Origin of the sequence: Streptomyces sp. NPDC091280 (assembly GCF_044768565.1) — a bacterium.
Classification (GTDB): Bacteria; Actinomycetota; Actinomycetes; order Streptomycetales; family Streptomycetaceae; genus Streptomyces.
Window position 1 is genome coordinate 429,103 of record NZ_JBIVUZ010000008.1, and the last position, 56,776, is coordinate 485,878.

The window sequence follows — 56,776 nt, forward strand, 5'->3', positions numbered from 1 at the left end:
GGGCCCCACCTGGGCGGGTTGCTGATGTGCCCGCTGGGCCTGTCGGACGCGCAGGCCCGGACCGTCGCCCACACCGTCCCGACGGTCTTCATGGCGGAACGGGCCTACGACGCCCCGGTCGACCGCGTCGCCATGGCCAACCGGGAGGGTCTGCGGGCCCTGGTCGCCCACATGGTCTCGCTGGGATACACCCGGATCGCGGTACTCGGCGCCGACCACTCCGGCCGGCCGGACCAGGCCGCCGCCCATCTGCGCCTGGACGGCTACCGGGACGGGTTGCGTGACGCCGACCTGCCGTACCTGCCCGAACTGGTCCACGAGGTGGCCACCTCCGACTGGAACCGTGAGGCGGGCGCGGCCGGGGTGCGGCTGCTGATCGAGCGGGGCATCCGCTTCGACGCCGTGGTGGCCTTCTCCGACTCCCTGGCGCTGGGCGCCCTGCACGCCGTACAGGAGGCGGGGCTGAGAATCCCCGCCCAGGTGGCCGTCGCGGGCTTCGACAACATCGACGACGCCCGCTACTCGTATCCGGCACTCACCTCGATCGGTCCGGGCACGGCGCAGATCGCCCGTGAGGCGCTGACCCTGCTGATCGACCGGATGAACAACACGGCCACCGCGGACACGGGCCGGCTGATCGTCGCCGACTTCGAACTGACGGTCCGTGAATCGACGTTGGGAGGGATGTCGGCATGGGGCGGGGCGTGACGATGAGCACCGTGGCCGAACGCGCCGGGGTGTCGACCAAGACGGTCTCCAACGTCGTCAACGGCACCGGCTCCTTCAGCCAGGAGACCGAGCGGCGGGTGCGCGCGGCCGTCGAGGAACTCGGCTACCGCATCAACCCCTTCGCCCGCGGTCTGCGCTCCCGGCGCACGGGCACCATCGCCCTGGTGATCCCGAACGTCTACCAGCCGTTCAACGCCGAACTGGCCGAACAGATCATCAGCGCCCCGGAGGCCCAGGGACTGAAGGTGGTGCTCGCGCCCACCCGTGGGGACGCCCGACGCGAGCGGACCCTGCTGACCACCTCCCACGGCGAACTCGTGGACGGCGTCATCTACGTCCCCCACGCGCTCAGCCCCGAGGAGTACCTGACGCTGCCCGTCGCCCAGCCCACCGTCGTCCTCGGCGAGCGCCCGGCCCAGGCCGCCGGGCTCAACCTGGACTACGTCGAGATCGCCGACGAGCAGGGCGCGCACGCGGCCGTCGCCCACCTGCTCGCCCAGGGCCGGCGCCGTATCGCCGCCATCTGCGAACAGACGGGTCCGCGAGCCGGCGGACGGCGTCTGCACGGCTACCGCCGGGCCCTCGAAGAGGCCGACGTCGCCTACGACGACTCGATCGTCCTCGGCGTGGACAACGCCGACCTGTGGTCGGCGGGGGTAGGAGCCGCGACCCGGCTGCTGCGCACCCGCGTCCGCTTCGACGCCCTCTTCTGCTACAACGACGTCGTCGCCATCGGTGCCCTGTCCGTACTGGAACGCAGCGGTGTCGCCGTCCCGGACGACGTGGCCCTGACCGGCTTCGACGACATCGAAGCCGCCCGCTTCACCTCACCGCCCCTGACCACCGTCGACCCCCAGCGCGAGTCGATCGCCCGCAAGGCCGTCGCGCTGTTGAGTTCCCGTATGGCCTTGAGCGACTTCCGGGAACTGCCCGGCCGGACCGACGCCGCGGGCTTCGAACTGCGCGTACGCGCGTCGTCGTCCGTGCGGACAGCGGCCACGGGCGCCGACCACACGCCCTGACGTCCGGCGCCGGCGAAGGCAGTCGCCGGAAACCCCCGACGCATCCCGCCCGTGGCTGGTCCGCACCCGTGCGCGGACCCGACCGCTCGGCAGCACACCCACCCACGCGACACTCCAGGAGGCCGTCCATGTCCAACGCCACCGCGGTCATCAACCTCGACATCGAGGGACCGACGATCAGCCGCCATCTCTACGGCCACTTCGCCGAACACCTCGGCCGCTGCATCTACGACGGCTTCTGGGTCGGCGAGGACTCACCGGTACCCAACGAAGGGGGCATCCGGCTCGACATCGTGCAGGCCCTGCGCGCCCTGGACATCCCCAACCTCCGCTGGCCCGGCGGCTGTTTCGCCGACGAGTACCACTGGAAGGACGGCATCGGGCCGCGCGACGAACGCCCCCGGATGGTCAACACCCACTGGGGCAACGTCGAGGAGAACAACCACTTCGGCACCCACGAGTTCATGGCCCTGTGCGAACTCCTGGGCGCGGAGCCGTACATCAGCGGCAACGTCGGCTCCGGCACCGTGCAGGAGATGAGCGAGTGGGTCGAATACCTCACCCGTGACGGCGACAGCCCCATGGTCCGTCTGCGCAAGGCCAACGGCCGCGAGGAGCCCTGGCGGGTGACGTACTGGGGCATCGGCAACGAGACCTGGGGCTGCGGCGGCAACATGCGCGCCGAGTACGCCGCCGACCTCTCCCGCCAGTACGCCACCTACTGCCGCGACCACGGCGACAACAAGCTCTACCGCATCGCCTCCGGCGCCTCCGAGGACGACTACAAGTGGACCGAGACACTGATGCAGCAGATCAGTTGCTTCGGCTGCGAGGCCACCCCGAAGAACTTCTTCCAGGCCCTGTCCGTCCACTACTACACAATGATCGGCCCCTGGGAGGCCAAGGGCAGCGCCACCGTCTTCGACGCCGACGACTACTACCGGACACTGTCCGCCGCCCGGAAGCTCGACCGCATCCTCACCGGCCACTCCACCGTCATGGACGTCTACGACCCCGGTCGTACGGTCGGTCTGGTGCTGGACGAGTGGGGCACCTGGTGGGACGTCGAGCCGGGCACCAACCCCGGGTTCCTGTTCCAGCAGAACACCCTGCGCGACGCGCTCGTCGCCTCCACCCACTTCGACATCTTCCACAAGCACGCGGCCCGCCTGCACATGGCGAACATCGCCCAGACCGTCAACGTCCTCCAGGCGATGATCCTCACCGACGGCGACTCCCTTGTGCTGACGCCCAGTTACCACGTGTTCGAGATGAACAAGGGCCACCAGGACGCCACTTCACTCACCGTCCACCTGCGCACGGACGACGCCCGCCGCCAAGTGGCGGACGCCGAACTGGACATGCTCTCCGCCTCGGCCAGCGTCAAGGACAGCACGGTCCTCATCTCGCTGACCAACCTGGACGCCGAGGAGCCGGCCGAGGTGACCCTCGACCTGCGCGGCGGCACCCTCGGCGAACCGACCGCGCGCCTCCTGACCGCCGACAAGCTCCAGGACCACAACAGCGCGGACACACCGGGAGCGGTCTCCCCGCGCCCCTTCGACGCCCTGACGGTCACCGACCGGGGCCTGACCCTGACCCTGCCGCCGCACTCCTTCCTCACCATCGAGGCCGAGCGCCGGTAGGTGCTGGTTGCTGGGGGGGCGGGTCAGTGGTCGGACTCCGGGATCACCAGGCTCCGTGGTCCAGCACTCCCAGCGTCAGGGCGGCCGCCGCCGTGGCGAGGAACACGATCCCGCCGACGATGTTGCGGGAGCCCACCCGCAGGTGGGCGAAGATCGCGCCGATGAAGTACAGCACGAGCCCGGAGGCGGCCAGGGTGCCCAGGAACGGCACCGCGAGCCCGGCCAGCAGGCCCGCGGTGCCCGCCGCCAGCAGCATGCCCAGCACCGGCACCCACTTGCGGGGTATGCCCTTCATGTCCGCCTGGGATTTGGGGTATTCGTGGCCGATCAGGTAAGTGACGGCGGCGGCGCCGTTGAACACCGCGCCGAGGATGGTGACCGTGATGTAGGCGGCGAACACGTTTTCTCCGGTTCTGTCGGGACAGGGGTGACAAAGGCCTGGACACCCTGTCGCGGGATGTCGATCTCCTGGACGACGAACCGGCCCCCCGTTTTTGTGACATCGGCCGCCGCCGAAGGATCTCGGATCCTGTGACGACACCGGGCGGGGCGGCGCGGCGCGGTGCAGTGGGCTGCCGCTCCGCCCGAGCGTGCCCGGTCGCGCCGTACACCGCTGTGCCGCCCGGGGCACCCGCACTTCCGACGGTCGGATTACCCGTGCCCGTCCGCAGTGGTGCCCCGGGCCGGGCTCACACCGAGAACTCGCGTATCACCGTGTCGCGGAACACCGCGCTGCCGCCGATCGTGAACAGCGCGAGCCGGGTGTCCAGCAGATACGGGAACACCTGGCTGGTGTGCACATGGCGGCCGTCGTCGACGAACATCTCCACCGATGTACGGTCCACCAGGATGCGCAGTTTCACCGAGCCGCCGGACGGGTCGAACGGGGTGTGGCTCTCCTGCCAGTTGCCGGAGGTGTCGGCGTTCACCGTGTTGCGGCGGTTGAGGAAGGCGTAGTCGGCGTAGATCCCGGCGTCGATGTGCCGGCCGCCGTCCGGTGAGCGCCTCAACTGGAGTCCGGCGCCGGTGAGTTCGGACCAGGTGATCTCGGTCGTCACCTCGTAGGAGATACCCGTGTAGTCGAGCACCAAGGTGCCGTCCACGCTCACGTCGCCCAGGTCCACGGTGCGCGAGACGTACGAGTCGAGGCCCGCGACCGGCTGGGAGGCGAGGTAGTACGTGCCGTCGGACGCCTTCTTCAGGGTGACCTCGCGGACGACGGAGTCGGTGCCGTTGAAGCCGTCGCAGTCGATGGTGGGGGTGGTGTTGGCGTAGTCCCAATTGTTCACCCAGGCCATCGCGTACCGGGCGGCCGGATCCACCGTGCCGCTCGCGTCCCGCTTCTCGAAGGTGACGCCCGCGTACCAGTCCCAGCCGTGGTCGAGCCACTGCGGGTCACTCGTGTCAGCGGTGAACGTGGTGCCGTCGAAGGAACCCGTCCAGTAGGCATACGTGTTGGGCAGCCCCGAGCTCTTCCCGTTGGCGCTCGCGCCGAGCACCCACTTCACGGCGCCGTCACCGGCGGTGATCCGGAAGAGGTCGGGGCACTCCAGCACGCCGATGCCGTCGTGGATGAAACCACCCACGTGCGACCAGGACTTGAGGTCGTCGGAGTGGTAGAAACCGATCTTGTCGTTCTCGGCGAGGGTCATCACCCAGCGGCCCCGGTCCTCGTCCCGGATCACCTTGGGGTCGCGGAAGTCGGCGACGCCCGGGTTGGGCAGGACCGGGTCGGTCCCGTGGTTGGTGAAGGTCAGCCCGCCGTCGGTCGAGTAGTACAGGAACTGCTCCTGGTGGTCGGTGCCGCCGCCGGGGGACATGGTGACGATGACGACGACCGCGCCCGCGCCGAACCCGGCCGTGTTGCCGGTGTCGACCACCGCCGAGCCCGACCAGAGATCGCCGTTGGACGTGGTGTCCTTGGGCACGGCGACCCCGCGGTCGGTGAAGGAGACCAGGTCCTTGCTGGTGGCCAGCCGCCACGCGGTGCCGACGACGCCCGTGAAGTAGTCGGCGTTGTAGAGGTAGTAGTAGCGGTACTCGCCGTCGATCCAGACGGGCCGCTGCGGGTCGTTCTTCCACTGGTCGGGGACCGTGAAGTGGTAGTCGGCGCGGTAACTCGCGCAGCTCGCCGCGGACTTGGCGGCGACTTCCGCCTTGTCCGGGTTCCTGTCCTTGGTCCTGGCCGTGGCCTGGGGCTTCGGTACGGCGGCCGTCGCCGCCCCCGCCGGCAGCAGAGCGGCGGCTCCCCCTACCGCCGACCCCGCCAACAACGCTCTCCGCGAGATCCCTGATGTCCCCGAGAATCCAGGCATGGCAAATCGTTTCCTCTCACAACAGCGGCTCAGTTGAACACGCAACAGCGGTTCACGTGAACGAGGACTGTAGACCTAACTCGTTAAAGGTCAAGCGTTTCCGACTCTTGACAGGCCCATGGCCCGGTTCTCATCATCTTGGGCATCAACCCTGAACTAACACGAGTTAGGCCCACTCGATGACCGACTCGAACCTCTCCCGCCGCACGCTGTTGCGGTACGGCGCGTACGGGGCGGGCGCAGCCGCCCTGGCCGGTACCGCCGCCAGCTGGGACCGGCTGACGGGAACCGACATCCCCGGCCGCGACGACGGCTCCCTCGTCGTCGCCACCCTCGGTTCCGCCTTCGACCCGGCCACCGTCGACGCCCTGACCAAGGGCTTCCACCGCATCCACCCCGACATCCCGCTGCGGGTGAACCCGGTGCAGGCCGTCGACTGGTCGGACTTCTTCGCCAAGATCCTCACCCAGATCGCCGCGGGCACCGCACCCGACCTGGTCTATGTGGCCACCGAGGGCGTGCAGTTGTTCGCCCGCAAGCTCGGCGTGCCCCTGGACCGATGGGTGCGCCGGGACGCGGCCGAGCTGCGCGAGTACTTCGCTGACGTCCACCCGTCCCTCGTCGAGTCGATGATGTACGAGGGGAGCCTCTACCAGCTCCCCATGGAGTTCAACGCCGCCGACATGTACCTCAACAGACAGGTGCTGAAGCGGTCCGGCGCGGACTTCCCGGCCGCCGACTGGAGCCGCGACGACTTCACCGCGCTGCTGCGGGAGATGAAGCGGGCGGGCGGCGCGCACTTCACGCCGTACTTCTGGACCAACCGGCTGTGGGGCGGTGTGGTGCCCTGGCTCTTCGCCAACGGCACCAACCTGCTCAAGGAGTCCAAGGCGCCCGGCGGTTCCTGGCTGTGGGACGACTTCTACCCGGCCGCCGACCGGCGGGGCCGCGGCGGCGGCTTCCGCTGGACGACCCCGCAGGCCACCTCCGCCCGGGTCGAGGAGTCGTACGACTATCTCGCCTCCCTCGTGCGGGAGGACCTGTGCTCGCGTCCCGAGGGCGGCAGCGGCACCAACCTCGTCGGGGTGTTCTCCACCGGCCGCGTCGGTGTCACCCCGGCGGGCGGCTTCTGGGCGGGCGGCCTGCATCTGGCCGGCATGCGGGCCGCCGACTACGACGTGCAGTACTTCCCGCGCTGGCGCACCCAGCGCCACCAGTTCGGCGCGGCGGGCTACGCGCTGCTGCGCACCTCCAAGAAGCAGGAAGCCGCCTGGGAGTTCATCAAGTACACCGCCCGCAAGGACACGATGACCCGGCTGTTCCAGGGCAACCAGACGACCCCCGCCCGCCGTTCGATGATGACCGCCGCCCGCTACGCCGGGACCGGCCCGGCGCACTGGCAGGTCTTCTACGACACTCTCGACCGGTTCCCCGACACCGGCCCGATCCCCGCGCCACCGCAGGTCGCCGAGGTGACCGACGTCCTGCTCAAGTACACCGGCACCGCACTGGCGTCACCGCGCGCGGTGGGACCCGCGCTGCGCCGGATGCAGGGCGACCTGGAGCAGGCCATGGAGCGTGAGGTATGACGAACACCCAAGTGCAGGAAGTGAGTTCACGGCCGGCCCCGACACCCGCCGTCGCCGCCCGGCCCTCCGTCCGCGACCGCGGCACCCGGCTGCTGGCCGCGCTGTTCCTGGCGCCCACGGTCGTCGGCATCGTCGTCTTCACGGTCGTGCCGATCATCGGGTCCGTCGTGCTGAGCCTGTTCCACTGGAACGTGATCGACCCGCCCCGCTTCGCCGGCGGCGCCAACTACCGCACCACCTTCACCGATTCGACCGTCCTGGTCTCCTTCCGCAACACGCTCGTCTTCATGGTGTTCGCGGTCGCGCTGCAACTCCTGATCGCGCTGACACTGGCGATCGTCGTCGACGGCCGGATGCCGGTGTGGCTGCGCTCGGTCTTCCGCTCGGCATTCTTCTTCCCGCTGGTGCTGTCCGCCGCCTCCATCTCGGTGGTGATGAAGTACCTGTTCAACCAGGACTTCGGGGTGGTGAACTGGCTGATCGGCCTGGTCGGCATCGCGCCCGTGCCCTGGCTGACCTCGGAGCACGCGGCGATGGCCACGGTCGTCCTGGTCTACGTCTGGCAGCAGTTCGGCTTCTCCTTCCTGCTGTTCGTCGGCGGTCTGAACAACATCCCCAAGGAGATCCACGAGGCCGCCGCCCTCGACGGCGCGACCGGCCTGCGCAAACACCTGGGCATCACCCTGCCGTTGCTCTCACCGACTCTGCTCGTCGCGTCGGTGGTCGGCATCATCAACGCCCTCCAGGTCTTCGAGCAGCCCTACGTCCTCACCGACGGCGGACCCGGCGACGCCACCCGCACCGTGGTGATGGTCATCTACGAACGGGCCTTCGAGCAGCTCGACTTCGGCGAGGCGTCCGCGGTGGGCGTGCTGCTCTTCGCGGTGATCATGGCGGTCACCGCCGTCCAGTTCCGGCTCAGCCGGCGTTTCGTCCACTACCAGTGAGCCGGTGAGCCGCATGAGCCAAGCAACCCCGACCCCGACCCTCACCCTGAGCCGCGTCCGCCACTCCCTCTCCCCCTGGGCCCGGATCGCCGCGCTGACCGTGTGCGCCCTGCTGACACTGGGCCCGGTCATCTGGACCGTCTCCACCTCCCTGCGCACTCCGGCCCAGTCCTTCGACCTGCCCCCGCAGATCATCCCGACCCACCCGACCACCGCGGCCTACCGCGGGGTCTTCCAGCAGATCGACGTATGGCTGCTCGCCCTGAACTCCACCCTCGTGACGGCACTGATCGCCGCGGGCCAGATGATCACGGCGGGCCTGGCCGGATATGCCTTCGCCCGCATGGAGTTCCGCTTCAAGAAGCCGCTGTTCGGCCTGGTCCTGGCGACCATGATGGTGCCGTTGCAGGTCACCATCGTGCCGGTGTTCCTGGTGCTGAAGTCGATGGGCCTCACGGACACCCTGCTCGGCCTGATCGTCCCGGCCTTCCCGACCGCCTTCGGCACGTTCCTGATGCGCCAGTACTTCCTCGGTATGCCCAAGGACCTGGGCGAGGCGGCCATGCTGGACGGCGCGGGTCCCTGGCGGGTCTTCCGCTCGGTGTACGCCCCCCTGGCCGCGCCCGGCCTGGCGATCGTCGGCGTCCTGGCCTTCAACTACCACTGGAACGAGTTCTTCCGCCCGCTGATCCTGGAGACCTCCAGCCAGAACTACACGCTGCCGCTGGGGCTGGTCTCCCTTCAGGGCAACCTCGGCACCGGCTCGATCTCCGTGGTCCTCGCGGGCGTCGTGCTGTCGATGCTCCCCGCTCTCGCCGTGTTCGTCGTCGGCCAGCGCCCTCTGCGTGAGGGCATCACCTCGGCAGGAGTCAACCGTTGAGCCATGACCCCAACGCACCGCGTTTCAGGGTCCGTCCGCCCGCCGGCTGGATCAACGACCCCAACGGGCCGTTCCGTTGGCGGGACCGCTACCACCTCTTCTACCAGCACAACCCGGACGCTCCGGTGCACGCGAACGTCCACTGGGGCCATGCCTCCAGCACCGACCTCGCGCACTGGCGGCACCACCCGATCGCGCTCGCCCCGACCCCCGGCGGCCCCGACGAGGCGGGCTGCTGGTCGGGCTGCGTGACCGACGACGCGGGCACACCGACCGCCGTGTACACGGGAGTCGACCGTGCCCACGCGGGCCTGGGCACCATCTGCCTGGCACGGGCGGCCGACCCGGACGACGAACTGCTGACCGCGTGGAAGCCACTGCCGACACCCGTGGTGGCCGGGCCACCGCCGGGACTCGACGTGGTGATGTTCCGCGACCCGTTCGTCTTCCACCACGCGGACCGGCGCTGGGCCCTCGTCGGCGCCGGCCACGCCGACGGCACACCGTCGGTCCTGCTCTACGACTGCGACGACGACCTGACCGACTGGCGCTTCGCCGGTGTGCTGCTGGACGGCGACGACCCGGTGGCCGCGGCCGTGTTCGGCGACAAGTCGGTGGGGTGGGAGTGCCCGCACATCTACCGGACGGCGGGCGGCGACCACGTGCTCGTGGTGTCCCTGTGGGACGGAGACCCCTGCTGCACGGGCTACTTGACGGGTCGTCTGGAGTTCGACAACCAGGGCGAGTTGAGATTCGTGCCGCGTACCGGCGGCCGACTCGACCAGGGACGGGACTTCTACGCCCCCGCCGTCCTCCAGGAACCGGACCGCGCACTGCTGTGGGGCTGGTCGTGGGAGGCCCGCCCGCAGGAGGACACGGACCGGGCTGGCTGGGCGGGCGTACTCACGGCACCCCGCGTGGTCGACGTCCACCCCGACGGCTCCCTGCGGGTGAGCCCGGCCCTGGAACTCGAACTGCTGCACCCGGCCGAGCCGTTCGTCACGGCGCCGCAGGGGCGGCATCCGCTGCCCCACGCGTACGACCTGACGGTCACCGCGCACGGACCGACGAGGGTGAGCCTGCTCCGGGACGCGACGGGCCGGGAGCTGACGGTCCACGCGGACCCCGCCTCGGGAACCGTCGTCCTCGACCGCACCGCCTGGCCACGAACCGGCAGGGAAGGCTCCGCCCCCATCACCGTGCAGGTGCCGAAGGGCCCGGACCTCACGCTCCGGCTCCTCGTCGATGGCTCGCTCCTCGAACTGTTCGTCGCGGACCGAGCCATGGTCACGGAGCGCGTCTACCGGCACCCGGACGACATCGCCGAGCTGCTGGTCGACGGGCCGGGGGCCCGGGTCACGGGGTGGGCACCGGACGGAGGGCGGCGCGGCTGACGAGACCGAATGAGGGTCAGCGGGTCGGGGCCGGGCCCACGGAGTCGCGGGTCACCACGGGGCACGCCACGCGGCTGACCGTCACGGGTGGTGTCCGGCCCGCTTCGATGGCGTCCAGGAGGAGTCGGGTCGCCGCCTCGCCCATCGCCCGGTGCGGGAGCGCGACCGAGGTGAGAGGCGGGGTGAGGAAGGCGGCCATGTGCTCCTGGTCGTCGTAGCCGATCACCGACAGCTCGGCGGGTACATCGATGCCGAGGCGGGTCGCGGCGTGCAGGACGCCCGCCGCGACCCGGTCGTTGTAGCAGAGGATGCCTGTGGGGCGCCGCGTGTCCTCGATGCCGTCGAGGACACGCAGCGCCCCGGCGTAGCCCGCGGAGATCTCTCCGCCGCCGCGCACGATCCACTCCTTGGGCACGGTGACGCCCTCGGCGCGGAGCGCGTCCCGGATGCCTCGGGTGCGTTCCGCCGAGGCGATGTCGGCCAGGCCGCCGATCACGGCGAGCCGCCGGTGGCCCGCGTCGAGGAGCAGGCGGGCCGCCGTACGGCCGCCCGCCCGCTCGGCGGGGACCACGGCGGGCAGGGAGTCGTCCTCGGGCAGACAGTTGGCCAGCACGGAGTGGGTCCGGTGCAGGCCTTCGGGGACGCGGACCCGCCGTAGTGACATGGCGGCGTAGATGATGCCGTCCACGCGCCGGTCGAGCAGTTCCGCGACGGCCGCGTCCTCCTTGACCGGGTCACCGCCGGAGTCGACGGTGAGGACGAGATGGTCGCTGTCCCAGGCGGTCTCCATGGCACCGCGCAGCAGCCGCCCGGCGAACGGCGACGACGCGATCTCATCGGTGACCAGCCCGATCACGGCCGTACGGCGGCGGCGCAGCCCGCGGGCCACCGGGTCGGGCCGGTAGCCCAGCCGGGCCGCGGCCTCCCGGATGCGTTCCTGGGTGGCGGACGAGAGATTGCCCTCGGCCCGGCCGTTGAACACGAAGGAGACCGCGGTGTGCGACACACCGGCGAGGCGGGCGACGTCCCGTGACGTCGGGCGCCCGGTGCCCGTGTTCCTGCTCTCCTCGGCACCGCCCACGCCGCCCGCCACCCTCACCCAGCCCGTCACCGTCGATCACCGTCCACCCTATCCGCGGACGGCGCCGCGGCACACGCCACGACCGGCGCCGTCGGCTCAGCGCGCGGTGAGTTTCCAGAGGTGGTCGGCGGTGCCGTTGTCCGACCACTGCAGGACCTGGGCGCCGGAGGTGGTGCTCATCTGGTCGACGCCGAGGAGCCGTCCGCTGTTGTAGTTGGCGATCTTGGCGTAGCCGTCGCGGGCCGGGATCACCTGCCACAGATGGTCGGCGGTGCCGTTGTCGCCCCAGATCAGGGCCGTGCCCCCGTCACCGGTGCCCGCGTTGGTGATGCCGAGCAGCAGGCCGCTCTTCTGGTTGACGATCTTGTACAGGCCCTGGCCGGCCGCCACCAGGGTCCAGTTCTGGTCGGTGCCGGTGGTGGACGTCGCCTGGACGACCGAAGTGCCTTGCGCCGTGGCCGCGTTGAGGGTGTCCAGGGCGAGGCCGCTGTTCTTGTTGGTGATCTGGTAGCGCCCGGCCAGCGAGGTCGAGGTGCCGCTCGGGGTGATCGTCAGGTGGTAGCCGTCGGCCGCGTTCATGGTGACCGGCACGGTGATCGAACCGTTCGAGACCGAGTAGTCGGTGTCGGAGATGGTGATCGGGCCGGAGGAGGCCGTGGTGCGGCCCGTGTCGGGGCTGTACTCCAGCTTCACGTGGACGGTGCTGCCGAAGGCCGACAGGGACGAGAGCCCGTTGACCGTGACGGCGCACGAGCCGGTGCAGCCGCCCGCGATCACGCTGATCTGGTTGCCCGCGCCATTGAGCGAGGCGAGTCCGTCGATGCCGGTCTGCGCGGGGGGTGTGGTGGTGAGCATGGTCCCGGACATGTCGCCGTACCACTTGTACGTCCAGTACGACCCGTTGGGCGAGCCGCCGGTGTCGGTCAGGGTGTCGCCGAGGGTGCCGTAGTGGTTCCAGAAGGCCAGTTCGGCGTCGCGGACGCCCGCGCGCTCGAACTTGGCCGCGTAGCCGATGAGGGCGCCGGAGTCGCCCATCTCGCTGGGTGTGCCGTACTCCTCGATGGCGATCGGACGCGGGCTGATGCCGAGGCTGGTCTCCAGCGCGCGGTAGGCCGCGACATGGGCGGCGATGCCGGAGCTGCCCTGGAGTTCGTGCCAGGAGATGACGTCGGGGACCGTACCGCTGGCCTTGGCGTCGGTGAGGAACGTGGTCATCCAGGACTGGTTCCACACCGAGTAACTCGGGCCCTGTATCGGTGTGTTGGCGTCCTTGGCGCGGACCTCCTGGAACGTGCGGGCCCACCCCGCGTCGAACGCGCCCGCGTCGGTGGTGTCCCAGGTCCAGTCCGGCTCGTTCCACAGCTCGTACGCGCTGATGTTGGTGGCCCCGGAGGACTTCACCGAGGCGACCTGCTGATCGACGGCCGACAGCCAGTTGCTCCAACTAACCCACTGATAGGGGAAGTTCGGGTACCAGTCCGGCATGCGTACGACGACCTTGGCGCCCGCCGCCGCGGCCTTCGGGGCGACGACCAGGGCGTCACCCGCCGGCGCGGGCTCCCCGTTGGGGAGTTGGCTGCCGCCGGGCGCCATCTGGACGAACGTGTTGGGCTTCAGGGCCTGTACGACGCTGTCGGCGGGGGTGCTCGCGGTGGCGAGGCCGTAGAGGCTGCCGGTGGCGACGTGGGTGACGGGCCGCAGGGTCTGCGCGGCGTTGACGACCAGGGTGGTGGAGGAGGTGGGGGTGGCCTGGGCGGGTGCGCCGGTCAGCGCGACGGCGGTGGCGGCCAGGGCGGTGGCCGTCACGACGGCGCCGACGCGGGCGAGGGGCACTCTGGGACGGTGACGGTGACTCAGGTACGACATGCGGCTCTCCTGAGGAGGGGAAGGGGACGTGCGGAGGGGTGGTTCGGTGCGGTGCCGTGCCGTACGGGTGCGGCGGCGGTCCGCACGGCGGGCCGTGGATCAGTCCTTGACCGCGCCCGCGGTCACGCCTGCGGCGACGTAGCGCTGGGCGAGGACGAGGAGTACGGCCGCGGGGACGGACGCGACGACGGCGGTGGCCATGATCGCGTTCCACTCCTGGTTGTTGTTGCCGATGTACTTGTAGATGCCGAGGGTGATCGGCCGCAGATCGCCGCCGCCGTCAAGGGTGTTGGCGAAGACGAAGTCGGACCAGGCCCACAGGAAGCTGAACAGGGAGACCGTGACGATCGCGTTGCGGCTGACCGGGAGCACCACGGACACGAAGGTGCGCCAGGTGCCGGCGCCGTCGACACGGGCCGCGGAGATCAGTTCGCCGGGGATGCCCGACATGAACGCCGTGAAGATCATGACCCCGAAGGGCACGGCGATCGTGGAGTCCGCGACGATCAGCCCCCACCAGCGGTTGAGCAGACCGAGGTCGAGGAAGACGCCGTAGAAGCCCATCGCCATGACGATGCCCGGGATCATCTGGGCGATCAGCAGGACGAGTCCGAGGGGGCCGCCGCCGAGCGGGCGGAGCTTGGCCAGGGCGAAGCCGGCCGGGGCGGCGAGGACCAGGGTGAGGGCGACCGTGCCCAGACCGATGAGCAGGCTGGTGCCGAGATAGGGCAACTGGTCGTCCAGGACGGCCCGGTAGCCCTCGAAGGTGGGGTGCAGCGGCAGCAGGTCGGGCGGGGACTTGCGCATGTCCCGCTGCGGGGTGAGGGACACGTTCAGCATCCAGTACACCGGGAACAGCATCACGGCGGTCAGCAGGACGCCGATGACGGTGTAACGGCGCTTTCCCGTACGGGACTTCATGCCTCCTGCCTCCTCTGGACACGGATGTAGAGCAGCCCGAAGACGAGCGCGATCAGGATGAGGACGTTGCCGACCGCGGCCCCGGGGCCGAACTTGGGCAGCAGCGTGCCGAAGCCGAGCTGGTACGACCAGGTCGCGAGGGTGGTCGAGGCGTCGCCGGGACCGCCCTTGGTCATGATCCAGATCAGGTCGAACACCTTGAGCGTGTAGATGAGTCCGAGCAGCAGCGTGATCGCCGACACCGGGCGCAGCAGCGGGAAGGTGATCCGCCGGAACTGCTGCCAGGGGCCCGCCCCGTCCAGCGAGGCCGCCTCGTACAGCTCGCCCGGGATGTTCTGGAGCCCGCTGTAGAGGATGACGAGGTTGAACGGGATGCCGATCCAGATGTTCGCGATGACGACCGAAGTCAGCGCCCAGTCCGGTGAGTTGAGCCAGTCCACCGGGGAGACGCCCACCAGGTGCAGGGCGTAGTCGACGACACCGGACTCGCTGTTGAGCATCCATGACCAGGTCGACGCCGACACGATCAGCGGCAGCAGCCAGGGGATCAGGAACAGGGCCCGCAGGGTCGCGGCGAGCCGGAAGTGCCGGTTGAAGAAGACCGCGAGGGCGAGCCCGGCCACGTACTGGAACACGATCGAGGCGAAGGTGAAGACCACGGTGTGGCGGATCGCCGGCCCGAACGTCGGATCGTCGAGGACGGTCCGGAAGTTGGCGAGACCGGAGAAGGGCGCGTCCCCCTGCACGAACGACCGGACGGTGTAGTCGCGCAGGCTCAGGTCGAGGTTGCGGTAGAGCGGATAGAGGTAGAAGGCGGCGAGATAGACGACCAGCGGCGTGACGAAGGCCAGCGCGGTGAGCCGGCTCCTACGGCGCTGCCGGCGCCGTAGGTCCGACGCGTCCGTCCGTCGTCCGATGTCTCTCGCCCCGGACCCGGCCGGGGACCGCTGCGAGCGCCGGTCGACGCGGGCGATGGTCATGCGTACTCCTGGATGCGGGTGGCGGTGCTGTTTCCGGAGGAGTGGGGAGACCGGGCGTCAGCCCTTGCTCGCGGCCGTCTGCGCGGTGTCGAGGGCCGCCTGCGGGCTCTTGCCGCCCGACAGGGCGTTCTGCACGGCGGTCCACATCGGCTGGGAGATCGTCGGGTACTTGGTGCCGAGACCGTCGCTGGTACGGCCCCGCGCCGCCGCCACCGCGCCGACCCACGGCTTCAACTCGGGGTTCTGCTTGACCTGTTGGGCCTGCACGGCGGCGGTGGGCGCCACGTACGTCAGGGTCGTGTCGGTGGTCAGCAGGTTCGCGGAGTTCGTGAGGCAGGTGACGATCTTCTTGCTGGCGTCGTAGCGGGAGGTGTCCTTCTGCACGGGGACGGTGACGAACTCGCCGCCGGTCGGGACCGGTGCCGAACCGCCGTTCTGCGCGGGGATGTTGACGACGCCGTACGGGAAGCCGGCCTTGTCCGCGTTGCCGAGCTGCCAGGTGCCGTTCTCGCTGAACGCGTAGTCGCCGGTGGCGAACTCCTGCCAGCTGGTGGTCTGGGTGTTCTGGAGCACGTCCTTCGGCGCGTAGCCGTCGTCGACCCACTGCTTCCACAGCGTGAGCGCGGCCACGCCCTTGGCCGAGTTCAGCTTGGTCAGATCGCCGCCCGCGCCCCAGAACCAGGGCAGGAACTGGAAGCTGCCCTCCTCCGTGTTGATCGCGGAGAACGTGATGCCCTTCTTCCCCGCCGACTTGACCTTCTTCAGCGCCGCCGTGAGCGAGGCCCAGTCCTTGACGGACGCGGGGTCGACGTGGGCCGCGGCCAGGATCTTCTTGTTGTAGTAGAGCGCAAGGGTGTTGGCGCCGATCGGCACCCCGTAGGAGGCGTTGTCGATGACGCCCGCGCCGAGGATGTTCTTCTGGATCGACGTCGTGTCGAGGCCGAGGTCACTGGTCTTGTTGAGGATCCCCGCCTCCACGAGCGTGGAGACGACCGGGTTGTCCACCAGCATCACGTCCGGGGCGTTGCCCTGCTGCGCGGCGAGCAGCGCCTTGTTGCCCAGGTCGGTGGTGTCCATGCTGGTGCGCTTGACCTTGACCCCGGCGTCCGTGCCGCACTTCGTGACGAGCTTGCCCCACGCCGAGGAGGCGTCGAACTGCGGGTAGGGGTCCCAGAAGTTGTACGTCCCTCCGGCCTTCCCGGAACCGGAGCCGGAGGCGGAGGAGTCGGAACCGCCGCCGCAGGCGGCGACAGCGGTGAGCGCGCCGGCGGTGGCCACGGCGGCGAGGAGGGTGCGGCGGGTGTTTCTCACGGTGACCTCGTTGTCTTGGGACGACTCGTAGGGACGTAGACGGGGACGGGGGAGGGGCAGGGGTTCAAGAGGTGGGCAGCCAGACGCGCATGGCGCCGTCCTGGCGATTGGCCCACGCGTAGTAGGGGACGGCGGTCAACTCGACCGGGGCGTCGTCCGGTTCGGTCTCCGGCGCCGCGCCGCCGGTCGAGGTGTACGGCCACCAGCCCGCGTCCGGGACGCGGCGCCGCCGGCCGGTGGCCAGCACCGTTGTCACCCCGCCCAGCAGCTCGGGCCGGTGCCGCACCGAGAGCGCGGCGGCGCGGTCCAGGACGATGTCGTCCAGGCCGCCGCCGGGGTTGTCCACCTGTTCCAGGCAGTACACGAGCGGCCCGCGCTCGATCGCCACGCAGCCGCGCACGGCGTCCACGCGGGGGTCGGCCGCGGTCAGGCGCGGCGCGAGGTCGAGTTCGAGCACGACCCGGTCGCCGGGGGCCCAGGTGCGTTCGAGCCGCAGCCAGCCGTCGGCCTCGGGCGCGTCGCTCCGGTCGTACTCCGTGTCCCCGCAGCGCACCCGGTACGCGGCGCACCACTGCGGGACGCGCAGCGACAGCGTCCAGGGGCGGTCGGCCGGGGTGTCGCCGACGGTGAGGCTGATCGCGCCCTGCCACGGGTAGCCGGTCTCGACCTCGACCGAGACCGGGACGCCGTCGAGGTCACCGGTGTACCGCCCGCCCGCGTACTGGTGGATCTGGAGGCCGCCCGCGTCGCTGCTGGCGAGGTAGTGCTCCAGCGAGGCCAGCAGCCGCATGGCGTTCGGCGGGCAGCAGGCGCAACGGAACCAGCGGGTGCGGCGGGCCGACTGGTCACCGCCCGGATCGGTGTGGCCGTCGCGGACCTGGAGCGGGTTGACGTAGAGCCAGCGCTCGCCGTCCAGCGACACTCCGGCCAGGAAGCCGTTGTACAGCGTGCGTTCGATCAGGTCGGAGTAGCGCGCCTCGCCGGTGAGCAGCGCCATCCGCCAGCTCCACTGGACCGAGGCGATGGCGGCACAGGTCTCGCAGTACGCGCGCTCGTTCGGCAGTTCGTAGGGGTCGCCGAAGTCCTCCTGGTCGTGGTGCGCGCCGAGCCCGCCGGTGAGGTGGGTCTTGGTGGTGGTCATCGCCCGCCACAACCGCTCGCCCGCCGACCGGAGTTCGGCGTCACCGGTCTCGGTCGCCAGGTCCGCGGCGGCTGCCAGCAGGTACAACTGCCGTACGGCGTGGCCCTCCACGGTGTCCGCCTCGCGCACCGGCACCCGGTCCTGGCAGTACGCCTCGCCGCCCAGCAGACCATGGCCGAACCGGTCGACGAAGTAGCCGGCCAGTTCGAGATAGCGGCGCTCGCCGGTCTCGCGGTACAGCTCCACGAGGGCGGTCTCGACCTCGGGGTGGCCGTCGACGCCGTCGATCTCCTTGCCGCTGCCGGGCGGGCCGAACACGGAGTCGACGTGGTCGGCGAACTTGCGTGCCACGTCCAGGAGTTGGGGGCGACCGGTGGCCCGGTGGTGGGCCACGGCCGCCTGGATGAGATGGCCGGCGCAGTACAGCTCGTGGCCCCAGCGCAGGTCCTTGTAGCGTTCGCCGCCCTTGACCAGCTGGAACCATGTGTTGAGGTAGCCGTCGGGCTGCTGCGCGTCGGCGACCAGGGCGATGATCCGCTCGACGTCCGCCTCCAGTTCGGCCGAGGAGCCCTGGGCCAACTGCCAGGCCGCCGCCTCCAGCCACTTGTAGACGTCCGTGTCGACGAACGGGTACGCGCCCCGGAACTCGCCCTCGGCCGTGCCCGCCGCCAGCCGCAGGTTGTGCAAGTTGCCCGCGGACTCCAGGAGTTGGGGGCCCTGCGGGAGTGAGACGCGGGCGTTCACCTCGCGGCGGGTGCTCCAGAAGCCGGCCCGCAGCCCGACCGCGGCGGGCGTCAGCGCGGCCTTGGCGCCTGGGCCGAGCCGGACCGGGCCGGTGGACGTGACGGCCGGTTCGGCCGGGGCCGGAGTCGAGGCGGAAGGCGCGGCGGGACGAGGGCGGGGCATGGCTCTCCGGAGAGGTAGGCGGGAAGCACGGGTCGGGGACCCGGCGTGCGATGCGCGTCAGGGTGTCGCTGCGGGCGGACGAGGCGTTGCTCCGTCTGTGGAACCCGCTCCGGACTCGCTCAGGAAAACGTTTTTCTGCCCGGAAAGGTAGGAACGGGTTCGCCTGCTCGTCAAGGGCTCGCGCAAACATTTTCTTCGTCGGGTGAGGGGCTGGCCAGCCGTCGCGAACGGTGTCAGGATGCAGCAGACGATGTCATCCAGGAAAAGGGTTGCGTGTGACCGCCGTGCCAAGTCTTCCGCCCACCGGGCGGGCGAAGCTCACCGATGTGGCCAGACTGGCCGGTGTCAGTGTCGGGACGGCCTCGAAGGCGCTGAACGGCAGCGGCAGCATGCGCCCGGAGACCCGGCAGCGGGTCCTGGACGCCGTCGAAGAGCTCGACTTCCGGCCCAATCAGCAGGCGCAGAGCCTGCACACCGGCCGCAGCTGGACCGTGGGGCTGATGACGACGGACGGCATCGGCCGCTTCAGCACGCCCGTCCTGCTCGGGGCCGAGGACGCGCTCGGCGCGGGCAAGATCTCCGTGCTGCTGTGCGACACACGCGGCGACGCCATCCGCGAGCAGCACCACCTGAGCAATCTCATGGGCCGCCGGGTGGACGGCATCATCGTCACCGGCAGACGGACCGACCCGCGCCCGCCGCTGAAGGGCGTCGAACCCATTCCGACGGTCTACGCCCTCTCGCCCTCAACCGACCCCGACGACATCTCCGTCGTGTCCGACGACCGCAGCGGGGCCCAGCTGGCGATCGAGCACCTGCTGGCCACCGGCCGGACCCGGATCGCGCACATCACCGGCCCCGCCCACCACGCGGCGGCCCGCGACCGCGCCGAGCACACCCTCGAACTGCTCGACCGGTCGGGCTTGGAACTCGCCACCGGCCGGGTCCACTTCGGGGAGTGGAGCGAGGCATGGGGCCGCCGCGCAGCCCAGGCGGTCCTGCGCACGGCACCGGACACCGACGCCTTCTTCTGCGGCAACGACCAGATCGCCAGAGGTGTCGCCGACGCCCTGCGCGAGAACGGCCTGGACGTCCCCGGCCAGGTCGCGATCGTGGGCTACGACAACTGGGACGTCATGGCACTCGCCTCCCGGCCGCCGCTCACCACGATCGACACGGACCTCTCCGAGATCGGCCGACGGGCCGCCCTCCTGCTCCTGGACGCCATCGGCGCCAAGCTGGCGCCCGGTCTGCACAGCGTTCCCTGCCGCCTCGTCGTGCGTGAATCCACCTGAACCGCCGGGCGGGTCGGTGCTGCGCCGTCGTACGGGCGGCGCCCTCCCGGTCGTGACCGTGGCCTGAAGGGTGTGACGGCCTTTCGACCACCGTCGAAAGGGTTTCTCCCCGTTGGCCCGGAGCGGATAGTGACGCGAGTGGCGCGACCGGGCCCGAGCCGGGGTGAAGACCGCTCGGCGGGCAGGGCCCGCGTGCTTGAAGGGACAGGTTGACCGAATCGTTCCCTGCAAGGACATTCCGCGAGAGCGGCTGCCGGCCCTCCGATCCCCGCGCCGACGATCGCCGTCCGTACCGTGTTCCGCACCACGAGACGCCCTCCGTTCCCCCGTTGCGGCCGACGCTAGGCGATCCCGTGTCCCGGGCACCTGGGTACGGCGTCCCTTGCCTGTCCCGTGCGGAGGGTGGAGGTGGAGCGGTTGAGGTGGGGGCGGTAGCGGTGGCGGAGGGCTGGGAGCCGACCGCTCTCAGATCCGCTTCCCTCTCACGCAATGCCTCAAGGCCGCGACGGCAGCGGGGACGGCGCACCCCCGTGCCGCAGCCTGGCGACCACCCGGTTGGCGGCCGTCTTCTGGAGCAACCCGTAGGCGAGCACCGGCAGCAGCAGATGGGGCTTGTCGGGCAGCGAGGTAGTGATCAGTACCGCGCTCGCGCTGCTGTTGTTCATGCCGCAGGCCAGCGTCAGCGACGAGGCCACCGGCGCGTCCAGTCGCAGGACGCGGGCGGCCAGTCGGCCGAGGACGAAGGACAGCACGCACACCAGGGCGGCCACCGCGAGGGCGGCGGTGAACAGCAGCGGGCGCGGTCGGGCCAGGAAGGAGCCGAGGGCGCCGCTGGCGTTGACGTAGGTCAGGAGCAGTGAGCCGATCAGGGCCGCGGGCACCACGGCCCGCAGGAGACGGCCGTGCCACGACGGCGGCAGCACGAGCGCGCACAACAGACCAGCGGCGCACGGCAGGACGACGGCGGAGAGGGTGAATCCGCTGTGCGCGGAGCCGCTCGTGCCGGCGAGCGCCCGTGCGTAGCCGCCGCTGAGCAGCGGCGCCAGAGCCGCCAGCAGGAGGGGCGTGGTGAGCGGACTGAGCAGGGTGGAGCCGAGGACGAGCCCGACCATGGTCGGCTGGTCCCCCTCGCCCTTGGCCGTCCATACGGTGGCACCGGCGGCCACCGGCATCGCCACGATCAGGATCATCGCGGTGAGCAGTCCGCTGCCGCCGTCCGAGTCGGGGGTGCCGCGCAGCAGTAAGGCGACGAACGGCACGACGAGCAGTGGGATCGCCAGATGCAGTGCGAGCCCGGCCAGCATGGCCTTGGGGCGCCGCAGCACACGGCCGAGCGCGCGCACCGGCACCTGGAGCCCGGCCGAGAGAAGCACCAGGGACAGCAGGAACGACGAGGTGCGCAGGGTCAGTTGGGCCGATCCGCCCAGCGGGACGGTGTGCGGGCGGCGCAGCCACAGGCCCACCCCCGGCAGGAGCAGAGCGGCGGCGTACGAGACGAGGACGGCGCGGCCGAGCCGGCGGCGCAGCCAGTTCGTGGCACGGTCGACGGGCGATGGGGAAGGGGTCGGAGCATTCACGGCGGTCTACTTCCGTCACGAGGGCAGGGGCGGGAGCGGAGCGCCGATATGTGCGGGTGGGACGGCTGGATGTGCATGAGGGCATCCTTGTCGGCCGGTACGGGTGGGAGAGGTGATCAGCACGCGTAGTCAGGATGCGTTCAGGTGACCGCTGGCAGGGTCACGCCCCATGACCTACGAACTGTCCGAAACACCTGAAGCCGCGCCGGAAGCCGAGGGCCCCGGCCGGCGCTCCCACCGCATCCGCCTCAACAAGGTTCCCGAGATCACCCTCTACTTCTGGGTGATCAAGGTGCTGTGCACCACGGTCGGCGAGACCGCGGCCGACCTGCTCAACGAGAAGGCGGGGCTCGGCCTGACCGGTGTCTCCGTGCTGATGAGCGCGCTGCTCGCGGTCGTGCTGGTGGTCCAGTTCCGTACGACCGCCTACCGCGCGGGCGTGTACTGGACGGCCGTCGCCCTGATCAGCGTCGTCGGCACCCTGATCAGCGACAACCTGACCGACAACATGGGCGTACCGCTGGAGACGACCACCACGGTGTTCGGCATCGTCCTCGCCGTCGTCTTCGTCGTCTGGTACCGGCGCGAGCGGACCCTCTCCATCCACAGCATCGACACCACCAGCCGCGAGTCCTTCTACTGGCTGGCCGTGCTGTTCACCTTCGCCCTCGGTACGGCCGCCGGTGACCTGGTCTCCGAGCGCATGAACCTCGGCTACTGGCTCTCGGCCGTCCTGTTCGCCCTGGCCATCGCAGCCGTCGGCATCGCCCACTTCGCCCTCGGCCTGGACGCCGTGTGGAGCTTCTGGATCGCCTACGTCCTCACCCGCCCGCTGGGCGCCTCGATCGGCGACTACCTCTCCCAGCCGACCGGCGACGGCGGCCTGGGCCTCGGCACCGTCGTCACGAGCGGTCTCTTCCTGGCGGTCATCCTCGGCCTGGTGGTGTTCCTGACGGTGACCCGCAAGGACGTCATCGACAGCGAGCCCGCCGGGGGACGGGCGGCCTGAGCGGCGCGGGAGGCGTGCGGGACGCGCTCAGGCGAGCTGCTCCACAGGGGGTTGTCCCCTCGGACAGGTCGACGCCGGTCGCCCCGAACACATCCCGCGCGTCAGTCCGGTCGGTCCCGTCAGTCCCGGGAGTTGCCGAACAGCAGCCGGTAGGCGATGAGCAGGATCAGTGAGCCGCCGATCGCCGCACCCCACGTGTACAGGTCGAAGAAGTGGTTCTCCACCGGGCGGTCGAGGAAGCGCGCGGAGGCCCAGCCGCCGACGAAGGCGCCCGCGATGCCGATGAGGGTGGTGCCGATCAGGCCACCCGGGTCGCGGCCGGGCAGCAGGATCTTGGCTATGGCTCCGGCGAGCAGGCCGAGGACGATCCAGCTGATGATGCCCACAGTGAGGTCCTTCCGGGGGAGTGGGAGTTGCTTGTTTGCGCAAGTCTAAGGATGTGCCGACCCGCGGACGAGGGCTCGAGCCGGGATGCGACCTGCTCGTCGAGGTTCTGTCACTTGATTAAGACATTGCGCAAGTCTGGAACCATGGAGGTACGCAACGGCGACCCGGCCATGAGCGGGGACGTGTCGGTGGGCACCGCTTCGCCCCTACACTGGGTGGGCGCGTGAGTATCGGCTGTGATGTGGGCACGACGGGAGAGGGCGGACTGTGGCGGAAAAGGTCGGTGGCTACGGGGATCCGTCCGTCGAGGTGCTGGTGGAGGCGGCCGAGGCGTTCGGCCTGCTCGCCTCGGCGGCCCGGCTGCACATCATGTGGGCCTTGTCCCAGGGGGAATGCGATGTCACGCACCTCGCCGACCGTGTGGGCGGCGCACTGCCGGCGGTCAGCCAGCACCTGTCGAAGCTGAAGCTCGCCGGTCTCGTCCGCTCCCGCCGTGAGGGCCGGCGACAGGTCTACTACGTCGACGATCCCGACATCGTGACGGTCGTGCGGGTGATGGTCGGCCAGCTGACCGCGCGCTCGCATCAGGCCCTCGCACCGGTGCACCGGCTGCACGGGGCCGGTGGCTGAGACCACTGCGGCCTCGGGACGGGACGCCGAGTCCTCTTCTCCCGTGGGGGGTTCCCGACCCGCTTCGGACCTTGCCGCGCCGACGGTCCTGGAGGTGCTCCGCCGACTGGACACCGGTCCGCGGGGGCTGACGGAGGCGCAGGCCGGGGAGCGGCAGGCGCGCTTCGGGCCCAACGTCCTGCCGGCCCACCGGGCGGACTCCTGGCCGAGAGCGCTGTTGCGCAGTCTGCGCGATCCCTTCACCGCCGTACTCCTGTGCCTCGGCCTGGTCTCGGCGGCCGTCGCCTCCTGGGGCACCGCCTCGGTGATCCTGCTTCTGGTCGCGGTGAGCTGTGTGCTCCGCGCGTCCGGGGAGCATCGGGCGGACCGCTCCATGGCCGGGCTGCGCGATCTGGTCGCCAGCACGGCGACCGTCGTGCGCCGCACCGACGACGACCTGCCGCCGGACGTCCGGGAGATCCCGGTCGGCGAGCTGGTGCCCGGTGACGTGATCCGGCTCGGCCCCGGCGACCTGGTTCCGGCCGACGTACGGTTGCTGCGGGCGCAGGCGCTGACCGTGCATCAGGCCGGGCTCACGGGCGAATCGGTGCCCGTGCCCAAGGACGCCGCCGACGCGGCCGAGGGCCACGGCTTCGACCGGCCGCAGCTCTGCTTCCAGGGCAGCAGTGTCGCGTCCGGCAGCGCCACCGCCGTGGTCCTGGCGACCGGCGCGCGGACGCGCTTCGCCGCCGCCCAGGGCCGGGCGGACAGCTCGCGCGCGGACAGCGCCTTCGACCGCTCCGTGCACGGCATCTCCTGGATCCTCATTCGGTTCATGCTGCTGACCCCGCCGCTGGTCCTCATGGCCAACGCGGCCCTGCGCGACCGCGGCCTGGAGACCCTGCCGTTCGCCGTCGCGGTGGCGGTCGGGCTGACCCCGGAGATGCTGCCGGTCATCGTCACCACGTGTCTGGCGCGCGCCGCCGCGCTGCTGGCCCGCACCCACGGGGTGATCGTCAAGCGGCTGCCCGCGCTGCACGACCTTGGTGCGGTGGACGTGCTGTGCCTGGACAAGACCGGCACCCTGACCCAGGACCGCCCCGTCCTCGACCGCGCCCTCGGGCCCGACGGGCGGGACGACCCCGAGGTGCTGCGCTGGGCCGCGGTGAACGCCTGGTGGACCCTCCAACTCGCCGATCTCCCCACACCGGACGCCCTCGACGAAGCGGTCCTGGACGCCGTCGACGAGGACGACCTCATGGCCTACGACGGCCTGGCCGCGCTCCCCTTCGATCCGGTACGGCGACTCGCCACCGCCGTGGTCCGCACACCCGGCCGGCTGGGCACGCACACCCTGGTGACCAAGGGCGCCGCCGAGGCCGTACTGGAGCGGTGTGCCCTGGAGGACGAGCGGCGCGCGGAACTGCTCGCGCGCGCCGCACGGCTCGCGGACGACGGTGTGCGCGTCCTCGCGGTCGCCGTCGCCGAACGCCCCGCCCGCACCCGCGACTACACACCGGCCGACGAACGCGGCCTGTCCTTCAAGGGGTTCGTCACCTTCGGCGACGCCCTCGCGGCCACCGCCGCCGAAGCGCTGAAGGCCCTCACCGACCGGGGTGTCGGCGTGAAGATCCTCACCGGCGACCACCCCGGCACGGCCGCCCGCGCCTGCCGCGACCTCGGCATCCCGCTCGCCGCCGACGAGGTCCGCACCGCCGACCGCGTCGACGACCTCACCGACACCGAACTCCGGGCCCTCGCCCGCCGTACGACGGTCTTCGCCCGCTGCACCCCCGACCACAAGGCGCGGATCACCCAGGCGCTACGGGCCTCGGGGCACACCGTCGGCTACCTGGGCGACGGCGTCAACGACCTGCCCGCCCTGCGCACCGCCGACGTCGGCATCGCTCCGCGCGAGGCCGTGGCCGTCGCCCGGGAGAGCGCGGACGTGGTGCTCGCCGAGAAGGACCTCACCGCGATCGGCCACAGCATCGCGGCGGGACGGTACGCGGGCGGCAACATCGCCGCGTATCTGCGCATCACGCTCTCCTCGAACCTCGGCAACGTCATCGCGATGCTCGGCGCCGGCCTCCTCCTGCCCTTCCTGCCGATGCTCCCGGCCCAGGTCCTCGCGCAGAACCTGTGCTTCGACGTGGCCCAACTCGCCTTCGCCTACGACCGTCCGCACCCGTCCGTCCTGCGCCGGCCGATCCTGTTGCGGCCCCGCGACCTGCTGCGCTTCATCGTCGGCCTGGGCCTGCTCAACGCGGTCGCCGACCTGGCCACCTTCGGCGTCCTCGCGCTCGCGCTGCGCGGGCTGGGGGCGGGGGACGACGAAGCGGCCTTCCACTCCGGATGGTTCACCGAGAACCTGATCACCCAGGCCCTGGTGATGCTGCTCCTCCGCTTCGGGCGACGGCGGGCCGAAGGCCACCGGCCGGGCCCGGTCGCGCGGGCCGCGGTGGTCCTGGCCGTCATCGGAGTGCTGTTGCCGCTCTCGCCGCTGGGACCGCTGCTCGGCCTGACCGCGCTGCCGATCGAGTACTACCTCCTGCTCACCGCCGTCCTCGCGCTCTACACCGCCGGACTCCTCGCGGCCCGAGCACGCTACGAGCGCCGTCGCGAGACCGGCGCCGACGGGCGCTGAGCCCCGCCTGAGTTGCCGCATTGCGCAATACTTGAAGTGATCGGGTGGAGGCCCGGTTTCGGGGGAGGGACGCGATGTCGCGCGGGGACATGCAGCGAGTGCGTGAGGCGAATCTGCGGCTGGGCGCCGCCCTGGCCGAAGTGGAGGGGCTCTATACGGCACTGTTACGGGCGGGCTCGTCGCGGCGACGGGAGCGCCTGAGAAGGGAGTTGGCGCGCGCCGCCGACCGACTCGCCGTCCTGGCGGAGACGCCGGTGCCCGAGGCGCTCTCGGCGAGGGGCGGACCGCGGGGCTCGCGTCGGCAGCGGAGACGGGCGCTGGCCGAGCGCGGTGCCTCGTGGATCATCGCCCGGTACGGACGGAGTGGGTAGCGGGCCCGCGGGTTCCATGAGATCGCTCACCTGTGAAATGCGGCGGGATCTGTGCAGCGCAGAGCAATTACTTGCTAGATTGCGCAATCGAGCAAGTGATGTCGACCGTTTCGCGGGAGTGGAAGATGAGCGACCCCTGGGACGGCCCGGTCGGGCAGGCGACGCGCAGCCGTGACGCCCGGGTGTCCGGACAGCGTCGGGCCGGGCCGGAGGGCGCGCGTCCGCCGGGCGGCCGGGCCGCGAGCCGGGCGGCATCCGGTGAGAGCGGCGGCACGCGGTCGCGGCGCCGTCCGCAGGCGGTGCGGCGCGGCAGGCGCATCCTGAAGATCGCCGCGCTCTGCCTGTCCGTCATGATCCTCGCCACCGCCGGTGCCGGCTGGTGGTTCTACCAGCACCTGAACGGCAACATCAACAGCCTCTCGCTCGACGGCAAGGGCGGCACCGAGAAGGCCGACGCCTTCGGCCGTACGCCGATCAACATCCTGGTCATGGGATCCGACGGCCGGACCAGCGCGGCCGACTGCGAGCTGGGCGGCGGCTGCTCGCACACCGGCGTGCAGTCCGGCAACGGCAACGCGGACGTGGAGATGGTGGTGCACATCTCCGCCGACCGCTCCAACGCCACCGTCATGAGCATTCCCCGGGACACCATGACGGACATCCCGGCCTGCAAGGACCCCGAGAGCGGCCGGTCGACCCCCGGCTACTACGGGCAGATCAACAGCGCGCTCCAGTACGGCCCGACATGCCAGGTGTCCACGGTGCACCAGCTCACCGGCATCACCATCGACCACTTCGTCAAACTCGACTTCGCCGGTGTGGTGAAGATGTCCGACGCGGTCGGCGGGGTCTCGGTCTGCGTCAGCGACAACGTCTACGACACCTACTCGCACCTGAAGCTCTCCAAGGGCACGCACACCCTGAAAGGCGAGGCGGCGCTGGAGTTCGTGCGCTCGCGGCACGGCTTCGGTGACGGCAGCGACCTCGGCCGTACCGTCTCCCAGCATCTGTTCCTGAGCGCGATGATCCGCAAGTTCAAGAGCGCCGGCACCCTCACCAACCCCTCGGCGGTCTACAACCTGGCCGACGCGGCGACCAAGGCGCTGACCGTCGACGACGGCCTGGGCAGTGTCAGCAAGCTGATCGGCCTGGCGACCGACCTGAACAAGGTCCCCGCCAAACGGATCACCTTCGCCACGATGCAGACCAGCCCCGACCCGAGCAACAACAACCGGGTCGTCGTGGGCGCGGGGGCCAAGGCCCTCTTCGCCACGATCGCGGGCGACCAGTCCCTGACCACCGGTTCCGGCAAGAAGTCCACGGCGGCATCCGCGACCGCCACCGCCTCGGCGGTGCCCGCCTCGCGGATCGCCGTGACGGTGGAGAACGGCACCGGCATCACCGGCCGCGCCTCCACGATCGCCGCGGCCCTGACCGACCAGGGCTTCAGCCCGGCCACCACCACGGGCAACGCCCCGAGTTCGGCGACCACGACGACGCTCACCTACGGCGCGGGTCAGGAGGCCGAAGCGCGGACCGTGGCCAAGGCGCTGGGCCTGTCCTCGGCACACCTCAGGGAGGGCACCGGCACCGGCCTGACCCTGGTGATCGGTGGCGACTGGCCCAGCGGCACCACCTACTCCGCGGGCACCGCCGCGCCGGCCCCCGCCGACACGAAGGCCGCCACGTCCAACGCCAACGCCTCCACCGCCGACGAGTCGACAACGTGCGCCAAGGTCAGCCCGTACAAGACGGTCAGCCTCGACGGAGTCGCCATGACCCCGGCGCAGGCGTACGCCGCCGCGAGCGGCAGGCCCGATTCCGACGAGTGAGGCGGTGCCGGGGACTCCTCGGCGCGGCGCCCCTGCGGGTTCAGGGGCGCCGCGTGCCGCCCATCTCCGCGGTGAAGAGCGCGGGATCGCTGTCGGACCCCTGGATCATCGGATGGAACCCCCATGCGCCGGAAGCGTCCCTGCTGAACTCCGCGACCGTCGTGGCACTTGATCCGGCGACCTGCGTGAAGTCGTCCTCCAGCAGCTCCCGGTACCCCTCGACGACCAGCACTCCCGCGTTCGACAGGTCGCCGAAGGTCTTGGGGCCGCTTTCCTGGTGGATGGCCACTCCCACGACCACTCGTGCGAAAGAGGACGCCAGGCGATCGAGCTCCAGGACCATCACCTCCACATAACCGAAACCCAGGCCGGTCTCGCTGTGCCGGGGCATGTTGATGGTGCCGTCCGGTGAGCGGCTGTCGTGGTGGACGACGTAGACCGGCCGCCCGTAGGGGGCGTCCACGGAGTAGGTCGTGGCGATGAGGTCGAGATGGTGGGGCGGTCGGCTCCAGGGACTCGGGTCCCATTTGAGCTTCACCTCGATCTTCCCGAGCTCTTTGCTGGCGCTGTTCACCGGCTGCTGTCCCTCCTGGATCGACCGACAATGCGATGGAAAGAGCGAGGCCAAGGCGACGAAGGGCGAGCACGCCCGAGTCCGTCAGGGGCTCGCCGCGTCGAAGCCGTAGCGCAGAGGCGCGGTCGTCACGGCGTGGTCGCGGCGGTAGAGGTACACGGCCTCGACGCGCGCGCCGTCCTCCACTCCGTCCGAGGGGCAGGGGTACGTCACCTGGATCAGTCGCGGCCGGTCGGCGACGCGCGTCCGTACTCCGTGCGCGGGACCTCCGTCCAGCACCGCGGTCTCCCAGTTCGTCGTGCTGCTGTTTTCCACGCCGTCAGTTTAAAGGTTGCGCAAGTGTGTGATCTTCGTGAAGTGGATCACGTGTCGCGCGGGACGGCTCAGGTGGCGTCGGGGTCGAAGGCGGAGCGGGCGGAGGCCTCGGGGCGGTCGGTCTTCGCGAGTGTCACCGGGGGTGCCGCCGTCCGTGGGTCCGTGTCGTCCGCGACCTCCCGTACCGCGTCGGCCACCTCGGCCAGCTCCTTCCGCGGGTCCAGGGCGCCGCGGATGTCGTCCAGGCCCAGGTCGCGGCCGATGCCGTCGCCGTCCCCGTCCAGGACGTGCTTGCGCACGAACGTCTTCGGGTGCAGGTCCTCGAACTCGAAGTCCTTGAACTCCGGCCCCAGTTCGGAGCGGATCTCCTCTTTGGCGCTGTCGGAGAACGCCCGTACCTTGCGGATGAACTCCGCCGCGTTCTGGATGATCTCCGGCAGCTTGTCCGGGCCGAAGAGGAGCACGGCCAGGATCGCCAGTGTGACCAGCTCCGGCAGTCCTACGTCCGGGAACATGCGCCGCTCCTCGTGGTCCGTCCTGCCCGACTCGCTGTCGCCGGGGCGAGGTCCGTCCTGATGCTGTCACTTTAGCTGTTGCGCAAGTGTGGGAACCGTCGAGGTAGGCTCCGCGTTGGAATCCATGAGTACGGACGGCGCGCGGTCGGGAGGAATGAGCGGTGGGAGTTTCGCTGGGCAAGGGCGGCAACGTGTCGCTGAGCAAGGAAGTGCCGGGGCTGAGCGCGGTGTTGATCGGCCTGGGCTGGGATGTGCGCACCACGACGGGAGCGGACTACGACCTGGACGCCTCCGCGCTGCTGCTGAACGCGTCCGGCAAGGTCGTCTCCGACCAGCACTTCGTGTTCTACAACAACCTGCGCAGCCCGGACGGCTCGGTCGAGCACACCGGTGACAACCTCACCGGTGAGGGCGAGGGCGACGACGAGTCCATCAAGGTCGACCTCGGCGCCGTACCCGCCGAGATCGACAAGATCGTGTTCCCGGTCTCCATCCACGACGCGGACGCGCGCGGGCAGAGCTTCGGGCAGGTCCGCAACGCGTTCATCCGGGTGGTGAACCAGGCGAACAACGGGGAGATCGCCCGCTACGACCTCTCCGAGGACGCCTCGTCCGAGACGGCGATGGTCTTCGGCGAGCTGTACCGGCACGGCGGCGAGTGGAAGTTCCGCGCGGTGGGGCAGGGGTACGCGTCCGGGCTGGCCGGTATCGCGTCCGACTTCGGCGTCAACGTCTGACGCGACGGAGGGTTCCCGTCGCCCGCCCGGCTGCACCGCCTTCTCGCGTCCGACCTCGTACCTCGCCGGCCCCTCGTGAGCTGAGGGAAACGAAAAGGCGCGCGGACCGGCTGACGGACATACGCGCGGAGCAGCGGACGGACATGCGGGCGGAACCCGGACGTGTCCACAATCGTTCCACTGGTCCGACCGCCACCACCATCCCCTTCTGAGGAGCACCGACCTTGTCCGCCAGATCGACGGACCCCTCGGGGCACAGTCCCCGGCCATCCCGCCACGGCAAGCGTGAGTACGGCACACGGCGGGGTGGTGTTCGATGAGTGCCGCGACCGCAGCCCTGGGCTTGCTGGCCGTGTTCGTGCTGACCGCGGGCACCGGCTACTTCGTCGCCCAGGAATTCGCCTACGTCTCCGCCAGCCGCCTCGCCCTCGCGCGGGAGGCCGAGGCCGGGGACAAGAAGGCCGCCCGCGCGCTCAAGGTGCTGGAGCGGCTGTCGTTCATGCTGTCCGGCGCGCAGCTCGGCATCACCGTGACCGGTCTGGTCGTCGGCTTCATCGCCGAGCCGAGCGTGTCGGCGCTCCTCAAACCGGCCATGTCCGGACTCGGCCTGCCCGACGCGGCCGTCAGCGTGATCTCCGTCGTCCTCGCCTTCGTCGGTGCCACGGTGGTGCAGATGGTGCTGGGCGAGCTGGCCCCGAAGAACCTCGCCATCGCCGTCCCGGAACGCCTGGCCAAGGCGCTGGCACCCTCCACCCTCGCCTATCTCAAGGTCGTCGGCCCGGTCGTCCGCGTCTTCGACGGCGCGGCGAACCGCCTGCTGCGCAAGGTCGGCATCGAACCCGTCGAGGAACTGCACCACGGCGCCACCCTGGAGGAACTCGGCCACCTCATCGGCGAGTCCCACGAGCAGGGCGAGCTGCCCAAGGGCACCGCCGAACTCCTCGACCACGCCCTGGAGTTCTCCGAGCGCACGCTCGACGAGGTGATGGTGCCCCGCGCGGACGCCGTCTTCGTGCGCAAGGACGCGAGCGCGGCGGAGGCGGTCGACCTCATCGCCAAGCACGGCCACTCCAACTACCCCGTCCTCGGCGACCACCCCGACGACGTCACCGGAGTCCTGGGCGTGCGCGAGCTGATGAGGCTCCCCGCCGACCGCCTCACGGTCACGACCGCCGGCGCCCTCGCCCGGCGCCCCCTGCTGCTGCCCGACACCCTGCCCCTGCCGGACGCGGTCGAGCAGATGCGCAGGCAGGACGACGAGTACGCCGTCGTCCTCGACGAACACGGCGGGGTCGCGGGCATCGTCACCTACGAGGACATCGCCGAGGAACTGGTCGGCGACATCGCGGACGAGTCCGACACCGTCACCGAACTCGCCGTCGCCGACAAGGACGGCTGGCTGGTGGACGCCGGCCGCCGTCTGGACGAGGTCGCCGAGGCCACCGGTATCGAGCTGCCCGAGGAGGACGACTACGACACCGTGGCCGGACTGATCGTGGACCGCCTCGGCCGCTTCCCGGCCATCGGCGACCGGCTCACCGTCGAGCTGTCCGGCGGTGACCGCGCGGTGATCGAGGTACGCACCCTGGACCGGCACGTACCGGAACGCGTCCGGATCGAGCAGCGGACCGCTGCGCAGGCGGAGGAGCAGGCATGAGTTTCCCGATGGCGCTCTTCGTCACCGTCCTGCTGCTGATCGGCAGCGGCTTCTTCGTGGCGGCCGAGTTCGCCCTCGTCGCCGCCAAGAGGCACCGCATGGAGAAGGCGGCGGCCGAGGGACAGCGTGGCGCGAAGGCGGCCCTGGCGGGCATGCGCGAGCTGTCCCTCATGCTGGCCGGTGCCCAACTCGGCATCACCATCTGCACTTTGGGCCTCGGCTCGGTCTCCAAGCCCGCGATCTCGCACGAACTCGACCCGCTGCTGCACACGTTGGGCCTGCCGAGCGGACTGAGCTACGGCGTCTCCTTCGCCGTGGCGATGGTGGTCGTCGTGTTCCTGCACATGGTGGTCGGCGAGATGGCCCCCAAGTCCTGGGCCATCGCCCACCCCGAGCGCTCCGCGATGCTCCTCTCCCCGCCCTTCCGCGCGGTGGTGAAGGCCGCCCGCCCCCTGCTGACGGTCCTCAACCAGGTGAGCAACGTGCTGGTACGGCTGTGCCGGGTCACCCCGCGCGACGAGCTGGCCGAGGTCCACAACCGCGAGCAACTCACCCACCTCGTCGAGGAGTCCAAGCGCCTCGGCCTGATCAGCGAGACCGACTCTGAGCTGCTCACCAGCTCACTCACCGAACCGCAGAACCCGGTCGGTGCCCTCCAGGTACCCGCCGGTGAGATCAACTCGGTGCCCGCGGACGCCGACGCGGACGAGATCCTCGCCCTGGCGGCCGAGCACGACCGCAGCCGCCTGCTGGTGCGCGACGGCACCCGCATCGTCGGTTCCGTCCATGCCCGCGACGCGCTCATCGCCCGTACCCGAGGGCGCGCGGTCAGGGCCCGGGACCTGGCCCGGCCGATCCCGGAACTGACCGAACAGGACACGATCGGCCACGCCATCGAGCAACTCCGCCAGCGCAGGGCGTCCCTCGCGGTGGTCCGTGACGCCGCCGGTGAACTCACCGGCATGGTCACCCTCGACGACCTGCTCGCCCGCTTCCTGCACCCCCAGACGGCATAGCGACCGCCCGGACACCCACCGCCCGCGGCGGTTCACTACGCTCCCTGTGTGAACAACATACGGTGCACCCAATGCGGTGCGGTGGGACTGGAACCGGGCTTCGTCGAGGACTCCGGACAGGGCGCTCGCGGGTTCGCGCGATGGATCGCGGGCCCGCTCCAGCGAGGCCCGCTCGGCAACGCCAAGAGGATGGGCCGACCGCGCTGGCAGATCGACGCCTACCGCTGCCCCACCTGCGCACACCTGGAACTGTTCGCCGCCCAGCCCGACTAGCGGCACACCGGGCCGGGCAGACGGCCGTCTCGTCGTCCTACTTCCCGGCCTTCAGCACCTTGCGTGCGGTGTTCTCCCGGCGGAGCTGGAGCGCGTCCCACTGGGAGAGCAGGCTCGCATGCCGGTCGAGCCAGTTCTGCTGCGCCGCTTCGAGCCTGCCGTAGGCGGTGGTCAGGTAGCCCGTGTCCTCCTTGCACCGCACATCGGCCCGGGTGAGCGGGTTCCGGGCGGGGTCGGTGCCTCGGGGGAGGCCGTACAGCAGGGTGACGGGGTCCTTCTGGTCGTAGCCCGCTGTGCGCATGCACTGTCGCCACCGCTCGGTCGCGGCGCGGAACCGGGGGTCCTGCGCGAGTTGTTGCCGTGCCGCCTGTTCGCCGTCGCCGAGTTGGACCCTGAGCTGGAGCCAGCGCAGGCGGTCGGCGCCGAGCAGCCGTATCTCGGCTTCGGCCAGGCAGCCGTCCGCCGGGCGGGAGACGCGGATGGTGGTGCCCTTCGCGGAGATCCGCTTGGCGGGATCACCGAAGAGCGCGCGGGTGAAGGCCGGGGACGGGGACTCCTCGGCGGGTGCCGGGGAGGAGGAGGCGGGCTGGGGCGGGGTGAGCGACTCCAGGCCGAAGGGGGCGGGCTGGGCCTCGGCGGTGCCGGTCGCCCCGGCCACCTGCACCGGACGGTAGGTGAAACCCTGCCGGGCCATGCAGTCGATGGCGAGCTGCCGTTGGGCCTCGGCGACCTGGATCTCCGCGGTGCTCTGCTCGTAGAGGAGGCCGAAGAACGGAAGGCGTTCGGCCAGTCCGGCGAGGCTGGGATCGGATCGCCCGGGCGGGGCCGATGCGGTCCGCGAGGTGAGTGCCCAGGCCGTCACTCCCGCCACGAGCAGCAGGACGAGGACCGCCGCGCCGATCGCGCGCTTGGGGAACATGCGCATCAGCGTGATCGCCCCCCGCCGCTTCGCGGGTCCGGCTCCCTGGGCGGTGATCGGAACATGGTCAGGTCCCTCCTCCCGGCCGGGGGTGACGGGCGGTGCCCCGTCACCCCCTTGCCCGCTGTCCCGATCAGTAGCAGGGAGTGGACGTCGTCCCGGTGAGCTGGAGCGAACTCGCCAGGTTCGACTGGCCGCTGGGCAGGTACTGGACGTAACTGCCGGGGTTCACACAGAACAGGAACGTGTTGTAGTTGATGTTCAGGTAGTAGTGGCTCTCGTATCCGCCGGTGGAGGAATTGCTGGCGGACTCGGAGTTGTCGTTCACGTTCTGGCCGTAGCCGGCCCCGCTGCTGACTTCGTTGAAGGTGTCGTTGGTGAAGTTGGCGTCGCTGTTGAAGTACGAGTGCCTCGCCGAGGTGAGGCTGCTCCAGAAGAGGCAGTGGTAGCCGGCGGCGCAGTCCGGGCCCGCCGAGGCGGGTGCGGCGAAGACGGTCATGCCGGTGGCGGCCGCGGCCAACAGGCCGACGACCGTACCGACCTTCCTGCGCGTACGTGTTCTCCTGGTGCTGTTCGCTGATGTCACGGAATGTCCCTCCAGTCCGTGAGCCCTGTGCGAGGGCAGAAAACGGCACAGCACTCATGCGCCATGCGCACATCAGGCTGGTGCAGCCCCTTGACGCCATCGAGCGTCTTTCCGGCCATCCCGGACATGGATCAGCCCGGTGACGGAAAGGGCTCGCTCGCGTCCGACGGGCCGGGCGCAAGCGGAGGCCCGGGTTCGCCGACCACGCGCGGCGGTAGCGGCTGGCGGGAACACACGGCAACGGAATGGCAGTGCGCAACAGGAACAGCGCGAGACGACCGGGCCATCACCGCAACGTGTCGCAAATCCACCGCATCGGAATCCCCGCGCGGCGGACGGCAGTCGGGGCCGTCGGCGCGCAGCTCCAGAGTTCTCCTTGCCTACGGCCGTTCGACCCCGAGAGCCCCATCGCTGCCCGATTCCGGGCAGAAAAGTAGAAGTTGAGGCGTGCACTGCCTAGGGTCGTCGTCCGTGATCACCATAACTGGCTTGTGGACCTTCTCTTTGATGGTCGGACTGCTCACCGTCACGCCCGGACTGGACACCGCGCTCATCCTGCGCACCGCCGGACTCGGCCACCGCCGTCGCGCCTGGGGCGTGGTCCTGGGCATCCAGTGCGGCACGCTGGCCTGGGGCGTGCTCACCTCGCTCGGCGTGACCGCGCTCCTGACCGCCTCCCACCTCGCCTACGAGGTACTCCGCTGGGCCGGCGCCGCCTACCTCATGTGGATGGGCGGCCGGATGCTGTGGGCCTCCTGGCGCCGCCCGGCGCACGAGCAGCCGGAGGCGGACAGCGGCGGGCCGCGCACCGACGACACCGCGCTCGGCGGCTGGCGGCAGGGAATCGTCACCAACCTCCTCAACCCGAAGATGGGCGCCTTCTACGTCGCGGTCCTCCCGCAGTTCATCCCCGCCGGTGCCCCTCATCTCGCAACAGGCGTACTCCTGACCGGAGTTCACATCCTGCTGGCGCTCCTCTGGTCCTGCGCGCTGATCGGTTTCGCACACGTGCTCCGAGGTCGCCTGCAACGACCCTCCGTGCGCCGCTGCCTGGACCGGGTCACGGGCGCGGCCGTCGCCGTCTTCGGTCTCCGCCTCGCGCTCGGGGACTGAGGACCGCGGGGCCCCGGCGTGACCCTCAAGCGAAAGGAACCGTCCATGCGTCCGCTCCCCCTCACCGCGGAGGCGGTGGTCTTCGACTGCGACGGCCTGCTGGTCGACACCGAGGTCTGCTGGAGTCGCGCGGAGGCGGCCGTCTTCGCGGCGCACGGCCACGACTTCGGGCCCGAGCAGAAGGCGCTGGTCATCGGTCGCAGCGTGCGGGACGCGGCAGCGGCCATGGCCGACTGCTTCGGGCGGCCGGGAGCGGGTGCCGAACTCGCCGGCCAACTCCTCGATGGCGTCCGCGCGGAACTGGCCCGGGGCGTCGAAGTCCGCCCCGGGGCAGCCGAGTTGGTACGCGCCTGTCGGGCGGCCGTACCGGTGGCCGTCGCCAGCAACAGTCCCCGCGAACTGCTCGACACGGCACTGCGATCGGCCGGTCTCGCCGACTGCTTCCCTCATTCGTTCGCCGCGGACGAGGTACGTTCCCCGAAGCCCGCGCCCGACCTCTACCTCACCGCGTGCGAGGCGCTCGGCGCCGATCCGGAACGGTCGGTCGCCTTCGAGGACTCGGCCACCGGTATCTCGGCGGCACGCGCCGCGGGGCTGTACGTCGCGGTCGTGCCGTCCCTTCCGGGCGCAGACCTCGACCACGACTGGCTGGGCACCACGCTGGCCGCGCCCGAACTGCGGCACTGGGCAACGCACTTGACCGCGCGGACGTCACTCGATCCGAGGTCGCTCGATCCAACGGGCCGCGGCCTCGTAGGTGGTGTCCGGGGTGCTGTTGAACGCGATGGCCGCAGCGGGTGCGTACCGCCGGATCAGGTTGACCACCAGCTCAAGTAGCTCGACCTGGTCGTCCGAGTGGCGCAGACCGCCGCCTACGGTGACGCACTCCCACGGACGGGCTCGCAGCGCGTTCCCTACGACCGCTTCGATGTCGTCGCTTCCGTCGAGACCGAACAGGCAGCTCTGCACACCCACACCGTGTTCGGCGAACCTGCGCAGCCCCGCCTCGATCGCCTTGGCGACCGGCTCCGGGTCCCAGGGTCCGGGCACCCGATACGGATCGAACCCGATGACGAGGACGCGGGGCGGGGGAGTGGTGTCCATGTCCGGACCATACGCGTCGATCGGCGAACCCGTCTCCTTGCGTGGCACGTACCGACAGAAAATCGCGCACTGGCTGACAAGTATCAGGGTGAATGGCCTGGCACCATTCATGGAGCAGACGCGAGTTGGTCTTTCGAAGAGCTGCGACCGGACCGTCGGAATCAACCGGCCCGTACAACTCGCGTCCGGGATCACTTCCCGTGTGGCATCACGCGCCGGGTCGGTGAAATACCTCATGGAGTCCAAGGGCCCCCGGTCGCCTGCCGCCGCTTGATTTCTCTCCATTCCATTCGCATTCATAGGAAGGGGAACGCGCGTGACCGAAGAGAGTGTTACTCCGTTCACTCCGCACGATGCGGGTCATGTGGCCGATCCCGACGACGCCCTCGAAGCCGCGCGGCGCGAATGCCCGGTCAGCCGGGTCAGCGACGTTCTGTTTGTGGTGGCCTCTGACACGGATGTCCGTGCGATGTTCAGGGACAGTGCGGCTTTCTCGAACAGGGGGAACTTCACGATCGGTCGCGAAGACCGGGATCACGCGTTTCCCGGTATCACGAACCTCGACCCGCCGGTGCACACGGAACTTCGGTCGCGGCTCCTGAGGAGCATGGCTCCCAAAAAGCTGCGAGCACTCGGTCCGCACGTCGCTCGTGTCATAGCGAGGGCGCTGGACGGGCTGCCGCCCTCCGGCGAAGTGGACCTCCACAGGGACTACATCGCGCACATCCCGTCCGCCGTGACCTACTCCATGATCGGCCTGCCCGAGGAGTACTGGGCCGAGGTCGAGGTCCTGGCGGACGCGCTGGTCGAGGCGGTTCCCGCGCCCGAGACGAGCATGCCGGAGTACGACAGGCTGATGGAACTGATGGGCCGGGTGGTACGCGATCGGCGCGAGCACCCCGAGGACCGCCGGGACGACGTCCTGGACAACCTCTGTTTCGCCGCTCTGGGAGAGCGCGAGATGGCGGACCTTGAGGTCGTCATGCACCTCAGGCAGCTCTTCGCCGCCGCGACGGACACGACCCGTGCGTTGATCGCGAACTGCGTCTACCGGCTCCTGGAGCGTGGCGACTGGGCACGCGTCGTCGCCGATCGGTCGCTGCTCAGGAACGCCATAGAGGAGTCTCTGCGGTTCGACTCGCCGGCGCAGTTCATGACGCGGTCCGTGGTGCGGGACACCGTCGTCGGTGAGTGTCCGGTGGCCGCGGGCCACAAGGCCTACCTCAGCATCCAGTCGGCCAACCACGACGAGGCCGCCTGGGGATCGACGGCCCGTCAGTTCGACATCACCCGACAGGTCGCCGTGCAGCATGTCGCCTTCGGCCGCGGAATTCACAGTTGTCTCGGAGCGCCGCTGGCCCGCATGGAGGCGTATATGGCGATCGACGCCCTCATGGATCACTATCCGCTGATGGCCGCCGGCCACCGAGCGACCTGGGAGAAGTGCGGCGGCCTCCTGCTGAGGCGCCCGAAAGAAGTATGGGCCCAACTCGTGGGAGACATACCGGCAGTGGTCGGCACTGTCGCCGGACAGGTGGCCGAATGAAGCGGATCGTATGGGACCGCGCCCGATGCGAAGGGCACGGAATGTGTGAAGTCGCGGCACCTGCCCACTTCGAGCTCGATGACGAAGACCGGCTGGTGGTACTGGAGCCCCAGGTCGGCACCGATGATGAATCGCGGGTCCGGGAAGCTGTTCGAAGTTGCCCGGTCGGTGCGCTACGACTCGACGTATAAGTCGTAACCGCGGACAGAGCCCGTCGACTCCGGTGACGTGGCGCGTACGGACAGAAAATCGCGCACTGGATGACAAGTATCAAGAAAAACAACCTGGCACGATACACGGAGCAGCCGCGAGCCGGTCTTTGAAATACCCCAGTTTGATTCTGTCGTTCCACCACTTCTGGGAGATGCCTTATGGCCGTTCGAAACAGCATGGATATCGCCGTCGTGGGGAATGGCGTACTCGGACTGTCGATCGCCGTCGAAATCGCGCGCCGGGCACCGAAGCTCGAAGTCGCGGTGATCGGCCCTCCGGAACGCCCCCTCGCCGCGTCCGTGGCGGCCGGCGCCATGCTGAACTGCTTCGGCGAGGTGACGAAGTACACCCATCAACACCCCGCCGCCGAAGCCAAATTCACCATCGCTCGCCAGGCACTCGACGAGTGGCCCGCATGGCTGGACCGACTCTGCGACGACATCGGAGACGACGCCGCCGCCCTGCGCGCCTCGCGGACCGAGGGCACGTTCGTCCTGCTCAGCGGCAGGTCGGGGCATCTCGCCCAGGAGAACTTCCACGCCATGCGCGCGGCGCTCATCAAGTACGACGAGCCGCACGAGCCGGTCGACCCCCAGGACATCGAGGGGCTGGACCCCAGCCCCACCGCACGCCCCTCGCACGCCGTGCACCTGCCCCGCGAAGGCGCCGTCGACGCACGGGCCGTCGTCACCGCGCTGGAGGCAGCGGCAGGCCGCCACGGCGTCCACCTCGTCCCCGCCGCGGTGCGGGGACTCCTGGCCGACGCCGACACGGTCGCCGGCGTGCGGCTCGCCGACGGCAGCACCCTCAGCGCCGGCACCGTCATCCTCGCGGCCGGAAGCACGAGCAGCGCCCTCGCCGACAGCGTCCTGCCGCCCGGCGAGACCCCGCCCATGCTGCACGGCAACGGTCTGTCACTCGTCACCCGGCGCACGGCCCCCCACCGCGCCCGTGAGGTACTGCGCACACCCATCCGCGCCGGATCGTGCGGACTCCACCTCGTGCCCCTGGCCGGAGCGGACGAGCAGTACATCGGCGCCAACAACATGGTCACTCTCCGTCCGGCACACGGGCCCGGGGTCGGCGACGGCCACGCGTTCCTGCGCCAGATATGCGAGCACCTCGACCAGCGGATCGCGTCCTCGCAGGTCACCCAATGGCTGCACGGAGCACGCCCGATGCCCCTGGACTGCTTCCCCCTGATCGGTGAGAGCAGCCTCCGCGGGCTCCACTTCGCCACCGGAACCTACCGGGACGGATTCCACTGCTCACCGGTCATCGCCCGACACGTCACCGACACCGTCCTGGACCGGCCCGCCACCGACCCGAACTTCGACTGGTTCACCCCGAAGCGCCTGCCGATCCAGACCATGACCGTCGAGGAGGCCATCGCGGAATTCGCCTCGCACGAAGTGGATGCCGCCTACGAATACGGCCTGACCCTCCCGTTCTGGCTCGACAGCGAAACGGTCGCCCAGCACTCGAAGCAACGGGCCCGGCGCGTTCACGAAGAGCTCGACGAACTCGTCGCGCTGCCTCCGGACAACCTCATGGCGCTCCAGGGCCTCACCCCCGCGGAAGGCCTGGCCGATCTGCGCCGCTACCTCCACGCGGCGCACGCCTACCACCAGAAATCCGCACAGACCGCGACGGTTTGAACCCTCCCCGCAAAGGTGTCGGTGCTGTGCGAGAACGCATTCAGTCCCTGGGCCTGCCGGGCCCTTCAGGGCCGCGCCCCGAAGACTCCGGATTCATCAACCTGCGGTTCAACGAGAATCCTTTCGGCGGACCGTACCTTCGCTACCCCGACCACTCACCGGATTTCCTCGCTCCCGTCTATCTGAGCGCGCTGGACATCCTCGATCCGGCCACCGAAGGCGGCGGACGCCACGCCTCACCGGCGGACGTGGTGATCACCCGTGGTGCCACGGAAGCACTTGATCTCACACTGCGGGCACTGTTCGAACCGGGGCGGGACGCCGTGGCGGTCACATGGCCGAGCTTCGGATACTTCGAGCGGCTGGCGACACTGCACGGCGTCGCCCGACATCGTGTGGCACTCGGCGGGGCACGGCACGACCGACTGGACGTCGACCGCCTGCTGTCGCTTCCGGTGAAAGGGATTTTCCTCTGCGACCCCAACAACCCGACCAGCACCTGCCTGGACACCGGCGACCTGGACCGCCTGCTGGATCGCTTCGACGGGTTCGTCATCGTCGACGAGACCTATTCCGAGTTCACCGCCCGGCCGTCCCACCGGCACAAGCTGCACGCCCACCCCAACCTGATCTCGGTGCGGTCGATGTCGAAGGCCCTGGGCATGGCGAATCTACGGCTCGGAGCCTTGTTCGGAGCACCTGACGTCCTCGACGCGATACGCAAAGTACGACCGCCCTTTCCGGTCCCCGGCCCGGTCGCCGAGGCCGCCACGGCGGAATTGACCCGACCCGCACGCCTCGCGTCCAGAATCGCTTCCTGCGTGGCCGAACGCGACCGGCTGGCGAAAAGCCTCATGGACTGTCCTGAGGTGTACGACGTCTTCGCGGACGCCGGATTCGTCACCGTCCGGATCGCCGACCGGGAATCCGTGACGGCGCGCCTGCACCATGCCCGTATCGCCGTGGCGGCCGAGCCGGAAGGCTGGCGCGACCATCTGCGGATCTCCATCGGATCCCCCTCCGAGAACGCGCAGTTGATCGCCGCGCTCCAGCGGAACGCCTGAAGCATCACTCCCCGACCCCCCTCCGCCCCATTCGCGTTCACAGGAAGGTGAACCCACGTGACCGATCAACTCGCCCTCGATGAGCAGAAGTTGGACACCACGGTCCTGACCGTCGCACGCAACGACATCCGGCACATCTCCTCCGTCGTGGTCGACGGCAACACCCACCAGCTCGGCGAGCAGCGGGACTTCCGGCGCAACGACCTGCTGGCCGGCTTCCTCCCGGAGACCGGCCGCCTCTCGGTCTCCTGGGTCCGCCTCGCCGACGGTGAGCAACTGGACGTCCACCAGCACCCGATCAAGTCGATGATCATTGTCTGCAAGGGCTCCGTCCGACTCCTCGGGGACAAGGAACAGGAGCTGACCGAGGGAGACACCGTCGCCGTACTCCCGGGCGCCCGGCACGGCTTCGTGACCAGGCCCGGCGAGGAGTTCTGCGGACTCTCCGTGCAGTTCGAGGGAAGCGGACTCTACGAGAACGAACACGCGGCGCGAGTCGCGTTCAGCGGGGACTCCGCGCCACTGGCCAAGCTGGAGGAGTACAACGCCGAACGGCTGCGCAAGTTCAGCGACCACCACTTCTTCGACCTGTTCGACGGCGGCCACGTGGGACGGGACCGAACGATGCGCGACCGCTTCGTGTCCGCCCTCTACGTCTGGTCCGTGTACTTCCAGCGCATGCTCTACGCACGGCAGGCGACCTGCGCCGATCCGGGGTTGCGCGAGGTCTACGCGGGCCATCTGCGCGAGGAGTTCGGACACGACCTCCTGCTCAAGGAGAAGCACGGCGTCACCGACACCGTCTACGACCCCGTGCTGGAAGCCGTCGGCAACTGGTTCGTGATGCAGATGCACGGAGCGGACGAGGCGTCGAAGATCGTCATCGTCCACATGGCCGTCGAGACGTGCTGCCAGGTCTTCGGCGAACGCACCGGCGTGGCCTTCGTCCAGGAGGACACGGCCGGCACCTCCTACTTCGATCTCCATTCCGAGGTGGACGAGGATCACCGCGAACTGGGCCAGGACTACCTCAGGGGACTGTCCGCCGCGCAGTTCCCGCACCTCATGCAGGTCTGTGGCCAGGCCTGGGACCAGATCGATCTGCTCTTCGACCGCATCTCCGCCCACATGGTGCACTGACCGGCCGACACGGGAAAGGAGGGCCGATGCGGCACACGCACTCGGGCGGGGGACTGTTTCCGCACCCGGAGAACCGTGAGGAGTTCACGAACCTGCTGCTGCAAGTCGTAGACGACTACTACCGGTGGCACGCGCGGTGTGCCGGAGCCGCCGCACCGGCTCTCCTCGACCCCACGCACGACACCGTGGCGGATCACACCGCGGGGCCCGGGGACATGGACGCCGTCGCGGGTCTGCTGCGCGAGCTGTCCGGGCGCCTCGCGCACCGGGCGACACCCTTCCCCTCACCGCTGTACCTGGCCCACATGACGCCGGACATCCCCGTGGCGGCGAGCCTCGCCCACCTCTGCGCGATGCTCTACAACCCCAACAACGTCACACCGGAGACCGCCCCGGTGACCACCGAACTGGAGCACGAGGTCTCCGCGGACCTCTGCCGTCTGATCGGCTACCGGCCCGGCACCGGCTGGGCGCACCTGTCGTCGGGAGGCACCTCGGCCAACCTCGAAGCCATGTGGATCGCCCGCAACCTGCGCAGCGTGCCCCAGGCAGCCGCGACCCACCCCGCCGCGGCCGACCTCGTCTCCGGCCGCTCCCCGTCGGTGCTCGCCAACCTGCCGGTACCCCAAGTGCTGGATCTCGTCGAGGCACTCTCCGCGCGCGGGCTGCTCCCCGAGGTGGGGCGACTGGCCGCCGAGCAGCGGCGGCGGGCGAACACCTCGGGCACCCTGCTGCTCGCCCGCAGCGCCCACTACACCTGGGACAGGTGCGCCGACCTGCTCGGCCTGGCCCCCGACGATGTCGAGAAAGTGGAACTGACGCCGGCGCACAGAGTGGACGTACGGGCACTGGGCGGACGAGTGCGCGACCTGCTGGCGAACGGGCAGCCGATCCTGGCCGTCGTGGCGATGTGCGGCAGCAGCGGAGAGGGCGCGGTCGACGACCTCGACGCCATCCTGCGGTTGCGGGCCGATTGCGAGCGGCGTTTCGGCGCCTCGTTCTACGTCCATGTCGATGCCGCTTTCGGCGGCTACTGCCGCAGCCTCTGGTTGCGTCCCGACGGCACGATGGCTCCTTTCGAGGACCGTCCCCTGGGCGGCAGCGGCGCCCGCATGAAGCCGGAGGTCCACGCCGCCTTCCGCGCGCTGCCCGGCGCCGATTCGGTCACGGTGGACCCCCACAAGAGCGGCCACAGCCCCTACCCGGGCGGCGGCGTGGTGTTCCGCGACAGGCGAGCCGTCTCCCTCGTGGCCCGGGAGTCGATGTACTTCGGCCAGGGCGACGGCAGCCGCGTCCCCTTCGGCCCGCACACGCTCGAAGGGGGCCGCCCCGGCGCGGCGGCAGCCGCCGTATGGGCCGCGCACCGGCAGATCGGACTCCATTCCGAGGGCTACGGCCGCTTGCTTGGCGGCTGCGTCGCGACGGCTCAGCGACTGCACCAGCGGTTCTCCACGGCTCGACGAACAGGGCCGCTCGCGAACAGCCACGACGCGGACTCCGAGGTCACCAGCTGCTTCGCCCCGGACCTGAACATCCTCAACCTGTCCGTCGGACCGCAGGACGGCGAACGCCGGCGCGTCCCCGGTGGCGCCTTCGGCCGCCGGGCACTCGACTCGATCCTCGCCGAGGCGGCCGGTGCACCGCTGACCAGTCTCTACGTCTCGGGAAACACCCTCACCGGCCGTCCACTGCCCGGAGGGGAGGAACAGGTGCTGCGGTTGTGCACGATGAAAGAGCTCGGGCCGATGGCCCAGGACGTCGTCGAGCGACACCTGCGGGCCGCCGTTTCCCGGTCCGTGGCCAAAGTGGGCGCCGATCGTGCCGCCGCCCGACCGGTCTCCGTCCCCGCTGCTCGACCTGAGGAGCGGAAATGACCACCACACACACGGACACAGGTGACAGTCCGTCAGAAGTCAGCTGGGACCCGCAGTTGTACCTGCGTTTCCCGGAGCACCGGATGCGCCCGGCGCTGGACCTGCTGGACCGCGTCCCGTTGGGGGCGCCTCCGGCGGTCGTGTACGACCTCGGATGCGGCCCGGGGACGCTCACGCGCGTGTTGACCGACCGCTTCCCCGACGCGGAGGTGCACGGCGTCGACAGTTCCCCGGAGATGCTGAGCACCGCCGCCGAGACCGCGCCCGCCGCACGACTGCACCGGGCGGAGATCAGCTCTTGGCGTCCACGACACCGTCCCGATCTGGTGTTCGCCAATTCACTGTTCCACCTTGTCCCCGACCACGCCGACATCCTGCGCCGTACTGTCCGCGCCCTCGCTCCACGCGGCGTGCTGGCCGCACAGATGCCGGTGTTCCACTACACACCGTGGTTCCGGCTGATGACGAAGACGCTGGAGGACGGCGGGCCGGGCGGTACACCACTGGGCGATCCCGGTCTGCGCCGGTCGCTGTGCCGACGGCACACGTCGGACGCGGCGGGCTACTACGACCTGCTGGCCGGCCCGGACACGGAAGCGGACATCTGGACCACTGAGTATCTGCACGTCCTGACCGGCCCCGATCCGGTGTGGGCCTGGGTCGAGGCCGCCGGGCTGCGGCCCGTCATCGACGGACTCACCTCCGCCGAGTTCGCCGCGTTCCGCACTGTCTACCTGGCACGCCTGCGCGAGGCCTATCCGCCTCTGCCGGACGGTCGCACCCTCTTTCCGTTCCAGCGGCTCTTCCTCGTCGTCCACCGCCTCTGAGCCCCGATCCACGGGATGAATCCAAGGTCATGACATGAGTGACGAAACTGCCTTCACGTCGACAGGGACAGCCGAGCCGACAGGGACAGCCTCACAGGTCGGCCCCCTCGAAGGGGCGAGCCCCCAGCTCCAGGGGCGCATGGGTGTCGTCGAGGTCGCCTTCACCGTCCTGGCCTTCGCGGCTCCGCTGGCCAGCGTCGTGGGCGTGATACCGCTGGTCATCGGCTCGGCGGGCCCCGGAGCGCCGCTGGCCTTCGTCGCGGCGACCCTGGTGCTGCTGGTCTTCTCCGTCGGCTACACCACGATGGGCCGCCAACTCCCCAACCCCGGCGCCTTCTACGCCTACATCACCGCCGGTCTGGGCCGGGCGGTCGGCCTGGCCGCGAGCCTCCTCGCCGTCCTCGGGTACTTCATGATCGGTGTGGGCGTCTCCCTCTTCTTCGGGATCGTCGCCAACGGCATGGTCGTCAACTCGTTCGGCGGCCCGTCGTCGCCCTGGTGGTCGTACTCGCTGGCCCTCGTCGTGGTCGCCGGGATCTTCGGCTACTTCCGGATCGACGTGTCCGCCAAGGTGCTGTCGGCGGCGATGGTGCTGGAGATCGTCGTGGTCCTGATCTTCGACCTGGCCGTCGCCGTCCGGGGAGGCCCGCAGGGGCGCCCGCTCACCCCGTTCGCCTTCCACTCGTTCAGGTCGGGAGCGGTGGGGGTCGCCATGCTCTTCGCCGTGATCACCTTCATAGGCTTCGAGGCCACGGCGATCTTCCGTGAGGAGACCAGGGAGCCGCGGCGGACGATCCCCCGGGCGACCTATCTGGCCGTGCTCTCCATGGGCGTCTTCTACATCGTCGTCACGTGGCTGCTGGTTGTCGCCTACGGCACGGCGCACGCCACGCAGGTGGCCACCACCGACCCACCGGGCATGTTCTCGGACGCCATGGGGCGCTTCGTAGGAACGTGGGCACGGGACGTGATCTCGGTACTGGTGGTGACATCGGTGTTCGCAGGGGTGCTCTCGTGCCAGAACATCATCGCCCGGTACGGGTACTCCTTGGGCACCGACCGGGCGTTGCCGTCGTGCCTGGGCCGCGTGCACCCGCGTCATGGATCGCCCTACGTCAGTTCCCTCGTGGTGAGCGCCCTCTTCGTCGTCGCTGTGCTCGCCTTCACCGGCAGCGACCCGGCGACGGCGTACGCCTGGCTGACCGGGGCCGGCGGCTTCCCCATCCTCGTGCTGATGTTCCTGACCAGCCTGGCCGTTCTCGTGTTCTTCCACCGGTCGCGCGGGACGGCCGACGACTCGACGCGTTGGCACACCGTGGTCGCTCCCGCGCTGGCCACCGCGGCCCTGGGCGCGACGCTCTACCTGGCCCTCACCAACTTCGTCCTCCTGACCGGAGGCCATCGCGGGACGGCGGTCACCTTGCAGGTGATCGTCTGGGGGGTCTTCCTCGCCGGGATCGTCCTCGCCCTGGTGTTCCGGTCACGGCGTCCGGACGTGTACGCGCGGATCGGCCGGCAGCCGGTCACCTGACGTGGCCCGCAGAACCACATGGCGTTCGCTGCCGGGCGGGGTGTTCACGGCCCTGTGCGGATCATGCGGCCGACGCGCTCGGCCGGAAGGTGACCGCCCTGCCGGCGAAGTGCGCCCTGATCCCGCTCGGCGTGGTGGTGATCGACTGGAGGCGCAGTCCCTCGGGGATGTTCCGGAGGGGGACGGGTTCCTTCAGGGCCTTGGTGACCAGTGCCTTCACGGGAGGGATCAACTCGCCCTGGGTGACGCGGAGATCGGTGAAGGCGATGCGGTTGCCCGAGGCCGCCGAGACCTTCGTGCTCACGGTCACGTCACCGACCAGGGGCAGGCCGACGGTGACGTCGACCCGTCCCGGTGTCCTGCCCTGGGAGACGGTCGTGCCGAGCGCGGTGGACATGTCGGCGTACGACAGGAAGGCGGTCGCGTCGACGCTGGTCGCGTGGGCCTCGTCGGCGTTCCCCGAGGTCTTCAGTCCGTCGAGGGCGACGGTCAGCTCGGTCACGGGCAACGGCCGGGTCGTTCCGCTCGCCGGGATGTCGTGCGCGGTGATGTCGACATGCCGCAGGCTGCCCCGGGCCAGCTGCGTCAGTACCGGAAAGCCGTCGACGCGCACCGAAGGCCGCTGGGGCGTGTGCATACCGTTCTGGAACGCCTCGGCCGTACGGCTCTCCGCGCGCGCCGCGGCGACTCGGTCGACGCCGACGGCGCCCACCAGCAGTGCCACCAGGGATACGGCGGCGACGATCGCGCGGCGCCGCCAGGGTGCGGGTGAACGCATGGGGACGGCCTCGTTCCTTCATGTCAGAGCCTCAGTCGGGGCGGGAGCCACGCCATAATTGCACACCGATGGGCAATGATGTGGTCGGCACCTTGCCGGGCGGGCCGACGCCCGCGGCTCCGTGGTGGTGGCGCTGGTGGTTCAGCCGTCCAGGTAGGCCAGTACCGCCAGGATCCGGCGGTGGTCGTCCTCGGAGGGTTCGAGGCCGAGCTTGGTGAAGATGTTGTTGCTGTGCTTGCTGACCGTCTTCTCGCTGACGAACATCCGGCCGGCGATGGCGGCGTTGGTGCGGCCCTCGGCCATCAGGGAGAGCACCTCGTGTTCGCGCGGGGTCAGTCGCAGCAGGAGTGGGTCCGTCGAGCGGTGGGTGAGGAGCGCGGCGACCGCATCGGGGTCCATGACCGTGCTGCCGGCGGCGACCTGCCGCACGTTGGCGAGGAACTGGTCGACGGCCATCACCCGGTCCTTGAGCAGATAACCCACCGCCCCGGCGCGGTCCGACAGCAACTCCCGTGCGTACAGCTGCTCGACGTACTGGGAGAGGACCACGACGGGCAGGGCGGGGATCCGCCCGCGCGCGTCGATGGCGGCGCGCAGGCCCTCGTCGGTGAAGGTCGGGGGCAGTCGTACGTCGACGACCGCGACGTCGGGCCGGTGGGTGGTCAACGTCCGGATGAGGGAAGGGCCGTTGTCGACGGCGTCGACGACCTCGAAGCCGTTGGCCCGGAAGATTCTGATCAGGCCCTCGCGCAGCAGGGCGAGGTCTTCGGCTATGACGACGCGCACGACAGGGACATCCTTATCTCGGTGGGTCCGCCGGGCGGGCTGTCGACGGTCAGAGTGCCGTCGAAGGCCGACAGGCGCCGGGCGATGCCCCGCAGTCCAGTACCTGCGTCGACTGCCGCGCCGCCACGGCCGTCGTCCCGCACCCGCATCGTCAGCGACCCCGCTGTCGTACCGGGGTACGGCGTGAACTCCACGCTGATCTCGACGCGTTGGGCCCCGGCGTGCTTGATGGCGTTCGTCAGGGCCTCGGCGACGGCGAAGTAGGCCGCGGACTCGACCGGCGCGGGCAGCCGTCCGGGCAGGCGGGTGACCACCGTCGTCGGGATCGGGTTGGCCAGTGCCAGGGCTTTCAGGGCGCCGTCCAGGCCGCGGTCCGCGAGCACCGGCGGATGGATGCCGCGCACCAGGTCCCGCAGTTCGGTCAGGGCGCCGGCCGTCGACGCGCGGGCCTCGGCCAGCAACTCCGCGACGGCCTGCGGGTTTTGGGGCAGGAGCTGCTCGGCCAGACCCAGGCTCATGCCCAGCGACACCAGCCGCGCCTGCGCGCCGTCGTGCAGGTCGCGTTCGATGCGGCGCAGTTCACCCGCCTGGACGTCGACGGTCTCGGCCCGCGAGGCAGCCAACTGCGCGACTCGCGCCCGTAGTTGAGCCTGTGTGGTGGGTGCGAGGAGGGCGCGGATCAGCAGAGCGTCCAGGTTCGCCAGCCGTACGGCCGTGGTGTACCACAGCAGCAGGAACAGCGGGCCGAACGGCACCATGGCGAACGACTCCTGGACGCTGTGCAGCCGAAAGCCGTTGCCCAGCGGTGTGCGGAACACCGCGGGAGGGGTCAGCGCGAACACCAGCGGATAGCTGAGGCAGAAGACCCCGCAGGCGAAGAGCAGGAACGACAGCCCGCAGGTGAACCACCCGGTGATCGAGTTGACCGCCAGCCAGGCCCAGTCCCGCCAGGTCGCCGGATCGCGCAGGACCGCCCACAGCCGTACCGGCCAACTGCCCTCGGGGAGAGGCGAGTAGGGCCGAGCGACCGGTTCACCGATCCGGTCGGCCGCCCATCGGCGGTGCAGGTCGGCCAGCCCGCGCACCAGGACGGTCGACAGCAGGGTCAGCGGGATGCCGACCCAGAGGGCCACGACTGCCAGCGAGGTGGTCCAGACCGTGAGCAGGACGAACCCCAGGACCGAACCGAGCAGCAGCGCGAACGACCAACCCAGCAGGCCCACCCGCAGCGCGAGCGCGGCCCGCAGCCCGGCCGCCCGGGACGAGTGACGTCGTTCCTGCAACTCGCCGCCGCCGTAAGGAATTTGGCGCTCACCGGTGTAGGTCATCCCGCTCCATCGTCATGCCGGACATCGATGATGTCCCGCCGAACCGAGTCGGCGCACTGGGGTTACCTCCACCATCGCCGGGACCCAGCCCCAGTGTTCCGCGTCCCCGTCGCCGGAAGGCTGGTGCCGTCGGAAGGCGGGGTGCGGCAGGCCGCGCACGGCAGCTCCCCTTGCCCTTCCTCCCTCGCGAACGGCCCAGGCTCCCGATCCGGAAGGACACTCCATGTCCCGCAACATCCTTTCCCCGCGCCCCACTTGGCGGGCGTACCTGACGCTGGCCCTGGCCACGGCACTGACGGGTACGCTCACCGCCTGCACGGCGGCGGACGCGGCGCAGACCAACACCCGCACGTCGGCCGCGCGGCTCGGCGTCCCGGCCGCCGAAGAGGCCCAACTGGCGGCGCTCGCCCGGCAGGTGGTGGGCGCCGGGGCCCCCGGCGCTCTCGTACGGGTCGACAATGGCCGTGGTCGGCCCACGGTGATCGCCCGTCAGGCGTCCTGGGCCAGGGCCGACCACACCCTGACCGCCGACGACGAGTTCCGCATGGGCTCCAACACCAAGACCATGGTCGCCACCGTGATCCTCCAACTGGTCGCCGAACAACGGCTCCAGCTGACCGACCCGGTCGAGAAGTGGCTGCCCGGTCTCGTCCCGAACGGCTCCGCGATCACTCTCCGGATGCTGCTCGACCACACCAGCGGCCTCTACAACATCATCCCCGGCGACCCCGACGTCCTGAAGACGTTCACCGGTCAGAACACCCGGCGGTGGCCCCCCGAGGAACTGCTCGCCGCGGGCGTCCGGCACGACCCGCTGTTCCCGCCCGGAACGCGCTACTCCTACAGCAACACCGGCTACATCGCGCTCGGCCTGGTCGCCGAGAAGGTCACCGGACAGCGCCTGAGCGACCTGATCCAGGAGCGGATCGCCAGGCCACTGGGGCTCAAGAACACCTACCTGGTCAACGCCTCCGACCGGACCAGGAGCCCCCGCCTCGCCCACGGCTACGAACCCGACGCCGCTCGCCTCGCCCCGCTGCTCTGGCCGGGCATCCCCGCCGGGACGGCGTTCGTCGGCCCCACCCGGCCGGCCGGCTACATCGACGCCACCTGGATCAACGAGAACACGGAGTGGGCCGCCGGGAGCATGGTCTCCTCCGCGCGGGACTGGGCCCGCTTCGACACCGCCCTGATGTCCGGCAGGCTCCTGCCGCTCGCCCAGCTCAAGGAGATGAAGACCACCGTCGCGGAGGAGAGCGGCAACCCGAACCGCTACGGCCTCGGCCTGGAGCGCAAGGTCACCCCCTGCGGCGCGGTCTGGGGCCACGACGGGCAGGCCCCCGGCTACTCCAGCTGGGACTACACCGACGCCACGGGCCGACGCACCGTCTCGGTCCACGTCCCGACCATCTTCGGAATCGCCGCCCCCAAGCCCGCCGCCGCCACCGAGGCCCTGCTGAACGCCGCGATCTGCGCCATGCTGGACAAGCCGATCCCCACCACGGCTCTTCTCAACTCCGCGCAGCACAAGTGAAGTTGAACAACCGTGCCCGCGCCTTCGCCCGTCGACGGCGCCGGTCACGCCCGCCGGGCGCCCGTGCTCTCCCGTCGTACGAGTTCAGGGTCGTCGGGTGCCGCGTCCAACGGCTGGTGGCCGTGCTCCAGTTGGGCGCGCAGGAGATCGAAGGCGGCGCGGCCGAGCCCGCCGAAGTCCAGCCGGACCGTGGTGAGGGAGGGGGTGACGAACGCGGAGTGCGGAGCGTCGTCGAAGCCGATGACGCTGACGTCCCCCGGCACCGCACGCCCCGCGTGGTGCAGGGCGCGGAGGACGCCCAGCGCCAGGTCGTCGTTGCCGCACAGGACCGCCGTGACGCTCGGATCGCGAGCGAGTTCGCGTCCCGCGTCGTAGCCCGCCCGCGCGTCCCAGCCCCTGCCGGTGGGCGGGGGCGGAGTGACCCCCGAGTCCTTGAGGGCCTGGCGCCAGCCCTCGGCGCGCGGTGCGGCCGAGCGCCTGGAACCGGTGGACGGCGGGAGCGCCACGTAGTGCACCGTGGAGTGCCCGAGCCCGAGCAGGTACTCGGTGGCGGTGCGGGCCGCCGCACGGTCGTCGACCCACACGGCCGGACGGGACGGCGTCCGGCCCGGCGCCGGCGCCTCGACGGCGGCGACGCAGGGCGCGTCGGACGGAACGTGGTCCAGGGCCGCCGCTCCCAGGCGGTCGAACCCGATGACCATGATCCCGCCGCCGGTCCCGGTGGCCGCCGAGATCGTCCGGCTCAGGTCGTCCTCGGGGGTCAGCACCCGCACGCCGACCGAGTAGCCCGCGGCGCGGGCGGCCTGTTCCAGGCCGCGCAGGGTGGCGGCATAGCCGTAGAGAACCGTGTCGGACGTCAGCACCGTGACCGTTCTGGTGACACCGCTGGCCAGCGCGAACGCGGTGGCGTTGCGCCGGAAACCGAGCTGCTCCACGGCCTCCTCGACCCGGCGACGGGTCTCCGCCTTCACACTCGGATGACCGTTGATGACCCTCGAAACGGTCTGGTACGACACGCCGGCCACCTGAGCGACGTCACGGATGCTCGCGGGCTTCCGTTGGGTTCCTCGGGGGTCGGAGGCAGCCGTCGTACTCCTTGTGTGACCGGTCACAGACATGCCAGGATTGTGACCGGTCACACCATGAGCGTCAAGAATCGGGAAGAGGGAACACCTTGGCCGCTGCCGCCGAATTCGCCCCGGGCTCCGCTCTGTGGACGCACGAGGTCCTGGGGCTGCGCGCCGTCGTGGACGGCGCCGGAGCGGTCAGACTCACCGCCGGTGCCGACCACTCGTGGGACCGTCTCGTCCCCCTCGTCGAGGTCGTGCTCACGGGACATGGACGGACGTGGTCGGGGGAGCGCTTCATCGACACGACCGTGGGCAGCCGTCTGGTGCTCCGCGACCACGAGACGGTCATGGACGGCGCGTGGCAGCGGACCACGATCCGGCTGACCGACCCGCGGACCGGCCTCGCGGCCGACGTCGTGCTGAGTTCCGTACCCGGCGCGGGTTTTCTGCGCTCGCAGGTCCGTCTGCTCAACGAAGGCGACGCGCCCCTGCACGTGGAGAGCGTGTCCACCCTCACGCTGGGCGGCATCGCCGACCGGGCCGGCGGTCTGGACGGACTGACCCTGCACTGGGCGGACAACGACTGGCTCGCCGAGTGCCGCTGGCGCCGGACGCCGTTCCGGGACCAGATCGTCCCGCTGCACCGCGCGGCGCACGGCCATGACGGACGCGGCTGCTTCGAGCGCTACGCGCAGGGCACCTGGTCGACCGGCCGCCATCTCCCGGTCGCCGCCCTCACCGACGCCGACGAGGGCGCCTGGCTGTGGCAGATCGAGTCCAGCGCGGGCTGGCGCTACGAGACCGGCGAGCGCGAAGGCGCCGCCTACGTCGCCCTGTTCGGGCCCGACGACGCGCACCACCAGTGGCGGCGGACGCTCGCCCCGGGCGAGGAGTTCACGACCGTGCCGGGCGTTCTCGTGCACGTTCCGACGGGTGGCCTGGACGCGGCCTTCGGCGAACTCACCTCCTACCGCCGTCGCATCCGGCGCGACCACCCCGATCACCGGGCGCTCCCGGTGATCTACAACGACTACATGAACACCCTGATGGGCGACCCCACCACGGACAAGCTCCTGCCCCTCGTCGAGGCGGCCGGTCGCGCGGGTGCGGAGGTCTTCGTCATCGACGCCGGCTGGTACGACGACGACGCCCAGGGCTGGTGGGACGCGGTGGGGGAGTGGGAGCCGGCGGCCGGGCGTTTCCCGCGCGGCATACAGGAAGTCCTGGACGCCGTCAGGCGGCAGGGCATGACCCCCGGGCTGTGGCTGGAGCCCGAAGTCGTCGGCGTACGCAGCCCGTTGGCCCGGACCCTGCCGCCCGAGGCGTTCTTCCGCAGGAACGGTGTCCGGGTGACCGAGCACGGCCGGCACCACCTCGACCTGCGTCACCCCGCGGCCCGCGGCCACCTCGACCGGGTCGTGGACCGCATCGTGGGGGAGTGGGGCGTGGGCTACCTCAAACTCGACTACAACATCAACGCCGGACCCGGCACGGAGAACAGCACCGAGAACAGCACCGAGAGCGCGGGCGCGGGGCTGCTCGGGCACCACCGCGCCCACCTCGACTGGCTCGGCTCCCTCCTGGACAGACACCCCGGCCTGATCCTGGAGAACTGCTCCTCGGGCGGACTGCGCATGGACTACGCCCAACTGGCCGTCGCCCAGCTCCAGTCGACCAGCGATCAGCAGGACCACCGGCGCTACCCGCCCATCGCGGCGTCCGCCGCCACCGCCGCGACTCCCGAGCAGGCGGCGGTCTGGGCCTATCCCCAACCGCACTTCGACCTCGACGACATCGCCTTCACCATGACCACGGCGATGCTGGGCCGGGTCCACCTCTCCGGCTTCCTCGACCGCATGGACGACACCCGGGCCGCGCTCGTGCGCGCGGCTGTCGACGTCTACAAGCGCATCCGCCCGGACATCGCGCGAGGCCTTCCCTTCTGGCCGCTCGGTCTGCCGGCCTGGGACGCCGACTGGCTGGCCCACGGCCTGCACACCGACAACGCGACCTACCTCGCCGTGTGGCGACGGAAACCGCTGATGGAACACGCCACCGGCCGCACGGACCGGACAGCGGCCGACGCCGCCGACGACAGGCGCGTGCTTCCCGTCCCTCGCCTCGCGGGCAACCGGCCACGGCCCGAAGTGCTCTTCCCGGCCGACGCCGGAACCGAGGTCACCTGGGACGACGCCGAAGGCCACCTCACCGTGACCCTGCCCCGAGCCGACACGGCCGCGCTCATCCGCCTGGGCACGTGAACGCGGACCGGTGATTCGGGGAGGGGCGGGGCGGCCGGGGTGGCGGCCCGTTCCTCACCCGGCGCCGATCGGGCCGCACATCATGTTGCCGGGTTCGGCAGGGTCGTCGCTGGTCCAGAACTGGGTCCACAGGGCGGCGAACTCGGGGCGGCCGAGGTATCCGTCGGCGTCCTGGTCGAGCCGGTCGAAGGCCGCGCCGGTCTCCACGGGCCGACCGTGCCAGGTGTCGACGAGACGCTGGTGCTCGCCGCGCGAGATACGCCCGTCGGCGTTCTCGTCGACCGCGTCGAAGATGGTGTCGGCGGTGGCGGTGACGGCTTCGGGGATGGTCGGCAGCAGGTCCACCATGGCGAGGAGGTCGTCCAAGTCGATCCGGCCGTCCCGGTCCGTGTCCACGGTCTGCGACAGATGCTGCCACCAGCCCTTCAGCACGCCGTCCACGCGCACCGCCAGTGCCGATTCCTCTCGCACGCGCGGCAGCCGGCCCCAGCGGTCCGCCAGCGCCACGAAGTCCGCCTCCTCCAGATAGCCGTTGCCGTCCGCGTCGAACGCCTCGAACATGGCCTGGAGCTTGGTCCGTTGGAACTCACTGGACATCACATGCCTCCTCACGCGCAGTACCGCAGTGCTGAGGACATGCTTTCCGCGGCCGACCGCCCGGCAACGGCGCTCGCGCTCACTGCGGCGGACACCTCCGCACCCGTGAGCCCCCGCCGCGCGCCGAGCGCCGGTTCCGTAAGCGAGGTGAACGGCGTGCCCCCTGCCCGCCGGGGACCCGCCGGAGGCACGTATCCTCAGGTGAGGAGGCCTTTCGTGATCGATGAGCTGGATCAGAAGATCATGCAGACGCTCACCCGGGACGGACGGACGCCGTACACGGCGCTCGCCCGGGATCTCGGAGTGTCCGAGGCCACCGTGCGCCAGCGCGTGGCACGGCTCCAGGAGAGCGGGGCGCTGCGCATCGTGGCGCTGTGCAATCCGCTGACGCTGGGCCACCAGTCCGTACGGCTGATGATCCGGGTGCGCGATCTCACGCCCCGCGCTGTCGCCAAGAGCCTCGCGGACATGGCGATGATCAACCATGTGGCGCTGTGCGCCGGGAGCCAGGACATCTTCCTGGAGGCGACATGCCGCGACCAGGCGCAGCTGGTGCAGCTCCTGGACAACATCCGGATGCTGCCCGGGGTGTCCAAGGTGCAGGTCCTGCTGTTGCTGGAGCTGTTCAAGGACTACTCGTGGGACGGTCTCACCAGCGCGGTCGGACAGAGCGAGACCGGGGAGTGATCACAGGGGGAGGATCCGGTCGCCCGGTCCCGGGGGCAGTTCCCGGAAGCCGGCCCACAGGTAGGTGTCCTTGAGGACGTCCAGGACGGTCAGCGCCTCCGCGTGGGCGACCCCGTTCACCCGGCGGACCCGTTCGGTGAGCAGCTCGGACAGGTGCGCGAGATCCCGGCAGCGCACATCGGTGATCAGGTCGTAGGGCCCGACGCAGGAGGCGACGTAGCGCACCTCCGGCATCCGGGACAGTTCGCGGGCGACCAGTGACACCGGGATGTGGTGGACGCGTACGGCCAGGTGGATCTCCATCTCGCCCAGCTTCACCGCGTCGGTCATGCCCACGACCTGGATGATCCCCCGGCGCTGGAGCCGCTGGAAGCGGGCGCGCACGGATGCCTCCGACAGCCCCACGGAGCGGCCGATCTCGCCGAAGGAGCGCCGCCCGTCGACCCGTAGCTGGTCGATGATCTGCCGGTCGAGGTCGTCGATCATGTGAACACCTCCACGGTCCGCGCTCTGTCGCACTCCATCATCACCCGGCCCCGGCACGGCCTCGCATCCGGGCCGTTGCGGCGGCCCGCTGCGAGATGAGTGGAACCAGGCACGCAATTCCACTCGATTCGA

General features: G+C 70.3%; 51 protein-coding genes (1 of these 51 cut by a window edge). 30 read left to right on the top strand and 21 right to left on the bottom strand.

Annotated features, from left to right (window positions below):
- The 3 genes from ACIQPR_RS25655 to ACIQPR_RS25665 all read left to right on the top strand — a co-directional run.
- A protein-coding gene (locus ACIQPR_RS25655; protein ID WP_403652386.1) for a LacI family DNA-binding transcriptional regulator crosses the window boundary here: on the top strand, positions 1–708 show its 3' portion. Its footprint begins 333 nt before the window's first position; the window shows 708 of its 1,041 coding nt (coding positions 334–1,041); its start codon lies off the left edge, out of view; the stop codon is at positions 706–708.
- Between the two features lie 2 nt (positions 709–710).
- The gene (locus tag ACIQPR_RS25660; RefSeq protein WP_403652700.1) at positions 711–1,751 is read left to right on the top strand and encodes a LacI family DNA-binding transcriptional regulator; all 1,041 of its coding nucleotides are present in this window, start codon (positions 711–713) and stop codon (positions 1,749–1,751) included.
- A gap of 128 nt (positions 1,752–1,879) precedes the next feature.
- Positions 1,880–3,397, top strand: coding sequence for an alpha-N-arabinofuranosidase (locus ACIQPR_RS25665; protein WP_403652389.1), 1,518 nt, complete (start codon positions 1,880–1,882; stop codon positions 3,395–3,397).
- Between the two features lie 43 nt (positions 3,398–3,440).
- Here ACIQPR_RS25665 and ACIQPR_RS25670 read toward each other — a convergent pair whose 3' ends face one another.
- On the bottom strand, positions 3,441–3,797 hold the full coding sequence (locus tag ACIQPR_RS25670) for a DoxX family protein (protein WP_403652391.1): 357 nt from the start codon (positions 3,795–3,797) through the stop codon (positions 3,441–3,443).
- A gap of 289 nt (positions 3,798–4,086) precedes the next feature.
- Complete coding sequence (locus tag ACIQPR_RS25675) at positions 4,087–5,712, bottom strand: glycoside hydrolase family 32 protein (protein ID WP_403652394.1); 1,626 nt, start codon at positions 5,710–5,712, stop codon at positions 4,087–4,089.
- 179 nt (positions 5,713–5,891) lie between these two features.
- Between ACIQPR_RS25675 and ACIQPR_RS25680 the strand changes: the two genes are divergently transcribed.
- Genes ACIQPR_RS25680 through ACIQPR_RS25695 form a run of 4 tightly spaced genes read left to right on the top strand, consistent with a single transcriptional unit; the run spans position 5,892 to position 10,522 of the window.
- Positions 5,892–7,301: an extracellular solute-binding protein gene (locus tag ACIQPR_RS25680; RefSeq protein WP_403652397.1), complete on the top strand. Its 1,410-nt coding sequence runs from the start codon at positions 5,892–5,894 to the stop codon at positions 7,299–7,301.
- A complete protein-coding gene (locus ACIQPR_RS25685) occupies positions 7,298–8,248 on the top strand; it encodes a carbohydrate ABC transporter permease (protein WP_403652400.1) in 951 nt (316 codons plus the stop codon). Before ACIQPR_RS25680 ends, ACIQPR_RS25685 begins: the two co-directional genes overlap by 4 nt.
- 13 nt (positions 8,249–8,261) lie before the next feature.
- Positions 8,262–9,128 (top strand): carbohydrate ABC transporter permease, encoded by an 867-nt coding sequence (locus ACIQPR_RS25690; RefSeq protein ID WP_403652403.1) that lies wholly within the window; start codon positions 8,262–8,264, stop codon positions 9,126–9,128.
- The gene (locus tag ACIQPR_RS25695; RefSeq protein WP_403652406.1) at positions 9,125–10,522 is read left to right on the top strand and encodes a glycoside hydrolase family 32 protein; all 1,398 of its coding nucleotides are present in this window, start codon (positions 9,125–9,127) and stop codon (positions 10,520–10,522) included. The genes ACIQPR_RS25690 and ACIQPR_RS25695 overlap by 4 nt, the downstream gene beginning before the upstream one ends.
- Before the next feature lie 16 nt (positions 10,523–10,538).
- On the opposite strand, the gene ACIQPR_RS25700 is transcribed toward ACIQPR_RS25695, so the two are convergent.
- The 6 genes from ACIQPR_RS25700 to ACIQPR_RS25725 all read right to left on the bottom strand — a co-directional run bounded on the left by ACIQPR_RS25700 (position 10,539) and on the right by ACIQPR_RS25725 (position 18,728).
- Positions 10,539–11,603 (bottom strand): LacI family DNA-binding transcriptional regulator, encoded by a 1,065-nt coding sequence (locus tag ACIQPR_RS25700; protein WP_403652703.1) that lies wholly within the window; start codon positions 11,601–11,603, stop codon positions 10,539–10,541.
- A 96-nt stretch (positions 11,604–11,699) separates the two neighbouring features.
- Complete coding sequence (locus tag ACIQPR_RS25705) at positions 11,700–13,469, bottom strand: RICIN domain-containing protein (protein ID WP_403652409.1); 1,770 nt, start codon at positions 13,467–13,469, stop codon at positions 11,700–11,702.
- A 99-nt stretch (positions 13,470–13,568) separates the two neighbouring features.
- The gene (locus tag ACIQPR_RS25710; RefSeq protein ID WP_403652412.1) at positions 13,569–14,390 is read right to left on the bottom strand and encodes a carbohydrate ABC transporter permease; all 822 of its coding nucleotides are present in this window, start codon (positions 14,388–14,390) and stop codon (positions 13,569–13,571) included.
- Positions 14,387–15,370 (bottom strand): carbohydrate ABC transporter permease, encoded by a 984-nt coding sequence (locus ACIQPR_RS25715; RefSeq protein ID WP_403652415.1) that lies wholly within the window; start codon positions 15,368–15,370, stop codon positions 14,387–14,389. The genes ACIQPR_RS25710 and ACIQPR_RS25715 overlap by 4 nt, the downstream gene beginning before the upstream one ends.
- Before the next feature lie 57 nt (positions 15,371–15,427).
- Complete coding sequence (locus tag ACIQPR_RS25720; protein ID WP_403652418.1) at positions 15,428–16,681, bottom strand: extracellular solute-binding protein; 1,254 nt, start codon at positions 16,679–16,681, stop codon at positions 15,428–15,430.
- Between the two features lie 64 nt (positions 16,682–16,745).
- Positions 16,746–18,728, bottom strand: a complete 1,983-nt coding sequence (locus ACIQPR_RS25725) for a glycoside hydrolase family 127 protein (protein ID WP_403652420.1) — start codon at positions 18,726–18,728, stop codon at positions 16,746–16,748.
- A 275-nt stretch (positions 18,729–19,003) separates the two neighbouring features.
- Here ACIQPR_RS25725 and ACIQPR_RS25730 point away from each other — a divergent pair, with 275 nt between their 5' ends.
- Complete coding sequence (locus ACIQPR_RS25730) at positions 19,004–20,023, top strand: LacI family DNA-binding transcriptional regulator (RefSeq protein ID WP_403652423.1); 1,020 nt, start codon at positions 19,004–19,006, stop codon at positions 20,021–20,023.
- A 494-nt stretch (positions 20,024–20,517) separates the two neighbouring features.
- Here ACIQPR_RS25730 and ACIQPR_RS25735 read toward each other — a convergent pair whose 3' ends face one another.
- Positions 20,518–21,600 carry a sodium-dependent transporter gene (locus tag ACIQPR_RS25735; protein ID WP_403652426.1) on the bottom strand — a complete coding sequence of 361 codons (1,083 nt, stop codon included), beginning with the start codon at positions 21,598–21,600 and terminating at the stop codon, positions 20,518–20,520.
- Positions 21,601–21,769: 169 nt separating this feature from the next.
- On the opposite strand from ACIQPR_RS25735, the gene ACIQPR_RS25740 reads away from it, so the two are divergent.
- A complete protein-coding gene (locus ACIQPR_RS25740) occupies positions 21,770–22,609 on the top strand; it encodes a hypothetical protein (RefSeq protein ID WP_403652429.1) in 840 nt (279 codons plus the stop codon).
- A gap of 119 nt (positions 22,610–22,728) precedes the next feature.
- Here the strand turns inward: ACIQPR_RS25740 and ACIQPR_RS25745 are convergent, their stop codons facing one another.
- Positions 22,729–22,995: a GlsB/YeaQ/YmgE family stress response membrane protein gene (locus ACIQPR_RS25745; protein ID WP_403652432.1), complete on the bottom strand. Its 267-nt coding sequence runs from the start codon at positions 22,993–22,995 to the stop codon at positions 22,729–22,731.
- Between the two features lie 268 nt (positions 22,996–23,263).
- Between ACIQPR_RS25745 and ACIQPR_RS25750 the strand changes: the two genes are divergently transcribed.
- From ACIQPR_RS25750 to ACIQPR_RS25765, 4 genes are all read left to right on the top strand, one after another.
- A complete protein-coding gene (locus ACIQPR_RS25750) occupies positions 23,264–23,626 on the top strand; it encodes an ArsR/SmtB family transcription factor (protein WP_403652435.1) in 363 nt (120 codons plus the stop codon).
- Positions 23,619–26,252, top strand: a complete 2,634-nt coding sequence (gene mgtA / locus ACIQPR_RS25755; RefSeq protein ID WP_403652436.1) for a magnesium-translocating P-type ATPase — start codon at positions 23,619–23,621, stop codon at positions 26,250–26,252. Before ACIQPR_RS25750 ends, mgtA begins: the two co-directional genes overlap by 8 nt.
- A gap of 74 nt (positions 26,253–26,326) precedes the next feature.
- On the top strand, positions 26,327–26,623 hold the full coding sequence (locus ACIQPR_RS25760) for a hypothetical protein (protein ID WP_403652439.1): 297 nt from the start codon (positions 26,327–26,329) through the stop codon (positions 26,621–26,623).
- A gap of 125 nt (positions 26,624–26,748) precedes the next feature.
- Positions 26,749–28,455: an LCP family protein gene (locus ACIQPR_RS25765; RefSeq protein ID WP_403652441.1), complete on the top strand. Its 1,707-nt coding sequence runs from the start codon at positions 26,749–26,751 to the stop codon at positions 28,453–28,455.
- A gap of 40 nt (positions 28,456–28,495) precedes the next feature.
- Here ACIQPR_RS25765 and ACIQPR_RS25770 read toward each other — a convergent pair whose 3' ends face one another.
- The 3 genes from ACIQPR_RS25770 to ACIQPR_RS25780 all read right to left on the bottom strand — a co-directional run bounded on the left by ACIQPR_RS25770 (position 28,496) and on the right by ACIQPR_RS25780 (position 29,859).
- Complete coding sequence (locus tag ACIQPR_RS25770) at positions 28,496–29,029, bottom strand: TerD family protein (RefSeq protein ID WP_403652444.1); 534 nt, start codon at positions 29,027–29,029, stop codon at positions 28,496–28,498.
- A gap of 84 nt (positions 29,030–29,113) precedes the next feature.
- Positions 29,114–29,344: a hypothetical protein gene (locus ACIQPR_RS25775; protein ID WP_403652447.1), complete on the bottom strand. Its 231-nt coding sequence runs from the start codon at positions 29,342–29,344 to the stop codon at positions 29,114–29,116.
- Between the two features lie 68 nt (positions 29,345–29,412).
- The gene (locus ACIQPR_RS25780) at positions 29,413–29,859 is read right to left on the bottom strand and encodes a sec-independent translocase (RefSeq protein WP_403652450.1); all 447 of its coding nucleotides are present in this window, start codon (positions 29,857–29,859) and stop codon (positions 29,413–29,415) included.
- Positions 29,860–30,020: 161 nt separating this feature from the next.
- Here ACIQPR_RS25780 and ACIQPR_RS25785 point away from each other — a divergent pair, with 161 nt between their 5' ends.
- The 4 genes from ACIQPR_RS25785 to ACIQPR_RS25800 all read left to right on the top strand — a co-directional run bounded on the left by ACIQPR_RS25785 (position 30,021) and on the right by ACIQPR_RS25800 (position 33,542).
- On the top strand, positions 30,021–30,596 hold the full coding sequence (locus ACIQPR_RS25785) for a TerD family protein (RefSeq protein WP_403652453.1): 576 nt from the start codon (positions 30,021–30,023) through the stop codon (positions 30,594–30,596).
- A 316-nt stretch (positions 30,597–30,912) separates the two neighbouring features.
- Entirely contained in the window at positions 30,913–32,253 is a 1,341-nt protein-coding gene (locus ACIQPR_RS25790; RefSeq protein ID WP_403652456.1) for a hemolysin family protein, read from the top strand.
- Complete coding sequence (locus tag ACIQPR_RS25795; RefSeq protein ID WP_403652459.1) at positions 32,250–33,269, top strand: hemolysin family protein; 1,020 nt, start codon at positions 32,250–32,252, stop codon at positions 33,267–33,269. The genes ACIQPR_RS25790 and ACIQPR_RS25795 overlap by 4 nt, the downstream gene beginning before the upstream one ends.
- Positions 33,270–33,350: 81 nt before the next feature.
- Positions 33,351–33,542, top strand: a complete 192-nt coding sequence (locus tag ACIQPR_RS25800; RefSeq protein ID WP_019059607.1) for a hypothetical protein — start codon at positions 33,351–33,353, stop codon at positions 33,540–33,542.
- A gap of 37 nt (positions 33,543–33,579) precedes the next feature.
- Here ACIQPR_RS25800 and ACIQPR_RS25805 read toward each other — a convergent pair whose 3' ends face one another.
- Positions 33,580–34,461, bottom strand: a complete 882-nt coding sequence (locus ACIQPR_RS25805; protein WP_403652462.1) for a hypothetical protein — start codon at positions 34,459–34,461, stop codon at positions 33,580–33,582.
- A 133-nt stretch (positions 34,462–34,594) separates the two neighbouring features.
- Complete coding sequence (locus ACIQPR_RS25810; RefSeq protein WP_403652465.1) at positions 34,595–35,047, bottom strand: hypothetical protein; 453 nt, start codon at positions 35,045–35,047, stop codon at positions 34,595–34,597.
- 507 nt (positions 35,048–35,554) lie between these two features.
- Here ACIQPR_RS25810 and ACIQPR_RS25815 point away from each other — a divergent pair.
- From ACIQPR_RS25815 to ACIQPR_RS25860, 10 genes are all read left to right on the top strand, one after another.
- Positions 35,555–36,160 carry a LysE family translocator gene (locus ACIQPR_RS25815; protein ID WP_403652706.1) on the top strand — a complete coding sequence of 202 codons (606 nt, stop codon included), beginning with the start codon at positions 35,555–35,557 and terminating at the stop codon, positions 36,158–36,160.
- A gap of 45 nt (positions 36,161–36,205) precedes the next feature.
- The gene (locus ACIQPR_RS25820) at positions 36,206–36,997 is read left to right on the top strand and encodes an HAD family hydrolase (RefSeq protein ID WP_403652468.1); all 792 of its coding nucleotides are present in this window, start codon (positions 36,206–36,208) and stop codon (positions 36,995–36,997) included.
- Between the two features lie 583 nt (positions 36,998–37,580).
- On the top strand, positions 37,581–38,810 hold the full coding sequence (locus tag ACIQPR_RS25825; RefSeq protein ID WP_403652471.1) for a cytochrome P450: 1,230 nt from the start codon (positions 37,581–37,583) through the stop codon (positions 38,808–38,810).
- Positions 38,807–39,001 carry a ferredoxin gene (locus ACIQPR_RS25830; RefSeq protein WP_403652474.1) on the top strand — a complete coding sequence of 65 codons (195 nt, stop codon included), beginning with the start codon at positions 38,807–38,809 and terminating at the stop codon, positions 38,999–39,001. The genes ACIQPR_RS25825 and ACIQPR_RS25830 overlap by 4 nt, the downstream gene beginning before the upstream one ends.
- A gap of 180 nt (positions 39,002–39,181) precedes the next feature.
- Complete coding sequence (locus ACIQPR_RS25835) at positions 39,182–40,681, top strand: NAD(P)/FAD-dependent oxidoreductase (RefSeq protein WP_403652477.1); 1,500 nt, start codon at positions 39,182–39,184, stop codon at positions 40,679–40,681.
- 26 nt (positions 40,682–40,707) lie between these two features.
- Positions 40,708–41,745 (top strand): aminotransferase class I/II-fold pyridoxal phosphate-dependent enzyme, encoded by a 1,038-nt coding sequence (locus tag ACIQPR_RS25840; RefSeq protein ID WP_403652480.1) that lies wholly within the window; start codon positions 40,708–40,710, stop codon positions 41,743–41,745.
- A 57-nt stretch (positions 41,746–41,802) separates the two neighbouring features.
- Positions 41,803–42,885, top strand: coding sequence for a cupin domain-containing protein (locus ACIQPR_RS25845; RefSeq protein WP_403652482.1), 1,083 nt, complete (start codon positions 41,803–41,805; stop codon positions 42,883–42,885).
- Positions 42,886–42,911: 26 nt separating this feature from the next.
- Positions 42,912–44,759, top strand: a complete 1,848-nt coding sequence (locus ACIQPR_RS25850; RefSeq protein ID WP_403652484.1) for a pyridoxal phosphate-dependent decarboxylase family protein — start codon at positions 42,912–42,914, stop codon at positions 44,757–44,759.
- Positions 44,756–45,586, top strand: coding sequence for a methyltransferase (locus ACIQPR_RS25855; protein WP_403652487.1), 831 nt, complete (start codon positions 44,756–44,758; stop codon positions 45,584–45,586). The genes ACIQPR_RS25850 and ACIQPR_RS25855 overlap by 4 nt, the downstream gene beginning before the upstream one ends.
- Before the next feature lie 34 nt (positions 45,587–45,620).
- Positions 45,621–47,117: an APC family permease gene (locus tag ACIQPR_RS25860; protein ID WP_403652490.1), complete on the top strand. Its 1,497-nt coding sequence runs from the start codon at positions 45,621–45,623 to the stop codon at positions 47,115–47,117.
- Positions 47,118–47,178: 61 nt separating this feature from the next.
- On the opposite strand, the gene ACIQPR_RS25865 is transcribed toward ACIQPR_RS25860, so the two are convergent.
- The 3 genes from ACIQPR_RS25865 to ACIQPR_RS25875 all read right to left on the bottom strand — a co-directional run bounded on the left by ACIQPR_RS25865 (position 47,179) and on the right by ACIQPR_RS25875 (position 50,009).
- Positions 47,179–47,895, bottom strand: a complete 717-nt coding sequence (locus ACIQPR_RS25865; RefSeq protein WP_403652493.1) for a DUF2993 domain-containing protein — start codon at positions 47,893–47,895, stop codon at positions 47,179–47,181.
- A 141-nt stretch (positions 47,896–48,036) separates the two neighbouring features.
- Positions 48,037–48,681: a LuxR C-terminal-related transcriptional regulator gene (locus tag ACIQPR_RS25870; RefSeq protein ID WP_403652495.1), complete on the bottom strand. Its 645-nt coding sequence runs from the start codon at positions 48,679–48,681 to the stop codon at positions 48,037–48,039.
- Complete coding sequence (locus ACIQPR_RS25875) at positions 48,666–50,009, bottom strand: sensor histidine kinase (protein WP_403652497.1); 1,344 nt, start codon at positions 50,007–50,009, stop codon at positions 48,666–48,668. Before ACIQPR_RS25875 ends, ACIQPR_RS25870 begins: the two co-directional genes overlap by 16 nt.
- Before the next feature lie 223 nt (positions 50,010–50,232).
- Between ACIQPR_RS25875 and ACIQPR_RS25880 the strand changes: the two genes are divergently transcribed.
- Positions 50,233–51,543, top strand: coding sequence for a serine hydrolase domain-containing protein (locus tag ACIQPR_RS25880; RefSeq protein ID WP_403652499.1), 1,311 nt, complete (start codon positions 50,233–50,235; stop codon positions 51,541–51,543).
- Between the two features lie 44 nt (positions 51,544–51,587).
- Here the strand turns inward: ACIQPR_RS25880 and ACIQPR_RS25885 are convergent, their stop codons facing one another.
- Positions 51,588–52,682, bottom strand: a complete 1,095-nt coding sequence (locus tag ACIQPR_RS25885; protein ID WP_403652502.1) for a LacI family DNA-binding transcriptional regulator — start codon at positions 52,680–52,682, stop codon at positions 51,588–51,590.
- 35 nt (positions 52,683–52,717) lie between these two features.
- On the opposite strand from ACIQPR_RS25885, the gene ACIQPR_RS25890 reads away from it, so the two are divergent.
- Positions 52,718–54,874 carry a glycoside hydrolase family 36 protein gene (locus ACIQPR_RS25890; RefSeq protein ID WP_403652504.1) on the top strand — a complete coding sequence of 719 codons (2,157 nt, stop codon included), beginning with the start codon at positions 52,718–52,720 and terminating at the stop codon, positions 54,872–54,874.
- 54 nt (positions 54,875–54,928) lie between these two features.
- Here ACIQPR_RS25890 and ACIQPR_RS25895 read toward each other — a convergent pair whose 3' ends face one another.
- Positions 54,929–55,471: an EF-hand domain-containing protein gene (locus tag ACIQPR_RS25895; RefSeq protein WP_403652506.1), complete on the bottom strand. Its 543-nt coding sequence runs from the start codon at positions 55,469–55,471 to the stop codon at positions 54,929–54,931.
- Positions 55,472–55,687: 216 nt separating this feature from the next.
- Between ACIQPR_RS25895 and ACIQPR_RS25900 the strand changes: the two genes are divergently transcribed.
- Positions 55,688–56,158: an Lrp/AsnC family transcriptional regulator gene (locus ACIQPR_RS25900; RefSeq protein WP_403652509.1), complete on the top strand. Its 471-nt coding sequence runs from the start codon at positions 55,688–55,690 to the stop codon at positions 56,156–56,158.
- On the opposite strand, the gene ACIQPR_RS25905 is transcribed toward ACIQPR_RS25900, so the two are convergent.
- A complete protein-coding gene (locus ACIQPR_RS25905) occupies positions 56,159–56,644 on the bottom strand; it encodes an Lrp/AsnC family transcriptional regulator (protein ID WP_403652511.1) in 486 nt (161 codons plus the stop codon). It abuts the gene before it with no gap.
- Positions 56,645–56,776 lie beyond the last annotated feature (132 nt).

What these genes read in the sequence shown, in the direction of transcription:
- ACIQPR_RS25660 (WP_403652700.1), top strand. Translation starts at nt 711, where the DNA reads ATGAGCACCGTGGCCGAACGCGCCGGGGTGTCGACCAAGACGGTCTCC.
- ACIQPR_RS25665 (WP_403652389.1), top strand. Translation starts at nt 1,880, where the DNA reads ATGTCCAACGCCACCGCGGTCATCAACCTCGACATCGAGGGACCGACG.
- ACIQPR_RS25675 (WP_403652394.1), bottom strand. Translation starts at nt 5,712, where the DNA reads ATGCCTGGATTCTCGGGGACATCAGGGATCTCGCGGAGAGCGTTGTTG.
- ACIQPR_RS25680 (WP_403652397.1), top strand. Translation starts at nt 5,892, where the DNA reads ATGACCGACTCGAACCTCTCCCGCCGCACGCTGTTGCGGTACGGCGCG.
- ACIQPR_RS25685 (WP_403652400.1), top strand. Translation starts at nt 7,298, where the DNA reads ATGACGAACACCCAAGTGCAGGAAGTGAGTTCACGGCCGGCCCCGACA.
- ACIQPR_RS25690 (WP_403652403.1), top strand. Translation starts at nt 8,262, where the DNA reads ATGAGCCAAGCAACCCCGACCCCGACCCTCACCCTGAGCCGCGTCCGC.
- ACIQPR_RS25705 (WP_403652409.1), bottom strand. Translation starts at nt 13,469, where the DNA reads ATGTCGTACCTGAGTCACCGTCACCGTCCCAGAGTGCCCCTCGCCCGC.
- ACIQPR_RS25710 (WP_403652412.1), bottom strand. Translation starts at nt 14,390, where the DNA reads ATGAAGTCCCGTACGGGAAAGCGCCGTTACACCGTCATCGGCGTCCTG.
- ACIQPR_RS25715 (WP_403652415.1), bottom strand. Translation starts at nt 15,370, where the DNA reads ATGACCATCGCCCGCGTCGACCGGCGCTCGCAGCGGTCCCCGGCCGGG.
- ACIQPR_RS25725 (WP_403652420.1), bottom strand. Translation starts at nt 18,728, where the DNA reads ATGCCCCGCCCTCGTCCCGCCGCGCCTTCCGCCTCGACTCCGGCCCCG.
- ACIQPR_RS25740 (WP_403652429.1), top strand. Translation starts at nt 21,770, where the DNA reads ATGACCTACGAACTGTCCGAAACACCTGAAGCCGCGCCGGAAGCCGAG.
- ACIQPR_RS25760 (WP_403652439.1), top strand. Translation starts at nt 26,327, where the DNA reads ATGTCGCGCGGGGACATGCAGCGAGTGCGTGAGGCGAATCTGCGGCTG.
- ACIQPR_RS25765 (WP_403652441.1), top strand. Translation starts at nt 26,749, where the DNA reads ATGAGCGACCCCTGGGACGGCCCGGTCGGGCAGGCGACGCGCAGCCGT.
- ACIQPR_RS25780 (WP_403652450.1), bottom strand. Translation starts at nt 29,859, where the DNA reads ATGTTCCCGGACGTAGGACTGCCGGAGCTGGTCACACTGGCGATCCTG.
- ACIQPR_RS25790 (WP_403652456.1), top strand. Translation starts at nt 30,913, where the DNA reads ATGAGTGCCGCGACCGCAGCCCTGGGCTTGCTGGCCGTGTTCGTGCTG.
- ACIQPR_RS25795 (WP_403652459.1), top strand. Translation starts at nt 32,250, where the DNA reads ATGAGTTTCCCGATGGCGCTCTTCGTCACCGTCCTGCTGCTGATCGGC.
- ACIQPR_RS25805 (WP_403652462.1), bottom strand. Translation starts at nt 34,461, where the DNA reads ATGTTCCCCAAGCGCGCGATCGGCGCGGCGGTCCTCGTCCTGCTGCTC.
- ACIQPR_RS25815 (WP_403652706.1), top strand. Translation starts at nt 35,555, where the DNA reads ATGGTCGGACTGCTCACCGTCACGCCCGGACTGGACACCGCGCTCATC.
- ACIQPR_RS25820 (WP_403652468.1), top strand. Translation starts at nt 36,206, where the DNA reads ATGCGTCCGCTCCCCCTCACCGCGGAGGCGGTGGTCTTCGACTGCGAC.
- ACIQPR_RS25830 (WP_403652474.1), top strand. Translation starts at nt 38,807, where the DNA reads ATGAAGCGGATCGTATGGGACCGCGCCCGATGCGAAGGGCACGGAATG.
- ACIQPR_RS25835 (WP_403652477.1), top strand. Translation starts at nt 39,182, where the DNA reads ATGGCCGTTCGAAACAGCATGGATATCGCCGTCGTGGGGAATGGCGTA.
- ACIQPR_RS25850 (WP_403652484.1), top strand. Translation starts at nt 42,912, where the DNA reads ATGCGGCACACGCACTCGGGCGGGGGACTGTTTCCGCACCCGGAGAAC.
- ACIQPR_RS25855 (WP_403652487.1), top strand. Translation starts at nt 44,756, where the DNA reads ATGACCACCACACACACGGACACAGGTGACAGTCCGTCAGAAGTCAGC.
- ACIQPR_RS25860 (WP_403652490.1), top strand. Translation starts at nt 45,621, where the DNA reads ATGAGTGACGAAACTGCCTTCACGTCGACAGGGACAGCCGAGCCGACA.
- ACIQPR_RS25865 (WP_403652493.1), bottom strand. Translation starts at nt 47,895, where the DNA reads ATGCGTTCACCCGCACCCTGGCGGCGCCGCGCGATCGTCGCCGCCGTA.
- ACIQPR_RS25875 (WP_403652497.1), bottom strand. Translation starts at nt 50,009, where the DNA reads ATGACCTACACCGGTGAGCGCCAAATTCCTTACGGCGGCGGCGAGTTG.
- ACIQPR_RS25880 (WP_403652499.1), top strand. Translation starts at nt 50,233, where the DNA reads ATGTCCCGCAACATCCTTTCCCCGCGCCCCACTTGGCGGGCGTACCTG.
- ACIQPR_RS25895 (WP_403652506.1), bottom strand. Translation starts at nt 55,471, where the DNA reads ATGTCCAGTGAGTTCCAACGGACCAAGCTCCAGGCCATGTTCGAGGCG.
- ACIQPR_RS25905 (WP_403652511.1), bottom strand. Translation starts at nt 56,644, where the DNA reads ATGATCGACGACCTCGACCGGCAGATCATCGACCAGCTACGGGTCGAC.